Source organism: Streptomyces sp. NPDC001920 (genome assembly GCF_053594495.1).
The window spans coordinates 517,775-575,445 of the sequence record NZ_JBSFEP010000001.1 but is presented as its reverse complement, the minus strand read 5'-3'; the positions used below and the strand labels follow the sequence as shown (position 1 = coordinate 575,445).

The 57,671-nt window shown below is 70.1% G+C and carries 40 protein-coding genes and 2 pseudogenes (1 of these 42 cut by a window edge); 22 read left to right on the top strand and 20 right to left on the bottom strand.

Features of this window, described 5'->3' with window-relative positions; translation table 11 throughout:
* Positions 1-1,034: the 3' portion of a M1 family metallopeptidase gene (locus tag ACWCPI_RS02320; protein WP_451036302.1), read on the top strand. It extends 532 nt beyond the left edge of the window; 1,034 of the gene's 1,566 nt are visible here — the last part of the coding sequence; its start codon lies beyond the left edge, outside the window; it ends in the stop codon at positions 1,032-1,034.
* A gap of 295 nt (positions 1,035-1,329) precedes the next feature.
* Entirely contained in the window at positions 1,330-2,823 is a 1,494-nt protein-coding gene (gene hflX, locus ACWCPI_RS02315; protein ID WP_451036301.1) for a GTPase HflX, read from the top strand.
* 108 nt (positions 2,824-2,931) lie between these two features.
* Here hflX and ACWCPI_RS02310 read toward each other — a convergent pair whose 3' ends face one another.
* The gene (locus tag ACWCPI_RS02310) at positions 2,932-4,140 is read right to left on the bottom strand and encodes a trypsin-like serine peptidase (RefSeq protein WP_451036300.1); all 1,209 of its coding nucleotides are present in this window, start codon (positions 4,138-4,140) and stop codon (positions 2,932-2,934) included.
* 220 nt (positions 4,141-4,360) lie between these two features.
* A complete protein-coding gene (locus tag ACWCPI_RS02305; protein WP_451036299.1) occupies positions 4,361-5,581 on the bottom strand; it encodes a trypsin-like serine peptidase in 1,221 nt (406 codons plus the stop codon).
* A gap of 353 nt (positions 5,582-5,934) precedes the next feature.
* Between ACWCPI_RS02305 and ACWCPI_RS02300 the strand changes: the two genes are divergently transcribed.
* The 4 genes from ACWCPI_RS02300 to ACWCPI_RS02285 all read left to right on the top strand — a co-directional run bounded on the left by ACWCPI_RS02300 (position 5,935) and on the right by ACWCPI_RS02285 (position 13,950).
* On the top strand, positions 5,935-7,668 hold the full coding sequence (locus tag ACWCPI_RS02300; RefSeq protein WP_451036298.1) for a diaminobutyrate--2-oxoglutarate transaminase family protein: 1,734 nt from the start codon (positions 5,935-5,937) through the stop codon (positions 7,666-7,668).
* 602 nt (positions 7,669-8,270) lie between these two features.
* Complete coding sequence (locus ACWCPI_RS02295; RefSeq protein ID WP_451036297.1) at positions 8,271-10,334, top strand: IucA/IucC family protein; 2,064 nt, start codon at positions 8,271-8,273, stop codon at positions 10,332-10,334.
* 96 nt (positions 10,335-10,430) lie between these two features.
* The gene (locus ACWCPI_RS02290; RefSeq protein ID WP_451036296.1) at positions 10,431-11,300 is read left to right on the top strand and encodes a GNAT family N-acetyltransferase; all 870 of its coding nucleotides are present in this window, start codon (positions 10,431-10,433) and stop codon (positions 11,298-11,300) included.
* Between the two features lie 673 nt (positions 11,301-11,973).
* Positions 11,974-13,950, top strand: a complete 1,977-nt coding sequence (locus ACWCPI_RS02285) for an ATP-dependent DNA helicase (protein ID WP_451036295.1) — start codon at positions 11,974-11,976, stop codon at positions 13,948-13,950.
* Positions 13,951-14,164: 214 nt separating this feature from the next.
* On the opposite strand, the gene lexA is transcribed toward ACWCPI_RS02285, so the two are convergent.
* On the bottom strand, positions 14,165-14,944 hold the full coding sequence (gene lexA, locus ACWCPI_RS02280) for a transcriptional repressor LexA (RefSeq protein ID WP_451036294.1): 780 nt from the start codon (positions 14,942-14,944) through the stop codon (positions 14,165-14,167).
* 587 nt (positions 14,945-15,531) lie between these two features.
* On the opposite strand from lexA, the gene nrdR reads away from it, so the two are divergent.
* Both nrdR and ACWCPI_RS02270 read left to right on the top strand, forming a co-directional pair.
* Positions 15,532-16,101 (top strand): transcriptional regulator NrdR, encoded by a 570-nt coding sequence (nrdR, locus tag ACWCPI_RS02275; RefSeq protein WP_451036293.1) that lies wholly within the window; start codon positions 15,532-15,534, stop codon positions 16,099-16,101.
* A 163-nt stretch (positions 16,102-16,264) separates the two neighbouring features.
* The gene (locus ACWCPI_RS02270) at positions 16,265-19,159 is read left to right on the top strand and encodes a vitamin B12-dependent ribonucleotide reductase (RefSeq protein ID WP_451036292.1); all 2,895 of its coding nucleotides are present in this window, start codon (positions 16,265-16,267) and stop codon (positions 19,157-19,159) included.
* A gap of 100 nt (positions 19,160-19,259) precedes the next feature.
* Here the strand turns inward: ACWCPI_RS02270 and ACWCPI_RS02265 are convergent, their stop codons facing one another.
* The gene (locus tag ACWCPI_RS02265) at positions 19,260-20,444 is read right to left on the bottom strand and encodes a hypothetical protein (protein WP_451036291.1); all 1,185 of its coding nucleotides are present in this window, start codon (positions 20,442-20,444) and stop codon (positions 19,260-19,262) included.
* A gap of 551 nt (positions 20,445-20,995) precedes the next feature.
* Complete coding sequence (locus ACWCPI_RS02260) at positions 20,996-21,529, bottom strand: TerD family protein (protein ID WP_451036290.1); 534 nt, start codon at positions 21,527-21,529, stop codon at positions 20,996-20,998.
* A gap of 154 nt (positions 21,530-21,683) precedes the next feature.
* Here ACWCPI_RS02260 and ACWCPI_RS02255 point away from each other — a divergent pair, with 154 nt between their 5' ends.
* The 3 genes from ACWCPI_RS02255 to ACWCPI_RS02245 all read left to right on the top strand — a co-directional run bounded on the left by ACWCPI_RS02255 (position 21,684) and on the right by ACWCPI_RS02245 (position 23,984).
* Positions 21,684-22,289 carry a YdbC family protein gene (locus ACWCPI_RS02255; RefSeq protein ID WP_451036289.1) on the top strand — a complete coding sequence of 202 codons (606 nt, stop codon included), beginning with the start codon at positions 21,684-21,686 and terminating at the stop codon, positions 22,287-22,289.
* A 117-nt stretch (positions 22,290-22,406) separates the two neighbouring features.
* Positions 22,407-23,066, top strand: coding sequence for a histidine phosphatase family protein (locus ACWCPI_RS02250; protein ID WP_451036288.1), 660 nt, complete (start codon positions 22,407-22,409; stop codon positions 23,064-23,066).
* 12 nt (positions 23,067-23,078) lie between these two features.
* Positions 23,079-23,984, top strand: coding sequence for an ADP-ribosylglycohydrolase family protein (locus tag ACWCPI_RS02245; RefSeq protein ID WP_451036287.1), 906 nt, complete (start codon positions 23,079-23,081; stop codon positions 23,982-23,984).
* A gap of 372 nt (positions 23,985-24,356) precedes the next feature.
* Here the strand turns inward: ACWCPI_RS02245 and ACWCPI_RS02240 are convergent, their stop codons facing one another.
* The gene (locus ACWCPI_RS02240; protein WP_451036286.1) at positions 24,357-25,904 is read right to left on the bottom strand and encodes an MFS transporter; all 1,548 of its coding nucleotides are present in this window, start codon (positions 25,902-25,904) and stop codon (positions 24,357-24,359) included.
* Between the two features lie 193 nt (positions 25,905-26,097).
* On the opposite strand from ACWCPI_RS02240, the gene ACWCPI_RS02235 reads away from it, so the two are divergent.
* From ACWCPI_RS02235 to ACWCPI_RS02225, 3 genes are all read left to right on the top strand, one after another.
* Positions 26,098-26,721, top strand: a complete 624-nt coding sequence (locus ACWCPI_RS02235; RefSeq protein WP_451036285.1) for a TetR/AcrR family transcriptional regulator — start codon at positions 26,098-26,100, stop codon at positions 26,719-26,721.
* A gap of 82 nt (positions 26,722-26,803) precedes the next feature.
* Positions 26,804-27,505 carry a ribonuclease HII gene (locus tag ACWCPI_RS02230; protein WP_451036284.1) on the top strand — a complete coding sequence of 234 codons (702 nt, stop codon included), beginning with the start codon at positions 26,804-26,806 and terminating at the stop codon, positions 27,503-27,505.
* A 68-nt stretch (positions 27,506-27,573) separates the two neighbouring features.
* A complete protein-coding gene (locus ACWCPI_RS02225; protein WP_451036283.1) occupies positions 27,574-28,215 on the top strand; it encodes a hypothetical protein in 642 nt (213 codons plus the stop codon).
* 344 nt (positions 28,216-28,559) lie between these two features.
* Here the strand turns inward: ACWCPI_RS02225 and ACWCPI_RS02220 are convergent, their stop codons facing one another.
* Positions 28,560-29,195, bottom strand: a complete 636-nt coding sequence (locus tag ACWCPI_RS02220; protein ID WP_451036282.1) for a hypothetical protein — start codon at positions 29,193-29,195, stop codon at positions 28,560-28,562.
* A 414-nt stretch (positions 29,196-29,609) separates the two neighbouring features.
* Between ACWCPI_RS02220 and ACWCPI_RS02215 the strand changes: the two genes are divergently transcribed.
* The 7 genes from ACWCPI_RS02215 (at position 29,610) to ACWCPI_RS02185 (ending at position 42,989) form a co-directional block, all read left to right on the top strand.
* Positions 29,610-31,769 carry a RecQ family ATP-dependent DNA helicase gene (locus ACWCPI_RS02215; RefSeq protein WP_451036281.1) on the top strand — a complete coding sequence of 720 codons (2,160 nt, stop codon included), beginning with the start codon at positions 29,610-29,612 and terminating at the stop codon, positions 31,767-31,769.
* Between the two features lie 272 nt (positions 31,770-32,041).
* A complete protein-coding gene (locus tag ACWCPI_RS02210; RefSeq protein ID WP_451036280.1) occupies positions 32,042-33,901 on the top strand; it encodes a DUF4192 family protein in 1,860 nt (619 codons plus the stop codon).
* A gap of 1,160 nt (positions 33,902-35,061) precedes the next feature.
* On the top strand, positions 35,062-36,981 hold the full coding sequence (locus tag ACWCPI_RS02205; RefSeq protein ID WP_451036357.1) for a glycogen debranching N-terminal domain-containing protein: 1,920 nt from the start codon (positions 35,062-35,064) through the stop codon (positions 36,979-36,981).
* Positions 36,982-37,110: 129 nt separating this feature from the next.
* A complete protein-coding gene (locus ACWCPI_RS02200; protein WP_019755082.1) occupies positions 37,111-37,869 on the top strand; it encodes an NUDIX hydrolase in 759 nt (252 codons plus the stop codon).
* A gap of 174 nt (positions 37,870-38,043) precedes the next feature.
* Positions 38,044-39,978 (top strand): ABC transporter ATP-binding protein, encoded by a 1,935-nt coding sequence (locus tag ACWCPI_RS02195; protein WP_451036279.1) that lies wholly within the window; start codon positions 38,044-38,046, stop codon positions 39,976-39,978.
* 162 nt (positions 39,979-40,140) lie between these two features.
* Positions 40,141-41,028 (top strand): FadR/GntR family transcriptional regulator, encoded by an 888-nt coding sequence (locus ACWCPI_RS02190; RefSeq protein ID WP_451036278.1) that lies wholly within the window; start codon positions 40,141-40,143, stop codon positions 41,026-41,028.
* A gap of 428 nt (positions 41,029-41,456) precedes the next feature.
* Positions 41,457-42,989, top strand: a complete 1,533-nt coding sequence (locus ACWCPI_RS02185) for an RNA polymerase sigma factor (RefSeq protein WP_451036277.1) — start codon at positions 41,457-41,459, stop codon at positions 42,987-42,989.
* A 520-nt stretch (positions 42,990-43,509) separates the two neighbouring features.
* Here ACWCPI_RS02185 and ACWCPI_RS02180 read toward each other — a convergent pair.
* From ACWCPI_RS02180 to ACWCPI_RS02155, 6 genes and pseudogenes are all read right to left on the bottom strand, one after another.
* A pseudogene (locus ACWCPI_RS02180) lies at positions 43,510-43,653 on the bottom strand (type II toxin-antitoxin system PemK/MazF family toxin); the annotation flags it as partial.
* Between the two features lie 454 nt (positions 43,654-44,107).
* Entirely contained in the window at positions 44,108-44,716 is a 609-nt protein-coding gene (locus ACWCPI_RS02175) for a hypothetical protein (RefSeq protein WP_451036276.1), read from the bottom strand.
* The gene (locus ACWCPI_RS02170) at positions 44,713-46,605 is read right to left on the bottom strand and encodes an alpha/beta fold hydrolase (protein WP_451036275.1); all 1,893 of its coding nucleotides are present in this window, start codon (positions 46,603-46,605) and stop codon (positions 44,713-44,715) included. Before ACWCPI_RS02170 ends, ACWCPI_RS02175 begins: the two co-directional genes overlap by 4 nt.
* 79 nt (positions 46,606-46,684) lie before the next feature.
* Complete coding sequence (locus ACWCPI_RS02165) at positions 46,685-46,861, bottom strand: hypothetical protein (protein ID WP_451036274.1); 177 nt, start codon at positions 46,859-46,861, stop codon at positions 46,685-46,687.
* Between the two features lie 224 nt (positions 46,862-47,085).
* Complete coding sequence (locus tag ACWCPI_RS02160; RefSeq protein WP_451036273.1) at positions 47,086-47,766, bottom strand: hypothetical protein; 681 nt, start codon at positions 47,764-47,766, stop codon at positions 47,086-47,088.
* A 214-nt stretch (positions 47,767-47,980) separates the two neighbouring features.
* A pseudogene (locus tag ACWCPI_RS02155) lies at positions 47,981-48,280 on the bottom strand (Glu/Leu/Phe/Val dehydrogenase dimerization domain-containing protein); the annotation flags it as partial.
* Positions 48,281-48,765: 485 nt separating this feature from the next.
* Between ACWCPI_RS02155 and ACWCPI_RS02150 the strand changes: the two are divergent.
* Positions 48,766-49,542 (top strand): LuxR C-terminal-related transcriptional regulator, encoded by a 777-nt coding sequence (locus ACWCPI_RS02150; protein WP_451036272.1) that lies wholly within the window; start codon positions 48,766-48,768, stop codon positions 49,540-49,542.
* A gap of 7 nt (positions 49,543-49,549) precedes the next feature.
* Here ACWCPI_RS02150 and ACWCPI_RS02145 read toward each other — a convergent pair whose 3' ends face one another.
* The 7 genes from ACWCPI_RS02145 to ACWCPI_RS02115 form a co-directional block, all read right to left on the bottom strand.
* Positions 49,550-51,019: a phytoene desaturase family protein gene (locus ACWCPI_RS02145; RefSeq protein ID WP_451036271.1), complete on the bottom strand. Its 1,470-nt coding sequence runs from the start codon at positions 51,017-51,019 to the stop codon at positions 49,550-49,552.
* Positions 51,016-52,803 (bottom strand): ABC transporter ATP-binding protein, encoded by a 1,788-nt coding sequence (locus ACWCPI_RS02140; protein WP_451036270.1) that lies wholly within the window; start codon positions 52,801-52,803, stop codon positions 51,016-51,018. The genes ACWCPI_RS02145 and ACWCPI_RS02140 overlap by 4 nt, the downstream gene beginning before the upstream one ends.
* The gene (locus ACWCPI_RS02135; protein WP_451036269.1) at positions 52,800-53,564 is read right to left on the bottom strand and encodes a class I SAM-dependent methyltransferase; all 765 of its coding nucleotides are present in this window, start codon (positions 53,562-53,564) and stop codon (positions 52,800-52,802) included. Before ACWCPI_RS02135 ends, ACWCPI_RS02140 begins: the two co-directional genes overlap by 4 nt.
* A 14-nt stretch (positions 53,565-53,578) precedes the next feature.
* Positions 53,579-54,172: a hypothetical protein gene (locus ACWCPI_RS02130; protein ID WP_451036268.1), complete on the bottom strand. Its 594-nt coding sequence runs from the start codon at positions 54,170-54,172 to the stop codon at positions 53,579-53,581.
* Positions 54,169-56,043 (bottom strand): alpha/beta fold hydrolase, encoded by a 1,875-nt coding sequence (locus ACWCPI_RS02125; protein WP_451036267.1) that lies wholly within the window; start codon positions 56,041-56,043, stop codon positions 54,169-54,171. The genes ACWCPI_RS02130 and ACWCPI_RS02125 overlap by 4 nt, the downstream gene beginning before the upstream one ends.
* A gap of 264 nt (positions 56,044-56,307) precedes the next feature.
* Complete coding sequence (locus tag ACWCPI_RS02120; RefSeq protein ID WP_451036266.1) at positions 56,308-56,478, bottom strand: hypothetical protein; 171 nt, start codon at positions 56,476-56,478, stop codon at positions 56,308-56,310.
* 115 nt (positions 56,479-56,593) lie between these two features.
* Complete coding sequence (locus tag ACWCPI_RS02115; protein ID WP_451036265.1) at positions 56,594-57,547, bottom strand: acyl-ACP desaturase; 954 nt, start codon at positions 57,545-57,547, stop codon at positions 56,594-56,596.
* Positions 57,548-57,671: the final 124 nt, after the last annotated feature.

Genomic DNA, 57,671 nt, shown 5'->3' with positions numbered 1-57,671 from the left:
ATGCCGCCCACGTCGTGTTCCCCTGCAACGACCACCCCTCCGACAAGGCGATGTTCACCATCCGGGTGACCGCGCCCAACGGCTACACGGCCGTCGCCAACGGCCTGCAGGCCGGCGTCGACCGGGCGGGCGGCTCGACGACCTGGACGTACCGCACCGAACACCCCATGGCCACCGAGCTCGCCCAGGTCTCCATCGGCCGCTCGACGGTGCTTCACCGCACCGGCCCGCACGGACTGCCCGTACGGGACGTCGTGCCGACCAAGTACCGCGAGCAGCTCGAACCGTGGCTGGAGAAGACCCCGGACCAGATCTCCTGGATGGAGAGCAAGCTCGGCCGCTACCCGTTCGAGACGTACGGGCTGCTCATGGCCGACGCCGCCACCGGCTTCGAGCTGGAGACCCAGACCCTCTCCCTCTTCGAAAGGGGTCTCTTCACCGAGTCCGCCTTCCCGAAGTGGTACGTCGAGGCGATCATGGTGCACGAGCTGGCGCACCAGTGGTTCGGCGACAGTGTCAGCCCGCGCAGCTGGTCCGACCTGTGGCTCAGCGAGGGGCACGCCACCTGGTACGAGGCCCTGTACGCGGCGGAGAAGGCGGGCAGGCCACTGGAGGCCCGTATGAAGGCCGCGTACGCCGCCTCCGACCGCTGGCGCGCGGCCGGCGGACCGCCCGCCGCCCCCAAGGCGCCCACCGCCGGCAAGAAGACCGGCATCTTCCGGCCGAACGTCTATGACGGCGCGGCCCTGGTCCTCTACGCCCTCCGCCAGGAAATCGGAGCCCCCGCCTTCGATCGTCTGGAACGCGCCTGGGTCAGCAGGCACCAGGACACCTCCGCCTCGACCGCGGACTTCGTCGCGCTCGCCGAGGAGATCTCCGGACGGGACCTCGACGGATTCCTGCACGCCTGGCTGTACGGCAAGAAGACCCCGCCGATGCCGGGGCAGCCGGAGTGGCGGTCCATGGATCCCGGGAAGACGCCCGGCAAGGCGCCCACCAGGGCGTCCGCCGCACCGCGGGCGACCGTGAAGTAGGACCGCGGGACCGCGAAACAGCACCGCGCGGTCCGCACGGCGTGGAGCGTGCGGACCGCAAGGCAGGAGGGTGCGGACCCCGCAGCGCGGGACGGTCGGACCGAGAAATAAGACGGTGACGAGACGGCTCGTGCCGTGCGACCATCTTCTGGTCGGCGCGGCACGGGACGCGGGAATCTCCCGGGGTACTCGTGCGTTGTGAACAGTGACGGATCGGTCTCGGGCGCAAGGGCTCGTTCCGAAGCGTCACAGCCACCGTCGCCGCACAACGGATTCCCATCGACGTAAGGACCCAATGACCTCCTCTTCTTCCTCTTCCCAGGACACTCAGCGCCTCGCGCACACTTATCCCGAAGGTCTTCGGGCCGATGCCCTGATGGAAGAGGACGTCGCCTGGAGCCACGAGATCGACGGAGAGCGGGACGGCGAGCAGTTCGACCGCTCCGACCGCGCGGCTCTGCGCCGTGTGGCGGGCCTCTCCACCGAGCTCGAGGACGTCACCGAGGTCGAGTACCGCCAGCTCCGTCTGGAGCGGGTCGTGCTCGTGGGCGTCTGGACCTCCGGGAACGCACAGGACGCGGAGAACTCCCTCGCGGAGCTCGCCGCCCTCGCGGAGACCGCGGGCGCGCTCGTGCTCGACGGCGTGATCCAGCGCCGCGACAAGCCCGACGCGGCCACCTACATCGGCTCCGGCAAGGCCGACGAGCTGCGGGACATCGTGCTGGAGACCGGAGCCGACACCGTCATCTGCGACGGTGAACTCAGCCCGGGTCAGCTCATCCACCTCGAGGATGTCGTCAAGGTCAAGGTCATCGACCGTACGGCCCTGATCCTCGACATCTTCGCCCAGCACGCCAAGTCCCGGGAGGGCAAGGCGCAGGTCGCGCTCGCGCAGATGCAGTACATGCTGCCGAGGCTGCGAGGCTGGGGTCAGTCGCTGTCCCGGCAGATGGGCGGCGGCAAGGGCGGCGGCCTCGCCACCCGTGGTCCCGGTGAGACCAAGATCGAGACGGACCGGCGGCGGATCCGCGAGAAGATGGCGAAGATGCGCCGGGAGATCGCGGAGATGAAGACCGGCCGCGACATCCAGCGCCAGGTGCGCCGGCGCAACAAGGTTCCCTCGGTCGCCATCGCGGGCTACACCAACGCCGGCAAGTCCTCGCTGCTCAACCGCCTCACGGGCGCGGGTGTGCTGGTCGAGAACGCCCTGTTCGCGACCCTGGACCCGACCGTGCGCCGGGCCGAGACCCCGAGCGGCCGACTGTACACACTGGCCGACACGGTCGGTTTTGTACGGCATCTGCCGCACCACCTGGTCGAGGCGTTCCGCTCCACCATGGAGGAGGTCGGCGAGTCCGACCTGATCCTGCACGTGGTGGACGGATCGCACCCGAACCCGGAGGAGCAGCTGGCCGCCGTTCGTGAGGTGATCAGGGACGTCGGTGCCACCGAGGTGCCCGAGATCGTCGTGATCAACAAGGCCGACGCGGCCGACCCGCTGACGCTCCAGCGGCTGCAGCGGATCGAGAAGCGCTCCATCGCGGTCTCGGCCCGCACCGGCCGGGGCATCGACGAACTGCTCGCCCTGATCGACAACGAGCTGCCGCGCCCGTCGGTCGAGATCGAGGCGCTCGTGCCGTACACGCTCGGCAAGCTGGTCGCGCGCGCCCACACCGAGGGTGAGGTGATCTCCGAGGAGCACACCCCGGAGGGCACGCTGCTCAAGGTGCGGGTGCACGAGGAGCTCGCGGCGGATCTCGCGCCGTACGTTCCGGCGCCGACCGCCTGAGCCGTCGTGGCACTGCGGTCCGCGTTGCCGTAGAACGCCGAGGCCAACGCCGAAGGCCCGTCCCCTGTCGCAGGGAACGGGCCTTCGGTACGTCCGCGTGCGAGGCTGTCACCGACCGCCGTACATCTTGCTCATGTTCAGGTACAGCGCCTCGGCGCTCGCCCCCAACTGCGGTCCCGCGAGCCAGGTGCTGTCCTCCGGGCCGATCGACGTGTTCGACACCAGCCTGGTCTCGCCGTCCACCACCCGGAACCAGCCGCCCCCCGACGAACCACCGGTCATGGTGCAGCCGATGCGGTACATCGTCGGCAGGGTCGGGCTCAGCGAGAAGCGCCCGGGCCGATCGATGCACTTGAACATCTGCAGCCCGTTGTAGGGCGGCGCCGCCGGGTAACCCCAGGCGCCCATCTGGGCGACCTCGGTGGCCGACGGGGACGAGAAGTCCACGTCGAGTGCGGCGCCGACCGTCTCCTCCAGCGATTGGGCGCCCCGCTCCGGTTTCACGTGCAGCACGGCGTAGTCGTGGGCGGCACCCGCGCCGCCGGTCTGCGAGCCGCCCTGGATCCACTCGTTCGAGGTGGAGACCCAGTCCGCCCACCAGTTGCCGTAGGGGGCGCTCTCGGAGGGGCTCGCGCTCCTCAACTGTGCCGCGGACCTGCCGAGGTCGTTGTAGGCCGGAACGAAGACGATGTTGCGGTACCAGCCGCCGTCGCCGCCGGCGTGCACGCAGTGGCCCGCCGTCCAGACGAGGTTGGACCTGCCGGGATGATTGACGTCCTTGACGACCGTGCCGGAGCACACGGCCGGGCCGTCGGGGGAGTCGAAGAAGACCTTGCCGACCGGGGCCGCGTTCTCGTGGTACGGCGTCTTCTCGGCGGAGGCCTGGACCGGTGCCGGCTCCGGGTCGCTGACGCCCTGGACGGACGCGGCTTCCTGCGTCGTGACCGTCTTGTCGGCCTCCGTCGCGGACTGCATCCGCTCCGGCTTCCAAAGACCCTCGATCACCGGGTTGACGAAATCCCTGGCTTCGCTGAGCCACTTGTCCTTGTCCCAGTCCTGCCAGCCGCCGCCGGTCCACTTGTCGACATCGATGCCGTGTTCCTTGAGCTTGTCCGCGATGTCGGCCGGGATCTGGATCTTGCCGTCGCCGATGTCGGCAGCCTGGGATGCGGCCGCTTCCGCCTGGCCGCTCGCCGCGTCCTGTGCCGTGTCGTCGCAGGCGGTCGCGGTCAGGGCGAGGGCGGCGACGATTCCTGTGATGGCAAGGACCGAGCGCCGGCTGCGGTGCGGTGCTGCGGGCGTAGGTATGGAACGCATGGTGCGGTGACCCCCCGTTGATACGTGCTCTGCAGTGGTGCCGGCTGCCTCGATGCCGCCCGGGCCGCCCGATGGGCACGTATGCGGCATCCACGACCCAGGGCGCGTGCGCGCTGCGCTGCGAACCTCTCGGACGCGACGCCCCACTGTGCCCGTGCGGTCGAGGGCGAACAGCGGCGAGGCGGTAAAGGTTCCTGCGCACCGCCCCGCCGTCGGTGCGTCACCGACCGGCGAACTTCTCGCTCACCGAGTCGAAGATGACCTTGGCTTCCTTGCCCAGCCTCGGCCCCGCGAGCCAGCCCGACTTCACCGGCCCGATGGAAGTGTTGGACACGAGCGCCGGCTTGCCGTCCGAGCCGGTCGCAACCCACCCGCCTCCGGACGAACCGCCGGTCATGGTGCAGCCGATGCGGTACATCGTCGGGTCCGAGGACCTGAGCGACAGCCGACCCGGCTTGTCCTGGCACTGGTAGAGCTTCTGGCCGTCGAACGGCGCGGCTGCCGGATAGCCGATCGCCTTGAGGCTGTCCACCTCGGGGACGGCCGGGGCGTTGAAGTCGACCGGGAGAGCGGAACCGACCGTCTCCTCAAGAGACTTACCGTTGCTCCCCTCTTCCGGCTTCACATGGAGCACGGCGAAGTCGTACGGCGCCCCGTCCCCGCCCGTCGCGCCGCCCTGCTCGATCCACTGCTCCGAGGTCTGCGCCCAGTCGGCCCACCACACGCCGTACGGAGCGACCTCTTCCCTGGCCACGCCCTCCAACTCGGCGCTCCCCATGCCCGCGTTGTTGTACGACGGCACGAACGCGATGTTGCGGTACCAGCCGCCGCTCTTGCCCGCGTGCACACAGTGTCCCGCGGTCCACACCATGTTGGACTTGCCGGGGTTGGCCGGGTCCTGCACGACCGTCGCCGAGCAGACCATCGTGCCCTTGGGCGAGTCGAAGAACACCTTGCCCGCCTCAGGGGCGTTGGCGTGGTACTCGGGCGACACGGCCTGTGCCTGCACCGGCTGCGGAGCCGGGTCGGTCACGCCCTGGTCGCCGGAGATGTCGCTGTCGTCGACGCTCCGGTCCGGGTCCTCGGCCTCCCGCATGCGGTCCGGATCCCACAGCCCCTCGATGATCGGGTTGATGTAGTCCTGGGCCTCGCGCAGCCAGTCCTCCTTGTCCCACTGCTTCCAGGCGCCGTCCCGCCACTTGTCGAGGTCGATCCCGTGCTCCCTGAGCTTGTCCTTGATGTCGTCCGGGATCGTGATCTCGCCTTCGCCTCCGGCCGCCGCCGAGGCGGTGGCGTCGCCGCCCGCCTCGGCATCGCCCGACTCGCAGGCCGTGACGGTGAGGGCCAGCGCGGCCGCGAGTGCGACCACGGGCAGCGGGGACCTTGTGCGGCGCGCGCTCCTCCCGCGGCGAGCGGTGGACGACGGCCGTATCGATCGCATGATCTGACTCCCCCTGGAGTGACAGTGTGGTGCCGCTGCCTTGAACTCCCGCTGGTCACATACCGGTTCCGCGTGAGGTCAGGGCGCGTTGGGACGGCATCACACACTATGCGGTCGCTGTGGGGGAGACCCGACGGAACGGCAACGGTTTCGCTACAGCAAGGATCTTGAAGCAACCCGTAACCCGGTGCACCGTCCGCGGTTGGTAGCCGTGGGGTGCCTGCTGCCCGTGAGCGGCCCCCAGTGCCCAGTTCCCCGGAGTTTCGAGTGGACGCTCGCGGGGCTTCGTATGTCGGGGCGGGCGAGGATGCGTCACACCTGCTCGCCCCTGGACAGCGGGAGGACAGGGAGCCATGGCAGTGACTGAATCTGTGCGCGGGGGGACGACCGAGTCGGCGAGGGCCCGTGCCGTGCATGAAGGGATCCTGCGGCGGCAGTCGGCACGCGAGTCCGCGGCGCGCACCTACGCCCGTGCCCTTCCGATCGTTCCGGTACGGGCGCGCGGGATGACCATCGAGGGCGCGGACGGCCGCCGCTACCTCGACTGCCTCTCGGGTGCCGGCACGTTGGCGCTGGGACACAACCACCCCGTCGTCCTGGACGCCATTCGCAAGGTCCTCGACTCGGGCGCACCGCTGCACGTCCTCGATTTGGCGACACCCGTCAAGGACGCCTTCATCACCGAGCTGTTCCACACCCTGCCTCCCGGTCTCGCGCGCCACGCCCGCGTGCAGTTCTGCGGGCCGGCCGGCACCGATGCCGTGGAGGCCGCCTTCAAGCTCGTCCGCGCCGCGACCGGACGCACCGGGATCCTCGCCTTCAGCGGTGCCTATCACGGCATGACAGCCGGAGCCCTCGCAGCCTCCGGGGGTGCCTTTGACGTACGGGTCGCGCGCCTGCCCTACCCGCAGGACTACCGCTGTCCCTTCGGCGTCGGAGGTGAACGCGGTGCCGAACTCGCCGCCCGCTGGACCGAGTCCGTCCTCGACGACCCCAAGTCGGGCGTGCCGCGCCCCGCCGGGATGATCCTCGAACCCGTCCAAGGCGAGGGCGGGGTGATCCCCGCGCCGGACGGCTGGATGCGGCGTATGCGGGAGATCACGGCCGACCGTTCCATCCCACTCATCGCCGACGAGGTCCAGACCGGCGTCGGGCGCACCGGTTCCTTCTGGGCCGTGGAGCACAGTGGCGTCACCCCTGATGTCATGGTCCTCTCCAAGGCCATCGGGGGCAGCCTGCCGCTGGCCGTCATCGTCTACCGCGACGACCTCGACGCCTGGCAACCCGGAGCCCACGCCGGAACGTTCCGCGGCAACCAACTCGCCATGGCCGCAGGCACGGCCACACTCGCCTACGTCCGCGAGAACCGGCTCGCCGAGCGGGCGGCCGAACTGGGTTCGCAGATGCTGCGCCGACTCTCCGTACTGGCCACCGACTTCGCGTGCATCGGCGATGTACGCGGCAGGGGGCTGATGATCGGGGTCGAGGTGGTGAAGCCTGAGGACGGTCCCGCACGTGCGGATGGGCTGCCTGCGGCCTTTGCTGCGATCGAGGGCACCGGCGAGGGCATGACCGAAGGCCAGGGGGCGCGTGGCGCTCGTGAAGGGCGCGGGGGTGTCCCCGAGCAGGACGGCCGGGGTGCCGTCGGAGCCGGGTGGGCCGAGGGCGAGAGGGGCGTGTCGGCAGGGCTCGACCCCGACGGGAACGCGTACGGCCTGTCGACGGACGTTCCTGCCGCCCCCCGACACGCAGGCACGGCGGACGAGTGGGGCCGGGAACAGCGCCCTCGTCCGGCAGCACCCGAACTTGCGGCTGCCATCCAACAGGAGTGCCTGCGACGTGGCCTGATCGTCGAACTCGGAGGCCGCCACTCCAGCGTCATCAGGCTGCTGCCACCCCTGACCATCAGCGACGAACAGGCTGCCGCGGTACTGGACCGGCTCGCCGACGCGGTGGACGCGGTGTCCCGCGGCCACGCCGGTCCGGACAGGACGCTCCAGCCAAGCCGACACCGACCGCGGCACGGTGGCCGAGGGGATGGAGCGGAACAGCCGGATGGGGCGGGTCGGGCGGATAGGGCGGGGTAACGGCGGCTGCCGGCGGCGCCAGCGTGCGCGTACCGGCCGATGCTCTCGCATCGGTGGTGATGGCCTCAGCCTCACGAAGGCCGCATCCGCGGGCGAGGCCAAGTGACGCTCGGGCAACGGATGCGGCGTCAAGTGACGCCCGGCCAATGGATGCGAGGAGGTCAGGTGAGCGAGGGCTGAGGGGCGGGAGGCCACGGGACGGAGGGCTGCGTGATTGGAGGCCACAGGACGGAGGGCTGCGGCAGACCAAGGACGGAGGGCTGAGTGACGTAGGCCCGAGGCACAGCTCCATCCCGATGACACCGCACTCCCCTCTCCACACCGTCTCGACCCGACACACCTTTCCAACTGCCCTTCCCATGAAGCGCGCAAAGGCCCCATGCCCGCCCACCCCCAGAAACCGCCGCCCTACGAGCCTGAACCACCTCAGAGGACCAGCCTTGATCACCAGCCCTGTATCCGACGGACAAGCCGACCTCCGCTCACGAGGTTCCTCCGAGGCACACGCCCCTCAGCAGGAGCCGCCCGTATCGACAATCGCGTCGGCTGCACCTGGTCAGGGAGCCGGTCACGGAAACGGTCAGGGAGGGTCCTTCGGCCGAGTGGGTACGCCTGTACCCGCACAGTCAGCCGCAGGCGTGCAGGCTCGCACCCACCCGCCGACAGACACTCCGGCGCCAGGGGGAGGCGCGCAGCAGCAAAGTGTCCCTGAGCAGGGGACTGTCGGGAGGCAGTCGCCGGTCCGAACGCCGACGCAGGCCTGTGCCCCGGACAGCGAGCCCGCCGCCCTGCACGGTGACCCCGCCGACCTCCTGGAGCATCCGGACCCGCACACCGCAGCCCAGGCCGCCGCCGTGGAGAACCTGCTGCGCTGCTGGGTCCGTGAGACCAACGCGCCGGCCCCTGAGGACGGGCTCCTCCGCATCCCCACTCCTGCCACCGGCACGGCCCTGCTGGTCCCGGTCCACTACTGGTCCCCCACAGGGTGGCATCGGTTCGGCCTCCCGCGACCGGCCAACGCCGCCGACCACACCCCGCCGATCGACGCAGTCACGCTCACAGCACTGCTGGCCCGGGAGAGCCTTGTCGAGTGCGCCGAGGGGGACGCGGGCGTCCACGCGGGATCAGGTGCGGACACAAAGGCGGGCACGAGCGCGGCGCCAAGGCCTGACGCGGAAGCGAAGGCCACGTCCGCCACTACCGACCTCGTCGTACGCGTCGCCGACTCCCTGCGACGAACCGTCATTTTCCTCACCGAGCGCCGGAACGACCCCGACGAAGGCGCCGACCTCTTCCTCACGGCCGAGCAGGCGCTCATGCTCGGGCACCCGTTCCACCCCACCCCGAAGAGCCGCGAGGGACTGTCCGAGGCCGAAGCACAGCTGTACTCACCTGAGGTGCGCGGCTCCTTCCCTCTGCACTGGCTCGCTGTCGCTCCTTCCCTCCTCGCCACCGACTCGGCATGGACCGAGCACGGGCGCGTCGTCCCCGCGGTCCAGCTCACGGCCCGACTGGCCGCCCATGAACTGCCGTTGCCCGACGGGTACGCCGCACTGCCACTACATCCCTGGCAGGCACGCGAGGTCCGGCAACGTCCCGAAATCGCGGCCCTGCTCGAAGCCGGACTGCTCCGCGATCTTGGCTCCCACGGTGCCCCGTGGCATCCCACCTCCTCCGTGCGTACCGTTCATCGATCCGACGCCGCCGCCATGCTCAAACTGTCGCTGGGCCTGCGCATCACCAACTCTCGACGGGAGAACCTGCGCAAGGAGTTGCACCGTGGCGTCGAGGTCCATCGACTCCTGCGCAGCGGCCTCTCGGTCGAATGGCAGGCCGCCCACCCGGGATTCGACATCGTTCGTGACCCGGCCTGGCTCGCCGTTGACGCGCCGGAGGGTGCCCCCGTGGCCGGCCTTGACGTGATGATCCGACACAACCCGTTCCGGTCGAGCGACGACGTGTCATGCGTCGCCGGCTTCGTCTCGCCCCGTCCTCAGGCGCAGACCGGAGGTGCTCCGGACCGGCCCAGATCGGACAGGCACCCCCTGCGGTCCCGTCTTGCCGACGTGGTCAACGGGCTTGCCGCCAGGACGGGGCGCCCGCGAGGAGCGGTCACCGCGGAGTGGTTCCTGCGCTACCTCGAACACGTGGTCCGGCCGGTGCTCTGGCTGGACGCCGAGGCGGGCGTTGCGTTGGAGGCACACCAGCAGAACACCCTGCTTCTCCTGGACGGCGACGGCTGGCCCTCGGGCGGCCGGTACCGAGACAACCAGGGCTACTACTTCCGTGAATCCCGGCGCGCGGAACTCGAAGCCCGGATGCCCGGAATCGGCGAGGCCAGCGACACCTTCGTCTCGGACGAGGTCACCGACGAGCGCTTCGCGTACTACCTCGCGATCAACAACGTGCTCGGTCTCATCGGCGCGTTCGGCTCCCAGCGACTCGCCGACGAACGGCTGCTGCTCGCCGCATTCCGCCGATTCCTGGGAGAGGTGGCCTCCGGTCCCGCCCGTCTGCACACGTCATTGCCTGCCCTCCTGCTCGACTCACCGGTCCTGCGTTGCAAGGCCAACCTGCTGACACGCTTGCACGGCCTTGACGAACTCGTCGGCCCGGTCGACACCCAGTCCGTCTACGTCACCATTGCCAACCCCCTGCATTCCTGACCCTCACTGCCTGGCTTCACCAACCGCTCTCCACCGCCCCACGAAGTCGCCGAGGAACATGCCCCGCGCGCCCCACCGCCCGAGAGGACTGCCGCCGTGCCGCCGACCGACTCGAGTGCTGACACCGGTACCACCCCCGTCACCGATCTCGGCGGCGTCACGACAGCGGGTGCTCTCGGGCCCCCTGTCGACAAGGCGGCCGGCACGGACGCGGACACCGAGGACACGCTGGATCTGGGGTTGCCCGAAGAACTTCTCGCGCTCCTTGCGGAGACCCCCGAAGCCGACGGGGGGCCGAACCCAGATTGCTCAAACGCGGCCGCACCCTCCTCCGCCCATCGGCACTCCGCCCTCCGGCACTCCGCCCTCCGGCCCTCTGCCCTTCGGTACACCGACGATCTGCTCGACACCGTGGCCGGCTGGGGGCCGATCAGCACACCTGCCGGGATGCTTCACCTGGTCCCCGTCGGCCTCGTCAGCGACCTCCCGCTTGTCAGCCGGTGGATGAACGACCCTGCGGTCGCGGCGTTCTGGGGGCTTGCCGGCCCGCCGAACGTGACCGAGGACCATGTGCGGGCCCAGCTCGCCGGCGACGGCCGCAGCGTTCCGTGCCTCGGCATGCTGGAGGGCACGCCGATGAGCTACTGGGAGATCTACCGAGCCGACCTGGACTCCCTGGCCCGGCACTACCCGGCACGTCCTCATGACACCGGTCTCCATGTCCTCATCGGTGCCGTAGGCGATCGTGGACGAGGGCTCGGGGGCACCCTTCTGCGAGCCGTCGCCGATCTCGTACTCGACAGGCGGCCCGCCTGTGCTCGCGTCGTCGCTGAACCGGACATGCGCAACACCCCTTCCGTCGCCGCGTTCCTCAGCGCCGGTTTCCGGTTTTCCGCCGAGATCGAGCTGCCCGCCAAGCGAGCCGCCCTCATGGTCAGAGACCGGACCTTGCGCCATCTGCTGTGACGCCAAGTCGCAGCGTCATCACTTTTGGTACACCGCTCGCGCCGATCCGGTTCCCGTCCTCGACGAACCGAATTCGAGTCGAGCCGATCTCGCCAGTGACCAGGGTGTTCCGCCGACCGAGTCGAGCGGCCGACCGGAACCAGCCGAAACCGGCCGCGCGCCCTCCACAGACCCGCTCCCCCTTGCCCATGTGCCGACCCACCTCCGTAAGTGCCGGCCCTACGAGCGGGCCCTGACCGAACCCGCACCGCCTCCAAGGCCAGCAGGGTCTGCGCCGCACTGCCCCGCACGGACCCGGACAGGACCGGCCCGGCACGCCCGGCGCGGCACGAACCAGGCCCGGCGCGGCACGAACCGGGACCAGCCCGGCCGAACCGGGACCAGCCCGGCCGAACCGGGACCGGCCCGGCAGGAACCTGATCGACCCCGTACGAACCCGAGCTGACCCCGTTCCGTACGTCCCGAACCGACCCCGTACCAAACCGAACCGGCCCCGCCACCAACCCGAACTTGCTCGACACGAACCCGAACCAGCCGCGCACCCACTCGAACCGATCCCACACACATCCGAACCACTCCGATCTCCACTCAAGGAACCCCCGGTCTTGATCCCACCCCCCGTCCCCACCGCGATCACCCGTCTGTCAGTGCCGAGCCGTAGGGTGGTCGCGCTATGACAAAGCCCTCACTCCACGAACTCCTGCATGCTGCCGTCACTGCCGTCGGCGGCACGGAGCGCCCTGGCCAGGTGACCATGGCCGAATCCGTCGCGGAGGCGATCGACGGCGGCTCCCATCTGCTGGTCCAGGCGGGCACCGGCACCGGAAAGTCGCTCGGCTACCTGGTGCCGGCGCTCGCGCACGGGGAGCGCGTCGTCGTGGCGACGGCCACCTTGGCCCTGCAGCGTCAGCTCGTGGAGCGGGACCTGCCTCGCACCGTCGAGGCACTGCATCCCCTGCTACGCCGCCGCCCCGAGTTCGCGATGCTCAAGGGCAGGTCGAACTACCTGTGTCTGCACCGTCTGCATGAAGGCGTGCCACAGGACGAGGAGGAGGGACTGTTCGATCAGTTCGAGGCGGCCGCGCCCACCAGCAAGCTGGGGCAGGATCTGCTGCGGGTGCGTGACTGGGCGGACGAGACCGAGACAGGTGATCGTGACGACCTGACGCCCGGAGTGTCCGACCGCGCTTGGGCTCAGGTCTCGGTTTCGTCCCGGGAGTGCCTCGGCGCCTCGAAGTGCGCGTACGGCGCCGAGTGCTTCGCCGAGATGGCTCGGGAGCGCGCCAAGCTCTCGGAGGTGGTCGTCACCAACCACGCGCTGCTCGCGATCGACGCCATCGAGGGCGCGCCCGTCCTCCCTCAGCACGAGGTGTTGATCGTCGACGAGGCACACGAGCTCGTCTCAAGGGTCACCGGAGTCGCCACCGGCGAACTCACTCCCGGCCAGGTCAACCGGGCGGTGCGACGCGCCGCGAAGCTCGTCAACGAGAAGGCCGCGGACCAGCTGCAGACCGCTGCCGAGGGCTTCGAACGGCTGATGGAGCTGGCTCTGCCGGGCCGTCTGGAGGAGATCCCCGAGGACCTCGCCTACGCGCTCATGGCACTGCGGGACGCCTGCCGCACCGTCATCTCCGCGATCGGCGCCACCCGCGACAAGTCCGTGCAGGACGAGGACGCGGTCCGCAAGCAGGCGCTGGCTTCGGTCGAGACGGTCCACGACGTGGCGGAGCGGATCACCAACGGTTCCGAGTGGGACGTCGTCTGGTACGAGCGTCACGACCGGTTCGGCGCGTCGCTGCGTGTGGCTCCCATGTCCGTGTCCGGGCTCCTCAGGGAGAAGCTTTTCGCGGACCGTTCCGTCGTGCTGACCTCCGCGACCTTGAAGCTGGGCGGAGACTTCAACGGCGTCGGCGCGTCCCTGGGCCTCGCCCCCGAGGGCACGGAGGGAGACGATCTTCCTCAGTGGAAGGGCGTGGACGTCGGCTCGCCCTTCGAGTACCGCAAGCAGGGCATCCTCTACGTAGCCAAACACCTTTCCCGCCCCGCGCGGGACGGCGATCGCGCCGACATGCTCGACGAGCTGACCGAACTGATCCAGGCAGCCGGTGGCCGCACGCTCGGCCTGTTCTCGTCGATGCGGGCCGCCCAGCTGGCGGCCGAGGAGCTCCGTTCCCGCATCCCGGAGTACCCGATCCTGCTTCAGGGCGAGGAGACTCTCGGCGAGCTGATCAAGAACTTCGCTGCCGATCCCGAGACGTGTCTCTTCGGCACGCTGTCTCTTTGGCAGGGCGTCGACGTCCCCGGTCCCAGCTGCCAGCTGGTCGTCATGGACAAAATCCCGTTCCCGCGGCCGGACGACCCGCTGATGAGCGCTCGGCAGAAGGCCGTGGAGGACGCGGGCGGCAACGGCTTCATGGCGGTCGCCGCCACTCATGCCGCGCTTCTCATGGCCCAGGGCGCCGGCCGGCTCGTACGGGCGTCGGGGGACCGCGGGGTGGTCGCCGTGCTGGACCAGCGGCTGGCAACGGCCCGGTACGGGAGCTACCTGAAAGCGTCGCTGCCCGACTTCTGGTACACGACGGACCGTAACCAGGTGCGTAAGTCGCTGGCGGCCATCGACGCTGCGGCGAAGCAAGCGGAGGCGGAGTAGGCGACGTGAGCGGGGCCGGCCCGGCGGACGGCAGCCGGGCCGGCCCCCGCTCACGCTCCGCTGACATGGGTCCTCGCCCCATGGCGTGTCGCAGGTCACGGAACGGACCAGGACCCACGGAACGGACCAGGACAGCACAGGGCCCCGGAACCGGCGCAGGGGTCCCGGGGCCCGGTTCAGGGAGCGACGCCTTCGGCCTCGCTCGCCGCGGCCGTCAGACGCGGCGCAGCACTGCCACCACCTTGCCCAGGATGGTCGCGTCGTCGCCCGGGATGGGCTCGTACGAAGCGTTGTGCGGGAGGAGCCAGACGTGGCCGTCCTCGCGCTTGAAGCGCTTGACCGTGGCCTCACCGTCGAGCATCGCGGCGACGATGTCGCCGTTCTCAGCGACCGGCTGGCGGCGGACCGTGACCCAGTCGCCGTCGCAGATCGCGGCCTCGATCATGGAATCTCCGACGACCTTCAGGACGAACAGCTCGCCGTCGCCGACCAGCTGCCGGGGGAGGGGGAAGACATCCTCGACGGACTCCTCCGCGAGGATCGGGCCACCGGCGGCGATGCGGCCGACCAGCGGGACGTACGACGCGGCGGGCTTGCCGGCGGTGTCCGTGGGCTGCACGGAGGCGGCCTGGTCTGAGCCGCGGACCTCGTAGGCGCGCGGGCGGTGCGGGTCGCGGCGAAGGAAGCCCTTGCGCTCCAGTGCCATCAGCTGGTGTGCGACCGAGGACGTGCTGGACAGGCCGACGGCCTGACCGATCTCCCGCATCGACGGCGGGTAGCCACGCCGCTGCACGGAATCCCTGATGACTTCGATCACTCGGCGCTGCCGGTCGGTGAGTCCCGAGCTGTCCGCCCGGATGCCGGGAGGTCGGCCTGGGAGGGAGCGCTTGTGTCCCTCGGGATTCACGGCTTCGTTCATCGCATGCACCGGCTCGAGTCGGCCCTGGGAGCGGTCCTGGGCGGTGATGGTGGCACTGCCTGCGGTGGTGGTCACGTCGGCCCCTCTCGATGGTCTCCCTGCTGCACAACGGTAGTTGCTTTCGAAAGGTTGCGCCAAACACACGTTCGAGTGAAATTTCGCGAATCGGCTGACGCGATCATGTGTCCGGGTGTATGGCTGACGCGCGGTCCGGCAGGCAAAAGGGTTGATTGTTGTACTCTTCACCGTCGGTGTCCGGCCTCGTGGGCCGTCGCCTCAGTCTGCCATCCGTCGGTGGATCGACTGCGGTCCGACCCTCCATCTGTGCGGGAGTCCCACGTCGCCTTCGTGCGGCGCTCACGGTATCTCCCTATGTGGCGCAGGGGCACCGCCGTGTATGTGACGCAGGGCCACCGCCGTGCATTCATGAGGTCCGCGTGCCCGGCGGGTTCTGCGGAGCGCTGCGTCCGAACGCGACACGCGCGTACCGCCTATGTGTATGAGCCAATCCCCACATGTAGTGGTTGGATTGCGGCAGCGGCCCAGAAGTTGTGGTCCCCCGGGTCTTCGGGCGTTCGGAGATCGCCTATGCTTGGGGCTGCTTCGCGGGGCCCATGAGGCCGGCGAGGCTATTGAGTCTGCTGTGAGGAGGGTTGGGAGTTATGCACTGCCCCTTCTGCAGGCACCCCGACAGCCGTGTCGTCGACAGCCGAACGACCGACGACGGCACGTCGATCCGCAGGCGCCGCCAGTGTCCCGACTGCTCCCGTCGTTTCACGACCGTGGAGACTTGCTCACTCATGGTGATCAAGCGGTCCGGAGTCACCGAGCCGTTCAGTCGTACCAAGGTCATCAACGGCGTGCGCAAGGCGTGCCAGGGGCGACCTGTCACCGAGGACGCCCTGGCCCAGCTCGGCCAACGGGTCGAGGAGGCGGTGCGGGCCACCGGAAGCGCCGAGCTGACCACCCACGACGTGGGACTGGCCATACTCGGCCCGCTGCAGGAGCTAGATCTCGTCGCCTTTCTGCGGTTCGCCTCCGTCTATCGGGCGTTCGACTCGCTTGAGGACTTCGAGGCTGCGATCGCGGAACTCAGGGAGGCGACCGGACGCCCCGCCGCGGACGACGACGACCGCGGAGACGACGCAGGAGCTTTGGCGGGGGGCCGGGAAGACGACCGCGGGTCCGGAGGGGCTGCACAGGTCCCCGTGCCCGCGAACGCCGCCGACTGAGGCGAGCCGGATCCGTTCTCGGAGTGCGGATCCGGACGGGAGGCGGCGGCACAAGACCTGTTGCGGGTGGCGATCAGAGGGTGCCCGCAACACCAGACAGAACACCGTGCCACGGGGAACATCGGGGCACTTCAGGGCGTTTTAGCCCGAACAGGGAGGCGGCATGACAGAGACGGCGAGCGGTCCGGCACGGAGTTCCCGCGCCAAGGGCACCAAGGCGACCAAGGGGCTGCGCATCGAGCGCATCCACACCACCCCCGGCGTGCACCCGTACGACGAGGTGGCCTGGGAGAGCCGTGACGTCGTCATGACCAACTGGCGCGACGGCTCGGTCAACTTCGAGCAGCGCGGCGTCGAGTTCCCCGACTTCTGGTCGGTGAACGCGGTCAACATCGTCACCAGCAAGTACTTCCGCGGTGCGGTTGGCACCCCGCAGCGCGAGGTGAGCCTGAAGCAGCTCATCGACCGCATCGTGAAGACGTATCGGAAGGCCGGCGAGGACTACAAGTACTTCGCCTCGCCCGCCGACGCCGAGATCTTCGAGCACGAACTGGCCTACGCCCTCCTGCACCAGATCTTCAGCTTCAACAGCCCTGTCTGGTTCAACGTCGGCACGCCCCAGCCGCAGCAGGTCTCCGCCTGCTTCATCCTGTCCGTCGACGACTCCATGGAGTCGATCCTCGACTGGTACAAGGAAGAGGGCATGATCTTCAAGGGCGGCTCCGGCGCCGGCCTGAACCTCTCCCGCATCCGCTCCTCCAAGGAACTGCTGTCCTCCGGCGGCAACGCCTCGGGCCCCGTCTCCTTCATGCGCGGTGCCGACGCCTCGGCAGGAACGATCAAGTCCGGCGGCGCCACCCGCCGCGCGGCCAAGATGGTCATCCTCGACGTCGACCACCCGGACATCGAGGACTTCATCGAGACCAAGGTGAAGGAAGAGGAGAAGATCCGCGCCCTGCGTGACGCGGGCTTCGACATGGACCTGGGCGGCGAGGACATCACCTCGGTCCAGTACCAGAACGCGAACAACTCGGTCCGCGTGAACGACGAGTTCATGAAGGCCGTCGAGCAGGGCGGCACGTTCGGCCTGCGCGCGCGGATGACCGGCGAGGTCATCGAAGAGGTCGACGCCAAGTCCCTGTTCCGCAAGATGGCCGAGGCCGCCTGGGCCTGCGCCGACCCGGGCATCCAGTACGACGACACCATCAACCACTGGCACACCTGCCCGGAGTCCGGCCGTATCAACGGTTCGAACCCCTGCAGCGAGTACATGCACCTGGACAACACGTCCTGCAACCTCGCCTCGCTGAACCTGATGAAGTTCCTGAAGGACGACGGCAAGGGCAACCAGTCCTTCGACGTCGAGCGCTTCGCGAAGGTCGTCGAGCTCGTCATCACCGCGATGGACATCTCCATCTGCTTCGCGGACTTCCCGACGCAGAAGATCGGTGAGAACACGCGCGCGTTCCGCCAGCTCGGCATCGGCTACGCCAACCTCGGCGCCCTGCTGATGGCGACCGGACACGCGTACGACTCCGACGGCGGCCGCGCCCTCGCCGGCGCCATCACCTCCCTGATGACCGGCACGTCGTACCGGCGCTCCGCGGAGCTCGCCGCGGTCGTCGGCCCGTACGACGGCTACGCCCGCAACGCACAGCCGCACCTGCGCGTCATGAAGCAGCACGCCGACGCCAACGCCGAGGCCGTCCGCATGGACGACCTGGACACGCCGGTCTGGGCCGCCGCGACGGAGGCCTGGCAGGACGTGCTGCGTCTCGGTGAGAAGAACGGTTTCCGTAACTCCCAGGCGTCCGTCATCGCCCCGACGGGCACCATCGGTCTCGCGATGTCCTGCGACACCACCGGCCTTGAGCCCGACCTCGCGCTGGTCAAGTTCAAGAAGCTGGTCGGCGGCGGCTCGATGCAGATCGTCAACGGCACTGTCCCGCAGGCCCTGCGCCGCCTGGGCTACCAGGAGGAGCAGATCGAGGCGATCGTCGCCCACATCGCCGAGCACGGCAATGTGATCGACGCCCCGGGCCTCAAGCACGAGCACTACGAGGTGTTCGACTGCGCCATGGGCGAGCGCGCCATCTCCCCCATGGGCCACGTCCGCATGATGGCCGCGATCCAGCCGTGGATCTCCGGTGCCCTGTCCAAGACGGTCAACATGCCGGAGTCGGCGACCGTCGAGGAGGTCGAGGAGATCTACTTCGAGGCATGGAAGCTGGGCGTCAAGGCGCTCGCCATCTACCGCGACAACTGCAAGGTCGGCCAGCCGCTCTCCGCGAAGACCAAGGAGAAGGAGAAGGCCGAGATCACGGAGAAGGCCGAGGCCACCATCCGTGAGACGGTCGAGAAGGTCGTCGAGTACCGCCCGGTCCGCAAGCGCCTCCCGAAGGGCCGCCCCGGCATCACGACGTCCTTCACGGTCGGTGGCGCCGAGGGCTACATGACCGCCAACTCCTACCCGGACGACGGTCTCGGCGAGGTCTTCCTGAAGATGTCCAAGCAGGGCTCGACGCTCGCGGGCATGATGGACGCCTTCTCGATCGCCGTCTCGGTGGGTCTGCAGTACGGCGTGCCGCTGGAGACGTACGTCTCGAAGTTCACGAACATGCGCTTCGAGCCGGCCGGTATGACGGACGACCCTGACGTGCGGATGGCACAGTCGATCGTCGACTACATCTTCCGCCGCCTGGCGCTCGACTTCCTGCCCTTCGAGACGCGCTCCGCCCTCGGCATCCACTCCGCCGAGGAGCGCCAGCGTCACCTGGAGACGGGTTCGTACGAGCCCGCCGACGACGAGGTGGACGTCGAGGGCCTCGCACAGTCGGCGCCGCGCGCCCAGGAGCTGAAGGCCGTCGCCACCCCGAAGGCCGAGGCGTCGGTGGCCAAGCCCGCTCCGCAGCAGGCCCACACCAGCGCCGAGCTGGTGGAGATGCAGCTGGGCATCCAGGCCGATGCTCCGCTGTGCTTCTCCTGCGGTACGAAGATGCAGCGGGCCGGCTCCTGCTACATCTGCGAGGGTTGCGGCTCGACCAGCGGCTGCAGCTGATCCCGGGCGCCTTGAACGCCACTGACTGACGTGATGCGGGGAAACCTCTCGGAGGTTTCCCCGCATCACGCGGTTTCGGCTCGTCGCGCACTTTGCGGTTTCACAGGCGCCGCGCCGCCTGCACCATTTCCTCACTCAGTTCGGGAACGGGCTCTCTTGCCGCGGCGTCAAGGAGGATCTGGCGCGCGGCGGAAGGAACGGACTCGGCAGGCCATGCCCTGAGCGCTCGGAGCGCCATACGGCGGTTCCTGGTCGTCTGATTGTCGAGGGCTGTTTCGATCAGTTCCCAGCCATGGCCGGGATGCTCATCCAACCGACTCACGATGAAGTCGAGGATACGGTCGACCTCGAACTCCTTTCCGAGACCCAGTTCGACTGTCGGACCGGTGCGCAGATCCTGAAGGGGCAGCAGGCGTGCCGCGGCGTCGACGACAGCCACGATGTGCTCGCTCGGACAGCCGTCGATGAGCAGGAACCAGCTGGTGCTGTCGCAAGGGTCGACCTCCACCCTTCGCATCAGTGCTGGGCGGGCGTCGATGTCCATCAGCCCAGCCGCCCAAGCCGCCGGACGGAACGTCGCCGGGTCCTCGTCGGTGAGGCCGGCGAGCACGACTTCCCGTGAGGCCGGATCGGCGACCAGATTCCTGTATCGGTCTCGAATGCGCCGCCACTGCGGATCATCCCGCTGTGTCCCGCTCATACAGAGGTCGTTCAGAAAACGGCTGATCGACAGGAGAGTCCAAAGCCGCCGCACAGTGAGGGCGCCTGCCGTCGAGTGGAACAGGAATCCGTCCAGAGCAGGTACCGCGCCGGAATACGACGCCAGCGCCGGGCCCGGTCCATCGACATCGGTGAGCGCTTCGAGGAGTCTTGCCGCGCCGCCGAGAGTTTCCTCATCCAGCGTTTCGCAGGCCAGGGCACCGGCTAGATCACCGACTTCGGCGGCCGTCAGCGCGAAGTAGCTGTCCAACACGTCGCCCGTGCACGACTCACGAATCAACCACCTGCTGATCCTGGGGTCCGACGCACCTTCGAGCCGTCCGACGGCGTCGACGCGGGCCCACCCTCCCGCCCGCCGGGCCACTTCGAAGACAGCCTGATGAGGGTCGGTGTGGGACCGTACCAGGGCATGACAGGCCTCACTCGAGAACTCCGAGAAGGTCCCCAGCGTCTGCAGGACATCACTGTCTTCGTCGGTTCCGGTCATGCCCAGCAGCAGGATGCCGAACTGAACGGCGTTGGGGTGCTCGCCGTGCGTCGCGAACCACCGGCCCAACTGGCGCATACGGTCGGAAGGGAGAGAGCGCCTTCGAAGTTCTGCTTCGAGGGCGCGCTCATGGTCCCGCCACACAATGCGCCGAAGTTGTCCGTCCAGGACGGACGCTGTCGAGCGGTCGGCACGAGAACTGATCAGACGTGTCGTGGTGGCGGCTATCCGCCCGGCCGCGTCCTTCGAACGGTTGGCGCGGCGGCTGGTCGGCGGCCTCGTCCGAGGGAGCCGTCGGCACTCGGGCTGCCCTGACTGCTGTTGCTCGACTGTGAGGGCACGGCTGTAGAGGGAGGGCTGACCACTGAGAGTGCCGCCCAGGTCCCAGGTCTGGGGGAGGCTCACCGGACGGGGGCCCGGGTGTCCTTTCGCTTCGTCATGCGCTGATCTTCGCGCAAGGGCTCGGCGCGAGCAAGAGTCGTACCGCCGGTGAACACGTCACTCATGAGGCCGCCGGTGAACACGTCACTCATGAGACCGCCGGTGGACACGTCACCCATGAGGTGGGGCACCGACTACATGTCGGCGCCCCCGCCTGCCGTACGGCCCTGCGCGCGTGCGGGCGATACTCAGTGCGGCTGTGGCCTTCCCATGGCGGACGTGAACGTCGCCGGGTCGTCCTCGAAGCCGTGAACTCCGGAGTGGAAGACCCACGTACTCGACCCTTCGCGCACGAACTCCGCGACCGTCGCCGCCGTCGATCCCAGAACGCCGCCGAAGTCGTCCTCGGCCAGCACCGTGTAGCCCTCGCGGATACGCAGGGCGGGCTGGACCACGCTGACGAAGGTGCGCTCAGCGGGGCGCTGCTGGATGACGACTCCGACGACCACGCGCGCGTACCGGCCGTCGAGCCTGTCGAGTTCCACGGTCAGCACCTCGTCCCAGCCGAAGCCCTTGCCGTCCTTGCTGTCCCGGTTAAGAGTGATGGTCCCGTCCGGAGAGCGGCTGTCGAAGTGCACCACATAGGCCGGATCACCGTACGGGTCGTCGGTCAGGTAGGTCGCGGCGATCAGGTCCAGATCGGTGGGCGGCTGTCCGGCGGGACTCGGGTCCCACTTGACCGAGATCTCGACTTTCCGGATCCCCTTGTTGATGGCGTTCACCAGGCGTCCCCTTCCCCGTTCCGTAAATGCCGTCGGCCGAACTGCCCAGCAGATGAAGCCGGTTGCCCATCCTGCCATGCATGCGGGGGCGTGCGCCGGTGAGCTCTGCGCCCGACAGTGACCGGCGCCACGCTGGTGGCCTTACCATGGCGCGGTGCTGGTCAAGTGGATTCGCTGCACCGTGGTGGACCGCCGCGGCTTCGAGCGGGGGCAGCGAAAATGGGCGGGGCTTCTGGGGGAGCCGGGGTTTCGGGGGCAGGGTGGTGGGTGGAGTCGGGGGCGCCAAGGGGTGGTGCACATCTTCTCGTTCTGGGAGAGCCGTTCCTTCTACGACTCCTTCATGGCCCGCTCCCACGACAGGCTGGCGGCGGCCCAGTCGGGCACCTACAAGGACCTCCAGGCGAAACTCTTCGACTACCGCTTCGACGTGAAGACCGGATTCGAACCGCGCTTCACCGACGCCGACCTCGTCAGGGTGGCTCACTGCCGTGTGCACGAGGACCGTGCCGAGCACTTCACGCTGATGCAGGAGAAGGTGTGGAACCCGGCGATGGCGGGTTCCCCCGGCATGATCCGCGGCCTGTTCGGTGAGGCGCCAGGCCATGAATTTCTGGTGCTGTCGATGTGGCGGTCCGCCGCGGAGCACGGCAAGTACCGCACCGAGCGCGTGGAGCGACTGGCCCTGCGGGCTCAGACGGAGGCGGACATCGCGGCCCTCACGGGCGACATCGTGGAGCTCGAACCCACCTGGACGGTTTGAATTTCAAACCGTCGATGATGCGGCTGGTGTGGCCAGTGGTGCAGGAAATGTGTGACCTGCGCCGTATAAGGGCCACTCAAGTGCTCGAAGAGCCGTCACCCGATCTAGGGTTTTGGCATGGCACGACCACGGCGCATCGTCCTTGTCCGGCACGGGGAGTCAACGGGCAATGTTGATGACACCGTCTACGAGCGTGTGCCCGACCACGCGCTGGCCCTGACCGAGCGGGGCCGGCGGCAGGCCGAGGAGACGGGCAAGCGGCTGCGGGAGGTGTTCGGCCGTGAGCGCGTGAGTGTGTATGTCTCTCCCTACCGTCGCACGCACGAGACGCTGCGCGCCTTCCACCTCGACCCCGAGCTCATACGGGTGCGTGAGGAGCCCCGCCTGCGTGAGCAGGACTGGGGAAACTGGCAGGACTGCGACGACGTACGCCTTCAGAAGTCCTACCGGGACGCCTACGGCCACTTCTTCTACCGCTTCGCCCAGGGCGAGTCCGGCGCCGACGTGTACGACCGGGTCGGCGGCTTCCTGGAGAGCCTGTTCCGCAGCTTCGAGGCGCCCGACCACCCGCCGAACGTACTGCTGGTGACCCACGGCCTGGCCATGCGGCTGTTCTGTATGCGCTGGTTCCACTGGACGGTCGCGGAATTCGAGTCACTGTCGAACCCCGGGAACGCGGAGATGCGAATGCTCGTTCTCGGGGACAACGGCAAGTACACGCTTGACCGGCCGTTCGACCGCTGGCGAGATCCGGAGCCGTACGGGGTCACCGGATAGAGTGGCAGGGCGATGACCGCTGATTTCTCTCTCGAAGGGCGCTTGGACCGCGCCCTCGCCAGCCTGCGTGGACTCGCGGTGGGGGACGCGCTGGGTTCGCAGTTCTTCGTGCCGGCGAACTACCCGCTGTTGAAGCGCCGAGAGCTGCCGTCCGGGCCTTGGCAGTGGACAGACGACACGGAGATGGCCTGCTCCGTGGTGGCCGTCCTCGGGGCCCACCACCGCATCGACCAGGACGCTCTGGCCCGCTCCTTCGCCGAGCACCACGACTTCGACCGGGGCTACGGTCCGGCGGTCAACCGGTTGCTGCGGCTGGTCCGCGAGGGGGGCGACTGGCGCGAACTCTCCGCCGCACTCTTCAAGGGGCAGGGCTCCTGGGGCAACGGCGCAGCGATGCGTATCGCGCCCCTCGGCGCCTGGTACGCGGACGACCCCGAGCAGGCGACCCACCAGGCCGAGATCTCGGCCTATCCCACGCACCAGCACCGTGAGGCCGTGGTCGGGGCCATGGCCGTCGCCGCGGCCGCCGCGCTCGCGGCAGCGCCCGGGGGGCCGCCGAGCCCTGAGGTGCTTCTCGACGAGGTCATCGCCCTCGTCCCCAAGAGTGCGGTGGGGGCTGGCCTGCGACGGGCTCGGGACATGCTGGACTACGGTGACGCGGCCACCGTCGCGGCCGTGCTCGGCTGCGGGCGGCGTACGACGGCTCACGACACCGTGCCCTTCGCGTTGTGGTCGGCGGCGCGGGGTCTGGGTGACTACGAGCGTGCTTTCTGGACGACCGCGCAGGTCGGCGGCGACGTCGACACCACGTGCGCCATCGTGGGCGGGGTGATCGGTGCCGGGAAGGCCGGGGCGGTGCCGGTCGAGTGGTCGGACAGGACCGAGGCTCTCCCGGAGTGGGTGCCGACGTCCGTGTAGGCCCGACTTTCCGGTAGGCCCGGCTTTCCGGCGGCAACTGAATCCGTCGATGACTTTCTGCACCTGTCGGGAACTCTGCGTAACCGACCGTCCGTTGTCATGGCAGTCCAGGCGCGGCCGACGAGGCCGGACGCTCAGGTGACACATGAGGGGTGCGGGGGGTGTGCAGTCATGGGGTTCATGTCGGTGCTGGGTGCGCTGCTCGTCCTGGTGGCGTCAGCCTGGAGAGGATCGCGACGAGCCTGTCCCCGCGTCGTCCGGATCTCCCCGAGGCCGGTGGTGTCGTGGGCGGTGCGGATGGCCGGCTCGTCGTACTCACCGGGTGTCCCCCGGACGCGATCCGGCCATCCGCTGCCCTTCGAGGGCTTGGCCTCAGCCGGCCATGGGACCCGCCGTCCCGGCCAGGGCCTCCAGGTCGCTCTTGCGGACCCGGATCACCAACCATGCGGTGGCCAGGGCGAGCACGGCCATCGCGGCGGCCGCCACGAAGCCCATCGAGATGCCCTGGGTGAGCACCTCATGCCCCCACGGGCCGGGCAACTGCTGGGTCTTGGCGAATTCCGCCTTCTGTTCGGCCGATGCCTCAGCCATGAAGGCCGGCACCTGCTTCTCCGCCTCGTCCTTGCTGGCCGAGCCGAACACCGTCGTCAGGATGGACAGGCCGAGCGAGCCGCCCACCTGCTGGGTCGCGTTGAGCAGTCCGGACGCGGCGCCGGCCTCGTGCTGGGCCACTCCGGAGACCGCTGTGATCGTCAACGTCACGAAATTCAGGCCCATACCGAAGCCGAACAGCAGCATCGGCCCGAGAACTCCGCCCGCGTACGAGCTGTCGGCACTGATGAGGCTCTGCCAGGCCAGACCGATCATGGTGAGCGCGGAGCCCACGAGCATGAAGGGCTTGGGGCCCAGAGCGGGCAGGAACCGCTGCGACAAGCCCGCGCCGAGCGCGATCACGACCGTCACCGGCAGGAAGGCCAGACCGGCCTCGATCGGGCTGTACTCCAGCACGTTCTGCACGAACAGCACGATGTAGAAGAACATGCCGAACATGGCCGCGGCCAGGCTGAGCATGATCACATACGTGCCCGAGCGGTTGCGGTCGGCGAACATCCTGAGCGGGGTGATGGGTTCCTTGGCCCGCGACTCGATGAACGCGAAGGCCAGCAACAGGACCACCGCAGCGACGAAGGACCCGATGGTCAGGTTGTCCCGCCACCCCGCGTCCGCCGCGCGGATGAAGCCGTAGACAAGGGACGCCATGCCCGCGGTGGAGGTCAGTGCACCCGCTATGTCGAAGCGGCCGGAGTGTCGTTCGGACTCGGTGATGAAAAGCGGGGTGAGCACGGCGATCACGATGCCGATGGGCACGTTGACGAAGAGCACCCACCGCCAGTCGAGCCACTCGGTCAGCATGCCGCCCGCGAGCAGGCCGATGGCGCCTCCTCCCGCGGAGACGGCGGCGAAGACGCCGAACGCCCGGTTGCGTTCCGGGCCTTCGGGAAACGTCGTGGTGATGAGCGCCAGCGAGGTCGGCGACGCGATCGCGCCGCCGACGCCCTGCAGGACGCGCGCGGCCAGCAGCTGCCACGGTTCCTGGGCGAGTCCGCCGAGCAGGGACGCGAGGGTGAAGAGCAGGATGCCGGTCATGAAGACTCGGCGTCGGCCCAGGATGTCACCGGCACGGCCGCCGAGAAGCAGCAGGCCGCCGAAGGTGAGCGTGTAGGAGCTCACGACCCAGGTGAGGTCGGTGGTGCTGAACTTGAGTGCGTCTTGAATGTGCGGGAGCGCGATGTTCACAATCGTCGCGTCGAGTACCACCATGAGTTGGCAGGCCGCGATGACGGTGAGCGCGATGCCGGGATGTCCCTCCCGGCGAGCCGCACCTGGTTTGTGGTCCTTGGTCAACTGAGAGGTTGTCACTATGGGTCCCCCACAAGAACGTTAGTGAACGCTCGCGTTCACTGTCGCGTCAACCGTAGTGAATCGCCGGTAGTGAACGCAAGCGTTCACTCACGCTCTTGCCTTGCGGTGAGCCCTGTCCCCGTCGGTCGCCGCACGGTGTTCCCCGGTCCCTGTAATCCGCCTGCTTCACTTGCCCGTTGGAGACGCACAGATGGTTACCTCGCGCTGGACGGCCACCCCCGCTCGGACGGCCTCCCCTCGCCGGCGCGGCGCCGTGCTGGAACGCGCGATCCTCGACGCCGCGCTTGAGCAGCTCAGTACCGTCGGCTGGAGCGGCCTCACCATGGAGGGCGTCGCCACGGGTGCCCAGACCGGTAAGGCTGCCGTCTATCGCCGTTGGCCCTCCAAGGAGGACCTCGTCGCCGACGCGCTGCGTGCGGGGCTGCCGCGCTTCGAGGCGGCTCCCGATCATGGGAGCGTGCGCGAGGATCTGCTCGACCTGTGTCGGCAAGTGCGCGAGGCGATGTTCTCGCGCTCGGGTTTCGCGCTGCGGTCGGTGATTCACGAGTGCGACAGCCTGCAGGCTGAGCGCTTTCACGGTGTGATCTTCGAGGGGGTCGTCGAGCCGACGATCAAGCTGCTCCAGGAGGTCATCACCCGTGGAATCGAGCGGGGAGAGGTGCGGACCGACGCGGCGAACGGCTACGTCTTCGACGCCGTTCCAGCGATGATGATGTATCGGTCAAAGATGTGCGCGAGCGAATGGAGCGATCAGGAGCTGGAGGAGATGATCGACCAGTTGATGGTTCCGTTGCTGCGCCCGGCCGGCATGTGAATCAGGCCTCTGCCGGGCCGGCCGCCGCTTCGGTGAACCGGGGTGTCGAAGCGGGTTCCCGGCGGCGTACGCTAAGGGCGCCATGCCGTACGAACCGCCTACCCACACCGTCGAGCGCTCCCTTCGAGCCACGACCGGAGCGAAGATCATTGCCGGTGTCGACGAGGTGGGGCGCGGCGCCTGGGCCGGCCCTGTCACCGTCTGTGCGGCGATCACCGGACTGCGCCGGCCTCCCACGGGTCTCACCGACTCCAAACTGCTCACCGTCAAGCGCCGCACCGCGCTCGCCGAGGAACTGCGGACATGGGTGACGTCGTACGCCCTGGGGCACGCCTCCCCGGAGGAGATCGACGAACTGGGGATGACGGCCTCGTTGCGGCTTGCCGCGGTGCGAGCCTTGGAAGGTCTGCCGGTCCGCCCCGAGGCGGTGATCCTCGACGGGAAGCACGACTACCTCGGGGCCCCTTGGCGGGTCCGGACCGTGATCAAGGGCGACCAGTCGTGCGTGGCGGTCGCGGCGGCCTCGGTGATCGCAAAGGTTCAGCGCGACAAAATGATGGCCGAACTGGGTATCGACCATGCAGACTTCGGTTTCGCGGACAACGCCGGGTATCCGTCGCCCGTGCACAAGGCCGCGCTGGCGGAGCGGGGGCCCACCCCGCTCCACCGGTTGTCGTGGGCGTATCTTGATGCGCTGCCCCAGTGGCGGCACCTCAAGAAGGTCCGCACTTGGATGGAAGGAAGCGTTCCGGAGATCGAAGGGCAGCTCGGCTTCGATTTCTGACGATTCCACTCGCACTTATGTGCCACCCGCTGGCGCGAGCCGCACCAGCGTTTGATAAACATCAGCTCATGCCTCTCATTCCCGAGGAGCCTCAGATTCACGAGAGTGCCCAGGGTCCCCGCGCCACTCCGGCCAGCGGCCGTACCGCGCCGACCCCCCGTCCCGTACCCGGCCCCCGCCCCGCGGCTCCGTCGCGCCCCGGCCGACCCGGGCCCCCGCGGCCCACGCCGCCGGTGCAACGTACGCCGCGTGACGCGGCCGTGGCCAAGCCCGGTCCTGCCGGCCCGGCTACGCCTGCCGCCTCTGCCCAAGCCGTGGCGACTCCGCAGATCCAGCTGATCCCGGCCTCACCCGAGGGCGCGCTCGACGCTGCCGAGGAGGCCGTCGACCTGCTCCTGGATTCGGGACGAGCCCCCGGCGACGTATTGGTGATCACCACCGGTGAACAGCACCCGTGGGCCGCCCACGAGCTGTCCTTCGGCGAAGCCGCCTACTGGGCGCAGCACGACGCCGGCGACGACGTCTTCTACGCCGACGCCTCCGCCGCGGCTCGCGCCACTGGGCGCCCGGTCGTCGTCGTGGCGGTCAACGGCGGATCCGACACCACCGCGGCCACCGTGCTGCCTCTGGCCCTCAGCCAGGCACGTGCCCTGCTGATCGTCTGCGGTGACCCGCAGCGGATCAACTCGGTGCTCGGCGCAGGCGTTTGAGCCCTACCGCTTGTCCGGGGGCACGCTCCCCGGGACGGTGGAAGGGGGCACGCCACTGTGGTGGCATCTGCACGGAGAAGCCTTCGGCGTGCGCGGGTACGTGGGGGAGCACGACGTACCCGGCCCGCTTCACCGAGTGAACTGATCGAGCCCGGCGCGTCGCCTCGCCTCGCGTCGTGCTGCTCCGGCGGGCGCGCCGCGGGCCGGTTCGGCGGCGCGATGTCCCCTGGCGGCGGCGAGGCGGCGCTGTCGGCCGCGCTCAGCGTCGTACGCGGAAGCCGGACCAGCGTGGCGCATGGCGCTCCCGCGCGAGGCCGCCGGGCCGGTGACTCCCGGCGGCGTCCTCAGCGGGCGGCCGCGCGTCGCATGACCTCCGAGGCCGCGCCGCCGGTGCGGGGTATCGGAAGTGGTGCCTCGGAGGTGGCGAAGGGCTCCGGCGACGAGTCGGCGTTGGGGCGGCGGCCGCCGCGGTTCTCGCCGAGGACCTGCCAGCCGTCGCGCGTCAGCGTGATGTACGCACCACAGCGCAGGCCGTGCAAGGTGCACGCGTCACGCAGCCCCCACATCCACGCGCCGTCCTCTTCCGTCCAACGACCGTCGCCCTCACGGCAGTAGAGCAGCACCGCGGTGCGAACCGGGGTGCGGCGCCGCAGGTCGTGCGGGATGACGCGACGCAGTTGCGCGAGCAGCGCGTTGCGGAACGTCCAGCCATCGGCCGGAGCCGGGCGGCGAGTGAACGAGGCGCTGGCCCGCAGCCGCTCGTCAGGGTCGAGTACGGCCACGATCGCGGTCGCCGGTCTGGGGCGGTGCCGTGAGTGCAGACCGCTGACGACCTCGCGTGGGTTGCGCAGCAGGGGGATTCCCGCAGCGGCCCACTCGGCGGGTTCGAGCATGCGGGCCAGGGGGTTGGCGGACGCGGCGGGCAAGTCGGCTGAGGTCGACATGGATGCCGCGGAGGACGGAGCGAATCCGAAGGTCACGGTCCTCCCTTCGGCTACGCGCCCACACTGCGGGGCGGGGTCGGAATCGGGGGAGCGCGCACCGCAACAGAGCCCTACCGGATCACGGGTGGGCCGTGCGGGGAGCGGACTCCAATTCTTCCTGTCGAACCTGGTTGCGGCAACGAGCAATTGGGCCCGCCGCCCGATATCTGATGCTGTGCGGGTTATATCCCTACCCAGTGCGTCACGGTGCGATGCACGGGGCGGCCTCGGCCGGTGCCCCGCGGCCCTACTCGTACGGGTGCCCGTGCCGGACGTACCCAATCGACGGCCGCGCCAGCTGTCCCCTGACCTGGGCGGACGCCTGGATCATGAGGCCTGCTGGGGCAGCATTCCGCCCAGGACGAGGGTCGTGAGTGGGCGATTGTCAGTGCCGTCGGGTTGCATGGGGGTATGGACGTTACGGAGCTGCGTGCCGAAGCCGATGCCATCCTCGCCGAGCTCGTCGGTGCCCCCGGCGGTGCTGCGCGGTTGCGGGAGGACCAGTGGCAGGCGGTCGCGGCCCTGGTGGAGGAGCGCCGACGTGCGCTGGTCGTGCAGCGCACCGGCTGGGGAAAGTCGGCGGTGTACTTCGTCGCCACCGCGCTGCTGCGCCGACGTGGCTCCGGGCCCACGGTGATCGTCTCGCCGCTGCTCGCGCTGATGCGCAACCAGGTCGAGTCGGCGGCGCGGGCCGGTATCCGGGCGCGCACCATCAACTCGGCCAATCCGGAGGAGTGGAAGGTCATCTACGACGAGGTCGAGCGCGGCGAGACCGACGTCCTCCTCGTCAGCCCGGAACGCCTCAACGCCGTCGACTTCCGTGAGCAGGTACTGCCCAAGCTGGCGGCCACGACCGGCCTGCTGGTGGTCGACGAGGCGCACTGCATCTCCGACTGGGGCCATGACTTCCGCCCGGACTACCGGCGGCTGCGGTCGATGCTCGCCGAGCTGCCCACCGGTGTGCCGGTCCTGGCCACCACCGCGACCGCCAACGCGCGGGTCACCGCGGATGTGGCCGAGCAGCTCGGGACCGGTGGCGGCGAGGCTCTGGTGCTGCGCGGACCGCTGGACAGGGAGAGCCTGCGGCTGGGCGTGGTCCAGTTGCCGGATGCCGCGCATCGTCTGGCCTGGCTCGCGGAGCACCTGGACGAGCTGCAGGGCTCGGGCATCATCTACGCCCTCACGGTGGCCGCGGCCGAGGAGGCGACCGCCTTTCTGCGGCAGCGTGGGTTCAGGGTGGCCTCCTACACGGGGCGCACCGAGAACGCCGACCGGCTGCAGGCCGAAACCGATCTGCAGGAGAACCGGGTCAAAGCCCTGGTCGCGACCTCGGCGCTGGGCATGGGGTTCGACAAACCGGACCTGGGCTTCGTGGTGCACCTGGGCTCACCGTCCTCGCCTATCGCCTACTACCAGCAGGTGGGGCGTGCGGGGCGCGGCGTCGAGCACGCCGATGTGCTGCTCCTGCCGGGCAAGGAGGACGAGGCCATCTGGCGATACTTCGCCGAGACGGCCTTCCCTCCCGAGACGCAGGTACGCGAAACCCTGTCGGCCCTCGCCGACGCGGGACGGCCACTGTCGGTGCCGGCCCTCGAAGCCCTGGTCGACCTCCGACGCACCCGGTTGGAGAGCATGCTCAAGGTGCTCGACGTGGACGGGGCCGTGAAACGGGTGAAGGGCGGCTGGATCTCCACCGGCGCGCAGTGGGCCTACGACTCCGAGCGGTACAGCTGGGTCGCCCGGCAGCGGACGGCGGAGCAGCAGGCCATGCGCGACTACGTGAGTACGTCCCAGTGCCGGATGGAGTTCCTGCGTCGTCAGCTGGACGACGAAGGGGCGGCCCCGTGTGGCCGGTGCGACAACTGCGCGGGGGCGTGGGTCGACTCCCATGTCTCGGCGGAGACGCTGAGCGGGGCGGAGAAGGAGCTGGATCGCCCAGGGGTGGAGATCGAGCCGCGCCGGATGTGGCCCACGGGAATGCCCGCGCTGGGCATCGAACTCAAGGGCCGTATCCCGGCCGACGAGCAGTGTTCCACCGGCCGGGCCCTGGGCAGGCTCTCCGACATCGGCTGGGGCAACCGCCTGCGCCCGCTGCTGGCCGACAACGCGCCCGACGGGCCTGTCCCCGACGATGTCCTGCGGGCCGCGGTCGCGGTCCTCGCCGACTGGGCCCGCTCGCCGGGTGGTTGGGCGGCGAACGTCCCGGACGCCTCCGCCCGGCCGGTGGGGGTCGTCGCCGTACCCTCCATGACCCGCCCGCAGTTGGTCGGCTCGCTGGCGGAGGGCATCGCGTCCATCGGCCGCCTGCCTTTCCTGGGCACCCTGACGTACGGCGGAACGAGCGGCGCCCACGCGGCACGTCGCAGCAACTCCGCCCAACGCCTCCGCGGGCTCTTCGACGCCTTCACCGTTTCCGAGGAGCTGGCCGAGGCTCTGGCCCGATCCCGTGGCCCCGTCCTGCTCGTGGACGACTACACCGAAACCGGCTGGACACTCGCGGTCGCAGCGCGACTGCTTCGACAGGCAGGCAGCGAACGGGTGCTCCCGCTGGTACTGGCAGCCGCGGGCTGACCTACGGGGAGTCCTGAAGGCGTCCAGCGGCGTACGGTGCCCCGACTGATGTTTCGGTCGGCGATCAGGTGAGCGACGCCCTTGGTCTTCGAGGGCAGAGGGGCGGCCTGAGGGCGGTCTCGAAGTGTGGCGCGGGTGGCGGGGCTGAACTGGCGGCCGTTCGCGGGAAGTTGCTCGCTGCCGTCGCCCGTGGATCACAGGGTTGTCGTGTCCCTGGTCGGACTTATCCACAGGGCAAAGCGGAGCCTCGCGATCCGCGAGATCGTCGGTGCATGACGAAGCACAGCGAAACGACTGGATCTTCTGAGAACGATGACATCGTGGCTCCTGAACGGCAGTCCGCCACGGGGGCGGCCGATCGGGACCGCGCGCATGAGGAGGTGGGTCAACGCTCTGAGGACGTGTCCGCTGAAGCGCTCGACGGACATGAGCCCAGTGAGTCCCACGAGGGGCATGAGCGCAATGAGGGCTATGAGGCGCAAGGTTGTGACAAGCCCCCCGGGTGCTCCCTACCGGCCGAGCAGCCCGACGTGACCGCACTCGGCGGACACCCGGCGGAGCATCAAGTCACCCTGCGCACCCCGGACGAACTGGCCGACGCGCTGCCGTATCTCCTCGGATACCGCCCCGAGGACAGCATCGTGCTCGTCGCCCTGCACGAGCGGGACGGCTGCGGCCGGTTCGGCGGTCGCGCCCGGCTCGGCATCCCCGCGAACGCGGACGACTGGGAGTCTGCTGCCCGGCAGTTGGTCCACGGACTGATGCGGGGAAGTGAGCGCAGAGGAGCCCGGCCTGAGCAGATGGTCGCCTTCCTGTGTCAGGAACCACCGCAGGGCCGAAGCGGCCGACAGGTCATGGAGCGGCTGCGCCCATTGGCCCAGCAGTTGCGCATCGCGTGCGGCAGCCTTGATGTTCCGGTGATCGAGGCGCTGTGCATCTCGGACGGCCGTTTCTGGTCCTACTGCTGCGACAAGGTCGAGTGCTGCCCGCCCGAGGGGCGGCCGATGGGCCTTCCCGGTACGTCCGTGCTGGCCGCCGCGGCCACATACGCCGGACTTCAGGTGCGGGGTACCTTGCGCGAGTTGCAGGCCAGGCTGATGCCCTGGGAGACCGCTGCCGCCCTGGAACAGGAAGTCTCCCTGGACGCTGCGGGCATGGCGCTGGTCCCCAGGATCCTCGACGACTCCGCACGGAGGGGTGTGGCGGAGGAGACGCTGAGTCTGGCCGAGCGGCTCATGAGCCGGTTCGCCGCGGCCACGCCCGTCTCGGGGAACCTCGCCGCTGATCTGCGCGACGACGAACTGCTCACGCACGACGAAGCCGCGAGGCTCATTCTGGGCCTGCAGGACCGTACGACCCGCGACCGGGCGGCCGAGTGGATGGAGGGCGACGAGGCCGGGCCGGCCCTGCGACTCTGGCGGGCCCTTGCGCGCCGTTGTGTCGGACCGTACAGCGAGCACGCAGCGCCGCCACTGACGCTCGCGGGCTGGGTCGCCTGGTCCACCGGTGACGAACTGGAGGCCAGAGAAGCCCTTGCCATGGCGCTCGGCGCCGACTCCGACTACCTCTTCGCCCGTCTCCTGCACCAGGCCTGCAACGAGGGGCTCGATCCGGAGTCGATCCGCCGCTGCCTGCGCAGGGAACGCGTGAGCCGCGAGGGAAACGGGCCGGGTGAGCGGACGGACGCCGGGCGTACGACCGCGGAGTCGACGACCGTGGCGGCAGCGCGTGCGGGGCGAACTGAGGCCGAGCGAAAGAGTGCTCAGCCGGCGGGAGTGAGGCGGCTCGATGAGTTGGAGGACGCCGAGAAGCCCGTACAGGGCGGGGCAGTGAAGGCCGCGCCCGCCCCGTGCGATGAGAGTGATCGTCCACGATCCGCGCAGCTCTCAGCCTCGCCCGGCGACCCCCCTCGCCCCACCAGGGCAGCCGGGCGGGCGCGGCCCGGGGGTGCCACTCGCACGCGTGCCTCGGCCGGTACGCGTCTCGGAGCGCCACGGCCGGGTGCCGGCACCGCTCCACGCGCTTCCAAGCACCCGGCTCGGCGCAGTCCGAAGAAGGGGCCCGAGCGCCGGAGCGAGGCGCGATCGGAGGTCATCCGTCCCAAAGCTCTCAGCGACGAGGGGGAGACGTGAGCCGGTACGAGCGGACAGTTGACGAACTTCCGAGCCGTGACGGCTGCCGCAGGCGGTGGCTTGGTCGGTACCGCACCTGGTGGGTCGGCCGACCCAGCCTGCGGCAGCCTGGCCGACACCGCACGTGGCGGCCCGATCGACACCACACCTGGCGACTTGGCTCAAACCGCACGTGGTGGCTGTGGGACGACGCGTCGGCGCGGGCCGGGAAGCGGCGGCCGTTGTTCCGGCTTGTTCAGGGAGCCCTACTCGTGGGGCGGCTCCGGCACGGCGTCCGCTCTCCCGGGCACCACGGACAACTGCGTGCGCAGGGGTCACTCCGTCCCGCCCGTGACCTGGAGGAGTTCCTCCCCGTTCACCTGAGTGGCGGAACGCCCGGACCGGCCGTGCCGCCTCACAGCCCCTGTCACTCCGGATCCCCAAGCCGGCGCCGCGGACGCCCGAGGCGCGACGAGCGCAGAGGAAGCCGCCCTATGCCACAGCCGACTCCCGCCTCCCCTGCCGCCGACGATCGCGAGACGACCGGCGGGCCGATGGCGTCCCGCAGGTTGGATACGAGACACCCTTCGGCCGGGTCCTGCCCAGTGACGCTCACGCCCAGGTCGCCGAGCGAACCGTCGCAGGGTTCGGCGTCGAACGGCCGGGGCTGGCCCCCTCAGGCTTCGGCGGAGCACGGGCCGCGACCTGATGAGGAAACCGAGGAGCCACGGTGGCTCGTGGAGGGATCGACAAAACCCACACCCTCTACGGCCTGGCGTCCGGCGTCCGGTCAGGACGGTCGCCCATACCGGTGGGAGGGGCGCACCACGCTCCCACTGCAGCCGACAAGGCCCACAAGCCCAGCGAGGCCGCCAACATCAACTACCGGGGCCTCACCAGCCTCTCAGGCCTCTCAAGCTCGTCCTGCCTTTCCAAGCGCTGCGGCCCCTCCAGCCCCTCCTGCCATCTCAGCGAACCCGCCCAACCCCGCCACCCTCCCGACGTCGGGCCCCCCAAGCCCTCCGAGTCCCCCGTTACCCCCCTCACCCACGAGCCAGGGCGACACATCACCACCGCAGGCCCACTACGATCGGGGCTCCTCCCCACCGAAAAGCGCGCCCTCGCCTCGCCCACCGTCGAGCTCCCGGCGACCCGCTTCCTTGCCCTCGACCCACGACGCGATGATCTGCGTCGCCCTACCGGGTCTCGCCATCTCCACGCACCACGGGCAGTTGACCGGACAGGGACTGGACGGGTTCTACCGCGCGGGCCGTCGCGTTCTCTCGCGCTGCCGGGTCAGGGTGGCCGGGCGAGAACCACTCCCGGTGCAGGCACGGATGATGTCGGCCGACCGCGCCAGGTTCGTGGGCACCTTGAGCGTTTCTCCACAGGCCGGCCCCGACCCGGACGTCGTCGTCGAGCGAACCCGACACGCCGACGGCAGCGAGCGGATCGTGCTGCACAGTACGGGCCTCCGTCCGCTGCGCGTGCCGGTAGAGGTCTCCCTCGGCACGGACCTGGCCGAGCTGGGTGCGATCGTGTGCGGCAACACGGGACCGGAACTGCCCGCCACCGTCCATGACTCCGGTCTGCGCTGGACGTCCGCGGCGGGCGGCACGGCAGTGACGGCCGACCCGCCCCCCACCGACGCGCTGGCCTCCGCCGGGCTGCTGCGCTGGGAGCTCGCCCTGGCCCCGGGCGGCAGCGCGACCATCGAGCTGCGCGTTCGCCAGGACGGGGCGGGCCCCGTGCGGGCTGTGGGCCGAGCGGCGACCAGCCCGCTGGCGTCCCCGCGGGCCACCGGTGACGACCCCAGGGCGGAGGCACTCCTGCGGACGAGTATCGAGGACCTCCAGGCCCTTTTGCTGCGCGACCCCGCGCACCCGGCCGACACGTATCCGGCCGCCGGGGTGCCCTGGCGCTGCGGTATGGCTCCGGCTGAGGCCCTAGCCGCGGCCCGGATGGCCCTGCCCCTGGGTACCCGGCTGGCGGTGGGCACGCTGCGCACCCTCGCGCGCAGTCAACTCCGAACGCAGGGACATAAGTTCGGGATGATTCCCGGCCCGGTACGGGACGCCGGCACGCATCTGCCGCCGAGCTGCACGGGTACGGAGGCCACGCTGCTCTTTCCCACGCTGCTCGCGGAGGCCCGACGCTGGGGCATGTCCGACGCCGACACCGAGGAGCTCCTCCCCGTGGCCGAGCGATGCCTGAGCTGGCTGCGGGCGACCACGGGCGACGGCACGTATCTGCGCGACCCGCACCCCGGCGGTCCCGTCCGCTGCGAGACCCAGGCCCACGCCCATCGTGCGGCCCTGCTCGGTGCCGACCTCCTCGACGCCTGCGGAAGACCGGGCGGCGCCGAGCTGCGGGCCTGGGCAGGCGCGCTGCGGTCGGCGTTCCGCGAGGACTTCTGGATCGACGACGTGGGCGGCGGCCGACCCGCGGCTGCCCGAACCCCCGACGGACGCCTCGTCCCGCATCTGGGCGCTGCCGCCGCCCATCTCCTCGACACCGGTCTGCTGGGCGGGGGAGAGCTTGCGCCCGGCCTGCTCGACAGGGTGCGGACGGAACAGCTCGCCCGGCTGCTCGGCGGTCCGGCCCTGGACTCGGGCTGGGGCCTGCGCGGACTGGGTGCCAAGGAGCCGGGCCACAACCCGTTCGGTCATCGCACCGGTGCGGTGCGGGTCCACGAAACGGCCCTCGCCGTGGCGGGCCTGGCCGCCGCCGACTACGAGAAGGAGGCGAGCGCGCTGCTGCGAGGGGTGCTGGCGGCGGCGGAGTCGTTCGACCACCGGCTGCCCGAGATGTACGCGGGGAAGCAGCGCACCGACGGGAGTGCCCCGCTCCCGCATCCCGCGGCCTGTCGTCCGGCGGCCACGGCGGCTGCGGCCGGGGTGCTGCTGCTGATGACGCTCGCGGGCATCCGCCCCGACGTCCCCGGGGGGACGGTGACGTTGCGGCCGATGCGCAGCGCGCCCGTGGGGGAGATCGTCCTGACGGGCTTGCGGGTGGCCGGTGCGCCCTTCGCCGTACGCGTCAGCAGACTGGGTCTCGCCATGGTCGAGGAGGCGGTCGACGGGCTTCAACTTCGGGTCTGACCTCGGACGACACCACACAGCGCAACACCGGACGAGAGGGCGGGGCCCATACCGGACGGAAATGGATCAGCCGCCGCCGAGGCCAGTGAAGGGAGTGTTTATCGTCAAGCAGACGACTATGATCGCGGCATGCCCTACGACCCGTCAGCCTTTCCGCCCTTTGCCGTCACCGTGGACTTGGTCGTGCTGACCGTGCGCCGCCATGCTCTGTGCGCGTTGGCGGTACGCAGGGGCGAGCCGCCGTTCCAGGGGCGCTGGGCACTGCCCGGCGGGTTCGTGAGGGCTGACGAGGATCTGGCGCAGGCGGCGGCGCGAGAGTTGGCCGAGGAGACCGGGCTGCGCGCCCACGACCCTTCCGTCCCCGTGCAGGACAACGGCGCCCACCTGGAGCAGCTGGCGACCTACGGTGACCCCAAGCGGGACCCGCGGATGCGTGTGGTCAGCGTCGCCCACCTCGCGCTCGCCCCCGACCTGCCCGCTCCCCGGGCGGGAGGCGACGCCAGCAATGCCCGCTGGGCGCCCGTGGACGAGTTGTTGCAGCAGGGCGGTTACGGCCGCGACGGCGAACCGGTCGCGCCGCTCGCCTTCGACCACGCCCAGATCCTGGCCGACGGGGTGGAGCGAGCCCGCTCCAAGATCGAGTACTCGTCGCTGGCCACTGCGTTCTGCCCCACCGAGTTCACCGTCGGGGAGCTGCGCCGGGTCTACGAAGCGGTGTGGGGCGTGGCCCTTGACCCCCGCAACTTCCACCGTAAGGTGACCGGCACGCCGGGCTTCCTCGTCCCCACCGGCGGTACGACCACGCGCCAGGGCGGCCGCCCCGCCCAGCTCTTCCGGGCCGGCGGAGCGACGCTGCTCAACCCCCCGATGCTGCGCCCCGAGGTCTGACGCCGCAGCCCAGAACCACGCCGGGCCGGATGGAAGAGTGCCGATCCGGGCCCGCTAAGGGCGTGGCCGGGGGCGAACCGGGCCGGACAGGGATCCGGCCGGACAGACCTGCCGTCCGGGCAGCGGGCCTTGCGCTGCCCGGAAAAACGGACATAACGCGCTATCTTGCTGAGGGTGATCCAGGCCATCGGGTTGACCAGCGACCCTCGCAAGGAGCTTCCTCCCGCCGTCGACGACGTCTCCTTCGAGGCGCGCGCGGGGCATGTCACCGCGCTGCTCGGGGCGTCGGGTGCGGGTAAGTCGACGGCGCTCAGACTCATGCTCGAACTTCAACGCGGCCGTGGGATCACCTACTTCAGGGGTCGCCCCTTGCACCGCATCGCCCATCCGTCGCGTGAGGTCGGCGTACTGCTGAGGGACGTCCCAGGCCACCCGGCCCGCACGGTCCGCGGCCATCTGCGCATGCTGTGCGCCGCCGCGGGCGTTCCGGCACGCCGCGCCGACGAAGTCCTGGAGGTGGTCGGCCTCGTCAGTCTGCGTGACGAACGCCTCGGGACCCTCTCGCGCGGCATGGACCGCCGGCTGGGCCTGGCCTGCGCGCTGCTGGCAGACCCGCACACCCTCGTCCTCGACGCCCCCGCGGACGGGCTCTCGACACGTGAGAGCCATTGGTTGTACGGCATGCTGCGGGCGCACGCGACCCAGGGCGGCACGGTCCTGCTGACCACGACCGACCCCAAGGAGGCCGCACGCACCGCCGACCGGGTCGTCACGCTGGAACGGGGCAGACTCGTCGCCGACCAGGAGGCCGCCGACTTCGCCCGGACCCGGCTGCGCCCCCGTGTCGCCGTCCGCACCCCGCATGCCTCCCGCCTCGCCGCTCTGCTCAGCAAGGAGGCACGCGCCGCGCGGCGCAGTGTCGAGGTGGTGCGCGAGGGCGGCAACCGGCTCTCCGTGTACGGCAGTACCTGCGCCGCCGTCGGGGAGATCGCGTTTCGACACGGAGTGCTCGTGCATCAACTGGCGGACGAGATCGGGGACATGGGGCCGAGCCGCCCGGCGGACGCCCCGACGGTGGCCGGGGCCGACGATCTCACGGCCACAGCGACGGACACGGCCACGGCCACGGTCAAGGCCGAGCCGATCCCCGTGAAGGCCGAGCCGATCACCGCCAAGGCCGAGTCGATCCCGGACGAGGCGGCGACCGGCGCGGAGACAGACACGGCTGGACCCTGCGCAACAGGCACCGCGACAAAGACCCAGACCTCCGGCTCAGGCTCGTCGGCCTCCTCCGCCGACCGCCTTCCCGATCTCCCGCCTCCCATCTCCGTCCGCCCCGCCCCCAGCCCCCTGCGCCCTCTGCGCTACGAAATCCGTCGCGCCGCCGGTGTCGGTACGGGCTTTCTCACCTGTGCCGCCGTGCTCGTGGTGTCCGCCGTCACCGCCGTACTGCTGGCCCGGGTCGGACACACTCCGCGGCCGCGCCTGTACGTGGCGTGGCCGCAGGAGCTGCCGCTGCCGCCCGCGGCGCTCGGGGCGGGGCTGCTCGGTGCGATCGCGTTCGGCGACGAATTCCGCCACCCCGCCCTGGCCGCGGATCGCGGCACCGTCCCCCGCCGCCTGGGGCTGCTCGCCGCCAAGCTGCTCGTCACCTCCGTCACCGCGATGGTGCTGGCCGTCCTCACCGTGGGCTGCGACATCGAGATGCTCTACCTCGTCTACGGACGGGAGCTCGCGGAGGTTCCCGCGGACTGGCTCTCGCTGAGCGCCAGTTGGATCGGGCTCATGGTCGGCTGCGCGTGGGCCGGCGTGCTGGCGGCGGGCCTCTTCCGCTCGACCACGGCCGGGCTCGCCGCGGTGGTCTCCGTGCCCGTCCTCCTCGTACCCCTGGTGCAGAAGATCATGGAAGGGCCGTCCGTGCGGACGGCGGCGGGGTTTCCGCTGCGGGTGCGCGAGGTGCTGCTCTCGCAGTGGCCCTTCGGGGGCGAGCGCTACCTGGCCGCCGTCGCACGCGTGATCGCCCAACCCGTCGGTGGCGCGCTGACGTTGTCGCTGGCCGCCCTGCTCAGCGCCTATCTGCTCACGACCCTGCGAAGCAGGACCCGATGACCACCGTCCCCGCCCCTGCTGATTCCGTCCTGCGCACAACTCCCCGGGAAAGCCCATTTCTTTCCGATAAGGCGTCAATTGCGACGGGGTGAGCGATCACCCTTTCGTGTGCTTTTCACCAAAGACCTCAAGGGAGTTGGAGACGGCGCCGACAAAGGATCCGTGAGTACCCTTGCGCACACCATGATGACCGCCGCCCGCGCCACCGACTCCGGTCTTGCCGGCCCGGGCGATCTCGACCGCTACCCCTACGCCGAGGCCTCCGTCGCCGACCGCGTCGGAGCATCCGCCTGGGAGAGCGCGGACCCGGAGCTGGGCCGTGTCGGCCGGCGTGCCGCGGGCAGCCGCGGACGCGGGCTGCACGGCCAACTCGTTCAGCAGCTCGGCCAGATGATCGTTTCCGGCGACCTCGGTGCCGACCGTCCGCTCGTGCCCGAGGAGATCGGGCAGCGATTCGAGGTCTCCCGCACCGTCGTCCGCGAGTCGCTCCGGGTCCTGGAGGCCAAGGGCCTGGTCAGCGCCCGGCCGAACGTCGGCACGCGCGTGCGCCCCGTCAGCGACTGGAACCTCCTCGACCCTGACATCATCGAGTGGCGGGCCTTCGGGCCGCAGCGAGACGACCAGCGCCGGGAGCTGAGCGAGCTGCGCTGGACGATCGAGCCGCTGGCCGCCCGCCTCGCCGCCGGGCACGGGCGCGACGACGTCCAGCAGCGGCTCGGCGACATGGTCGAGATCATGGGTCACGCGATGGGGCAGGGTGACGTCCTCACCTTCTCCCGCGCCGACACCGAATTCCATTCGCTGCTCATTCAGGTGGCGGGCAACCGCATGCTGGAGCATCTGTCGGGAATCGTCTCGGCCGCCCTCCAGGTCTCCGGCGGCCCTGTCACGGGCTGCGACCGGCCGAACGAGACCTCGCTGGCGCTGCACGGCAGGATCGTCGACGCCCTCGCCACCGGCGACGGAGTGGCTGCCGAGACCGCCATGCGTCAGCTGCTCACGGTCCACCCCGAGGTCGAGCGCGTGGTGCCCGCACCCCGTGAGCACTGACCTCACCCCCGGGGTGCGCGACTGAAGGACGCCTCCCCCCTCCTGGGGTGTCGATCGGTCCGCGTACCCTCTCCCGTCGGACCCGCAGGATCCAGCACGGATCCTGCGGGTCCGACGGTGCGACGAGGCGGCGGATGGCCGTACAGTGCATGGGGTCAAACTGTGAATGACCGGTTATGTCTGCGTCTGACCGTTTTTGGTCGGTTACGGGATGTGACTCGGGCCACGCAGATTGGGCGTAACGCTCGGGGAAACAACGCGATGACCTAAGAGGTGACAGCCGAGGAAGGAATACGGACGCCGCTCAAGGCGCTGTGCATCTTCCCGGCCCCCGCCCGCGCCGTCGGCCCATCCCCAGGTCGGTGGTCGGCTCCTGTCCGCCGTGGACGGGGCCGGAAGCCGTTTTCCAACGTTCCGAGAGGTTGTTCGTGTCGGCCAGCACATCCCGTACGCTCCCGCCGGAGATTGCCGAGTCCGTCTCTGTCATGGCTCTGATCGAGCGGGGAAAGGCTGAGGGGCAGATCGCCGGCGACGATGTGCGTCGGGCCTTCGAAGCCGACCAGATTCCGGCCACTCAGTGGAAGAACGTACTGCGCAGCCTCAACCAGATCCTCGAGGAAGAGGGTGTGACGCTGATGGTCAGTGCCGCGGAACCCAAGCGCACACGAAAGAGCGTCGCAGCGAAGAGTCCGGCCAAGCGCACCGCCACCAAGACGGTCGCGGCCAAGACGGTGACCACCAAGAAGGCCACCGCCGCCGCCACCCCTGCGGCGCCCGCCGCCGAAACCGTCGCCGAGGACGAGGCCCCGGCCAAGAAGGCCGCCGCCAAGAAGACGACCACCAAGAAGGCGGCCGCGAAGAAGACGACGGCCGCGAAGAAGACGGCGGCCAAGAAGACCACCGCCAAGAAGGACGACGTCGAGCTGATCGAGGACGAGGTCCTCGAGGACGCCAAGCCCGGCGAGGAGCCCGAGGGCACCGAGAGTGCCGGCTTCGTGCTCTCCGACGAGGACGAGGACGACGCGCCTGCCCAGCAGGTCGCGGCCGCCGGTGCCACCGCCGACCCGGTCAAGGACTACCTCAAGCAGATCGGCAAGGTCCCCCTGCTCAACGCCGAGCAGGAGGTCGAGCTCGCCAAGCGCATCGAGGCCGGCCTGTTCGCCGAGGACAAGCTGTCCAACGCCGACAAGCTCGCCCCGAAGCTCAAGCGCGAGCTGGAGATCATCGCCGAGGACGGCCGCCGCGCCAAGAACCACCTCCTGGAGGCCAACCTCCGTCTGGTGGTCTCCCTGGCCAAGCGCTACACCGGCCGCGGCATGCTCTTCCTGGACCTCATCCAGGAGGGCAACCTCGGTCTGATCCGCGCGGTCGAGAAGTTCGACTACACCAAGGGCTACAAGTTCTCCACGTACGCCACCTGGTGGATCCGCCAGGCGATCACCCGCGCGATGGCCGACCAGGCCCGCACCATCCGTATCCCGGTGCACATGGTCGAGGTCATCAACAAGCTCGCGCGCGTGCAGCGCCAGATGCTCCAGGACCTGGGTCGCGAGCCCACCCCGGAGGAGCTGGCCAAGGAGCTCGACATGACCCCGGAGAAGGTCATCGAGGTCCAGAAGTACGGCCGCGAGCCCATCTCGCTGCACACCCCGCTGGGTGAGGACGGCGACAGCGAGTTCGGTGACCTCATCGAGGACTCCGAGGCCGTCGTCCCGGCCGACGCGGTCAGCTTCACGCTCCTCCAGGAGCAGCTGCACTCGGTCCTCGACACCCTGTCCGAGCGCGAGGCGGGCGTCGTGTCGATGCGCTTCGGTCTCACCGACGGTCAGCCGAAGACCCTCGACGAGATCGGCAAGGTGTACGGCGTCACGCGTGAGCGCATCCGCCAGATCGAGTCCAAGACGATGTCGAAGCTGCGCCACCCGTCGCGGTCGCAGGTGCTGCGCGACTACCTGGACTGATTCAGATCCGCTCCGGCGCCCCTGACCTGCTGCTTTGCGGGTCGGGGGCGCTTTGGTGTGCCAGCACAGCGCTGCTGCTCCGGATGTCGGCCGCTGGGTCGATGTCCGTGCGCTGGAGGCAGATCCCCCGAGCCGGCATGAGCGGCACAGGTGGGTTCATCAGGCGGGCGAATGCGCGATGGGAACGTGTCACCTCCCGGCGTGCTGCGGTCGGCCTCGGGGTCGACGCGCCCCTCATGGGCTGGGGCGGGAGCCGGCAGCACAGCCCGACCGCCGTCAACCGACGCAAGGTGATAGTGATCGATCAACGCGCCGTTTCCAGAACATATCGCCGATCTGCTAGTCAACTGGACTGTCATCGTCGAAAGCGTTTAGCACTCCAGCCGTAGATCGTGATCTCGACGGTGAGGGGCGCCAAGGCCGCAGTCGGACAGCGTCGATCATCTGGCCGAGTCCGCCCACGCCGTCGCTTCCTTCTCCCTCTAGCCGAGTGCACCGAGACGGAGGGCGTCCCTCATCCGTCGTCTCCCGACAGCAGTACGACCAACCTCCGCTCGTCGAACTGGACCCACCAGACTTCGCCACGTTGCACATGTCCTTCAGAGACAGGACGGCAGACAGACGCTGCGCGGGCCTGACGCGCTGTGGAGACGGGTGCGGCCACCGTTGATTGTCGGTGTGTGAAGACTGAAGATCACGCGGTGGCCGCAGGTCACAGCGTGGATCCTACCCACTGGCAGGAGGGTGCACGACGACGAGGCGGTGCTCGTGGTCGACGAGACCGGCGACGTGAAGAAGGGCACCGACACTGTCGGTCTGTCCAGCGCCACCCTGGCGCACGTCGTGGCTGGTACGTCTGGCGACGTCGCCACCAGGCCCGATCCCAGACCAGCCACTACCGACGACAAGCCGTCGCATTGCGCAGGCAGCCCAGGACACGGGCTGAGTGCTGGCCCTACTGCTGCCCGGAAGGGCGCAGTGACAAGCGGCTCAGTTCCGGAGGTAGGGCCGGTGCCAGTGCCGCTCACTGAGCAGCCTGGTCCACTCGGCGGCGCGCCGCTCCCGCCGGTCGTCAGGAAGCTCGTCCAGGTTGGGGCGGAGTCCCTCGATGATCTCGGCTACCTCCTGCGGCTCACGCCGGGCGCCGACGGGGCGCTTGCCGGGTCGGGGCTCGTCTCCAGGTACGGGGAGACGAAGATGATCTCCGGTTCGTGTCCGGTGTCGAAGCCGGTGGCCTGGGTGAGCGCGAACTGGAATCCCTTGACCTCGGGTGTCCCGTCGGCGCGGATCCACCTGCGCAGGTAGGCCACGAGCACCTGGTAGGCGGGCGCCTTGCTCAGCTGTGTGAAGCCCTGGTCCAGTACGGGCAGCAGTTCGCTGCAGAGGTCGAACACCGCCTTCTCGGGGCGGCGGCCGGGGAACCAGACGATCTGGTGCAGCTTCCGTCCCTCGATGACGTCCACCGACTTCCACGACGACGTCCGGCCCTGCAGGTCCAGCGTCCGGTAGAGGAGGTGGAAGTCGTGCACCGCGGGGGTCGGTGCGAAGAAGCGCCAGTTCGGGAGCAGCGAGAACCTGTCCCGGAGGATGACGCGGCTGAAGGCGGAGTTGGGGTGCTGTACGGCGAGGGTTCCGACCAGCGCCGCGGCGCCGACCGTCCGCGCGACACCACCAGGGGTGGCGAACGCGGTCCGGGCCAGGGACCTGAGCGTACGAAGCTGTTTCATCGCCGGGACTCCTTCTGCGCGTCCGTGCCGGCGTGGTGGGGCGACGGGGCCGTGCCGTCGAGGAAATCGACCACGTGGCGGCCGGCCTCGGTGGCGAACCTGCCGTGCGTCAGCATCGAGTCGTGGGTCGCCCCCTCCAGGACGACGGTCCGGGCGTGGCGGCCCTCACCGCTGTGCGCCCCGGCCAGCTCGTGGTGCATCAGCAACTGCTGCGGATCCCGGTCCACCGTCTGCTGGGCGGAGATCACCAGGGCGTGCACCGGCGTGGGTCCGACGGGACCGGTGAAGCCCCGGAAGTCCTCCTCCACAGCACGCCACTCGCGTCGGCCCGCCTCCCACAGACGGCTGTCGGCGTACTGGTCGAAGACCCGTCGCCGGTACCTCGGCGGCAGGTCCTGGAGCCACTGCGGGCGCGACAGGAGCACACCGAGTCCGCAGCGCAGCGACCAGATCATCAGGGACAGTGAGGCACCGAAGCTGCGGGCCGTCGCGCTCTGCTGGGCCGAGCGGTTCAGCTGGTCCGGGTGGGAGGGGTCCAGGTAGACGATGCCGTGCAGTTGATCGCCGAGCTGGACGGCGGCACGCCGGGCGAGTTCTCCGCCGAGCGAATGACCGACGAGGACGACCTTGCGGTGCGGGGGCACCGCGCTTCGCACGAGGTCGACGAGATCATCGACCGACTCGCTCAGCCGGAAGGGGGTCGTGGCGCCGCGTCTGCTTCCGGCGTACCCGGCGCGGGCGTAGGTGACGGCCTCGCAGCCGGCCTCCGCGACGATCTTCTCCACGAGCCATGCGAAGTGCTCCGGCGTCGAGGCCATGCCCGCGGCGAAGACCAGGACGGGGCGCTCCTGGTTTGCTTCGCCCCCCACGGACTCGTACTGCAGCCGGTTGCCGTGACGCGTCGTCACATGGCGGGAGGAGCCGGACCCGGCGACCACGCGCAGGCGCCGATGCACACCGACGGCGACGGCCCCCGCGGTCGCTCCCGCCAACAGCAGGGCGTTGGCGAGCATCGCGCGGTCGTCGCGGCCGGCGACGGCCGGGTGGTCCTTCGGAGCCGAGGTGTAGGCGACCGCAGGGTGCATCGACAGGAACGAGGTGACGAAGCGGCCCAGGCCCATGACGAAGCCGTTGGTGACGTGGAACGCGGCCGCGCCGCCGATCACCGGCCGGGCGAGCCTGCCGCCCGCCAGGTAGGCCAGCGGGAACAGGCACTCCAGCGCGAGCACGCCGTGGGTGAGGGCCTTCGAGGCGCGCGGGTACCTACGGGTGAGCCGGTAGGACGGCTCGTGTCCGTACGTCCTGGTCCGCAGGATCCCGGGCAGGGCCGAGCCGTCCCGCCAGGACTCGCCCACGAGCTTGAGCCACCCCGCGACCACGTACGACAGGTTCGACTGGGCCGCGAGATACCAGAGCAGGGCGTCCTGGGTCTGCGGGGATCGGGAGGTCCGGGCCAGGCCGGTGCACAGCTGGGTGAGGATCGCCACCTGGTCGGAGCCGTCCGTGCCGTGCCGGTGCCGGGGGTACAGCGCGACCGAACTCAGGCCGAGGAAGAGGTTGCCCGCGCCGCGCCAGCGGCTGTTGCCGGGGTGCAGCAGGAGACCCGCGCTGACCGCGGTGCGCGCCAGGTGCAGGGCGGTCGTCGTGCGAGGCGAGGCGATCAGGTCCAGCAGCCGACGGGTGATCGGCGAGGACTCGGCGTGCACCTGCCGTATGACTTTCCAGTCGTTGAGCCCGCCCTCGGACATTTCTTCGCGCTGCGCCAGGTATTCGACCGACGACGTGAGGGTGGTGGCCGCGGCGAGCCGTTCGGAGATGCTGATGGCGCGGTCACGCGACACCGGGATCGGCCCGAGAAGCAGTGAGCCGAGTCTTTTTACGAGTTTCACGGAATTCTCCCCGGCCCGTCGGACCGGAAGCCTTTTCCGCTTCCGGCCCGACGGATTGTTCATGAGCGGACGCCGCCTGCTAGCCGATGTGGTTCCTGGTGACGGTGTACGCGGCGACGGTGGCCAGGACGGTCCGCGCGACGATGGCCGGGGTGGCCAGGACCGGCAGCATCTCGGTGCGGACGGCACCGTCGGCGTCGACGATGTCGCCCTGGAGGTCGGGGTGGTTGTTCATGTACTCGGCTATGTCCTGCATGGGCTCGTGGATCCTTTCTCGCACTGTGTCGTGTCCTTTGGGTGCGGTGCCGGGATCTTCATCCGTGGGGCCGCGCCCGGGAATTGTCGTCCGGCTCTCCGGAGAAAGCCGAAGGCGCAGACGAGGACGCGGCAACGCTATCCGTTTCATGATTGCGGCGTCAGTGCTGCGGAGAAAGATCGTAAAGAGGTGTGAGTGGGTCTGGTTCTAAAGTTGACCCGGAATTACCCGTCGAGCGGATCGGCCGGTTCCAGAGCCCGCAGGGCGGTGTCACGCTCCTCGGCGAGGGCCGTGGCGGCCTGGCGTGCGGTGAGGCCGGTGGTACGCACGACCGCGAACACCTCGTGCGCGAGCCGGTGCATCGTCGACTCGATCTTGGCCAGGGCCTGACCGGGGTCGGCGGACACGTCACCGAACAGCGTCCACCACCACCAGCTGTTCGCCGCCGAGTTGGCCAGGAAGTCCGGCACGACCGTCACTCCGCGCGCGGTGAGGGCGGCCTCCGCCTCGGGCACCACGGACACGTTGGCGGCCTCCACGAGGTAGCGGCAGGTGAGGCTGCCGTGGTTGGAGGCATGCACGGCGTACGACGTCGCGGCGGTGACCAGGATGTCGCTGGGAACCTCGGTCCAGTGAGCGAGCGGCAGGGTGGAGGAGCCGGCGGGCAGCGCCGTACGGGGAACGACACCGTCCGGGGTGCGGACGGCCAGCAGCCGCTCGACGTCCAGCCCCCGGTCGTCGTGTACGATGCCGAGCCGGTCGACCACCGCGTTGACCTTGACCCCGGCACGCGCGAGGTGGCGTGCGGCGGCGCCTCCCATGGATCCGAAGCCGTGGACGGTCGCCGTCTGGCGGCCCGGGTCCGCGCCGTACTCGGCGAGCGTGGCGAGGGTCGCCTGGGCCACGCCGTACCCACCGAGACGTGTCGCCGAGCCCGAGGCCGTCCACCTGAGCGGCGAAGGCGTCCTCGACCCTGCGCAGAGCGATCTCCGGGCCGTCCGGTACGAGGGGCAGGACGGCCTGCACACAGGAGCGCAGACCGACCGCCGTCACGGCCTTGTCGATCTGCGACTGCCGGGTCCCCAGGTCCTCTCCGGTGGCCCAGTGACTCTCCACCAACGGGCGTACCGCCCGCAGGTACCGGTGCAGCACTCCCTCGGCGGCCGGATCGGCGGGGTCGAAGTCGATCCCGCCCTTCGCGCCGCCGAACGGACGGTAGCGGTCGTCCGGGTGGTAGACGAGAGCCTCCTTGAGGCTCATGGTGGCCGCGAGATCGCTCACCTCGGCAAGGGTGCACCCCGGGCGCATCCGCAGCCCGCCACTGGCACGGCCGCGTCGAAGGCGGTCGATGACGAGCCAGCCCCGCGCACCCGTGACCGCGTCCGACCACTGGACGGTCAGATGGTGGGCACGTGTCATGCCAACTCCCTTGCGCATCGTGTGCCGGCGCAGCCGCAGCCGGTCCGAGGTTCTCCAGCCGTCGCACGGACATCGGCAGACGACGGGCGTGGCGCAGGCACGGGCGGCCGCGGCCGACGGGGCGATCACAGGCCGACGGAGGAGTGCGGACCGAAACGCACGCGTCCGGGTGAGCGCCCTCTCTCACCGGCGCGCGCCCCTTGACCTCCTGGCTTCCACCGGCTCCGGTCGAAGTGCCGGAGCGCGGTCCGGACGTACGTGCTCCCACGGTCTTCGCCGACCTCAGCCTCTCGGCACGGGACGGCCGCCGGCATCCCTCCGACCAGTGAACTTTCCTAATTCTTTGGATTACCCGGGGGCTCATCCTCAGGGTGGATCACGCGGGCACCGGGGCGTGTTGGGATGAACATCGCACAGTGCGGAACGGCCGCGGCGAGTGACCATCGCCTCCAGGCTCGAACCTACATCTGACAGGTCAACGGGGTATGACAATCCAAGTGCTGGTCGCGTGCACCGGAGGTCTCGCGCGAGCCGGAATCGTGCGGATACTCGACAGCGCGGCGGACCTCTCGGTGATCGGCCAGGCCGCTCATGCCGCACAGGCGGCCCGACTGAGCCGACAGCTCGCACCGCAGGTCGTCGTCATGGAGGGCACGAGCGCGGAGCTCGAACAGCCCGCCGTGGTCCGGTCGATCACCGAACCCGCCTCGACGGACGTACTCCTGCTGACGCCCGCCGACGCCGACAGTGCCACCCTGTGGCGTGCCCTCTCCGCCGGCGTCGTGGGCCTTCTCCCGATGGACGCGGCGGCCGACCAACTCCTGCACGCCGTCCGGCTGATCGCCCAGGGCGGCGGCTTCCTCGACTCGACCGTGGTCCGGCCACTGGTCCGGGCCGCGGCTCGGCACACCCCCACCCAGGCGGACTCCCTCGGCGAGGAGTTCACCGGGGTGCTGACGCCTCGGGAACAACAGGTCCTCGTGTGCGTCGGGCAAGGGATGTCGAACCTGGACATCGCCAAGAAACTGCTGGTCTCCGAGAACACCGTCAAGACCCACGTGAGCCGCATGCTCACCAAACTCGGCCTGCGCAGCCGCGTCGAGGCCGCGCTCACCATCCGCAGCACCTGGTCGGCTCAGGTGCCCGCCTTCCGCGCCCGGCCCGACCTGGAGCTCCAGGCATCCGCCCCGGCCCGCCGCTCGCCGGAACCCCTCCGGCGCGGTCGCCGCGCCGCTCACCGCCCCTGCCCCGGATCCCACTGAGGTCCGCTCACCGGCCCGCGGGCGGCACAGGAGCCAGCGAGGGCCGTCGGCGCACACCGTGGATACGGCGCAGGGCGGACAGGGCTGCCAGGTGGCCGCTCATCCCGTGCACCCCGGGCCCCGGTGGTGTGGAGGCGGAGCAGAGGTACACACCGTGCAGAGGCGTGCGGTAGGGGTCGAGCCGGGCCGTGGGACGCAGCAGGCTCTGCCGTACGGTCATGGCTCCCGCGCCGATGTCCCCGCCGACGTAGTTCGGGTTGTAGGCCTCGAACTGCCGGCCGGTGACCGCTCGACGCGCGATCACGGTGTCGCCGAACCCCGGGGCGAAACGCTCGATCCGCCGTGTGACCAGCGCGGTCGGGTCCCGGTCGTCGCCGTGGGGCACGTGCGCGTACGCCCACACCGGGTACTTCCCGGGCCGGGCACGGCCAGGGTCGGTGGCCGCGGGTTCCACGACGAGGACGAACGGACGATCGGTGGGGGTGCCGCGCGCGGTGAGCGTCTCCTGGCGGTACATCTCGGCGCGAGTGCCCCCGAGATGGACGGTGCCGGCCCGGCCGACCTCCGGGTCCCGCCACGGAACGGGCCGCGAGACCAGGAAGTCCACCTTGGCCGCCGCCGGTCCGTACCGGAACGACCGGAGCCTTCGGACATGGCCGGGCGGCAGCCGGTCGCCGGCGATGCGCAGGAACTCCTTCGGGCTCGTGTCCACCAGCACCAAGGGCACGGCGCCCAGGTCCCGCAGGTCGTCGACGCGTGTGCCGGTGTGCAGGACGCCGCCGTGCGCCCGGACGTCGGCCGCGAGGGCGCGGGCTATCGACGCGCTGCCACCGCGGGGGAGGGGCCAGCCCGAGCTGTGGGCCAGATGACCGAGCAGCATCGCGACGCCCGCCGAGGAGGGACTGGGCAGGGGGCCGACGGCGTGCGCGGCCACCCCGGTGAGCAGGGCCGCCGCCCGCTCGGTGGTGAACCCGTCCGGGACGAACCGGGTCGCGTGCGCGAGGACCCGGGTGAGCAGTCTGGCCGCGGCGACCGGATCGCCCGGCAGCGCGCGGCCCCCCGCCAGGACCAGGTCGACGACGGCGGTTCCGCGCTCCACCAGCGGTGCCATCAGCCGGTGCCAGCGCTTGCCGTCGGGGCCGAGACCCGCGCAGGTGCGTGCCAGGTCGCGGTGGGCGATCCCGGGCGGACCGTCCGGCAGGGGATGGGCGTAGGAGATGTCCGGCTGGAGCAGTTCGACGTCACGAGCGGCGAGGTCGAACTCGCGGAAGAACCGCGAGGCGAGGGCCATCGGGTGGACGGCGGAGCAGATGTCGTGCACGACGTCCGAGTCGAAGAGCGGGCGCGTGCGCAGACCGCCGCCGATCTCGTCGGCCGCCTCGTACATCTCCACCCGCAGCCCGGCACGGGCCAGCGTCACCGCGGCGGCCAGCCCGTTGGGACCCGTGCCCACGATCGCGGCGTCCACGGCGCTCACCGGACCGCCTCCGCGACGGCAGCCCCGGCGCCGGCGGCCGGGCCGTCACCGCCGACGGCGAGCCGTGTCCCGGCCAGACGGCGGTACAGCGGGTCGTCGGCCATGAGTGCGCCGTGCACGCCGACCGCCCGGACCCGGCCACCCTCCAGCAGAACGATCTGGTCGGCGTCGGTCACACTCGACAGGCGGTGGGAGATCGTGACGACCGCGCAGTGCCGGGCGAGTTCGGCGACGGCCCGGCGCAGCGACTCCTCCGTCTCCCCGTCGAGGTGGGCGGAGGCCTCGTCCAGCAGGACGACCGAGGGCTGCTGCAGCAGCGTCCGGGCGATGGCGAGCCGCTGACGCTGCCCCCCGGACAGTCCGGTGCCGCGGTCGCCGAGTTCGGTGTCGAGCCCCTCGGGCAGCCGCGCGACGAGCTCGGTGAGCCCGGCCCGGTCCAGGGCCAGGGCGATCGCGTCGTCGTCGGCGTCGGGTGCGGCGTAGCGCAGGTTCTCGCGGATGGTGCCGCTGAGCAGAGCATGCTCCTGCTCCACGTATCCGACCGTGCCGCGCAGGGTGTCCAGGGGCAGGGTGGACACGTCCGCGCCGCCGACGCGCACCGTGCCGGCGTCGGGCTGGTGGAAGCGCTCGATCAACTGGAAGACGGTGGTCTTCCCCGCGCCCGACGGGCCCACCAGCGCGGTCAGTCCGCGTGCGGGCACCGAGAACGACACCTCGTGCAGAACGGGTTCGGCGCCGTAGCCGAAGGTGACGCCATGGAACTCGACCGCGGGAACCTCCGAGTCGGCGGGCGGCGCGGGTGTGCTGCCCCGGCCCGTCGGATCCGGGTGGCTCCCGTGCCGCGGATCCTCCTCCTGCTCGATCTCCGCCAGTTCCGTGAGCCGGTCGACGGCCGCCCGCCCCTGCTGGAACTGCCCGATGGCCATGAACAGGGTGACCAGCGGGGAGATCAGGTAGAAGAGGTACATCATGAACGCGGTGAGGTCGGCCGTGGACAGGTGGCCGGCGGCGACCCGTGTCATGCCCCAGCCGATCACGGCGGTCAGGGCCACCTGGGTACCGACGTTCATGGCAGGGGTGAGCAGCGCGGAGTACGCGCTGACCCGTACGCCGGACCGGTGTGCGTCACGGGCCAGGCCGGCGATGCGCTCGGTCTCCCGTTCCTCGGCGCGTGACGCCTTCACTGTGGTCAGGGCGCCGAGCGCCCGCTGCAGTGCGGAGCCGAACCGTGAGGTGTCCTCCCGGTTGTCGGTCGCGGCGACCCGGACCCGGCGGGCCAGCAGCAGTGAGACGGCGGCCGCCGCACCGAGGCACAGCAGGGTCAGCAGCAGCAGGGGAAGGTCGATCCACCCCATCAGCACGATGCCGCCCACGACCATGAAGGCGTTGGTGGTGATCTGGGACAGCGACTGGGTGATCGCGATCCTGGCGAGGGCGGTGTCCGCCACCATGCGGGTGAAGACGTCGCCGGGGTCGAAGCGCCGGTAGTCGGACAGGGTCGCCCGCAGCAGCCGTGCCGTCAGCGTGCGGCGTATCACGAGGACCGTGTTCTCGCCCGCCCGGCCCACCAGGTACGCCTCCAGCGCGGCCAGGGCGGCGTCGGCGCAGAACAGGGCGGCGACCAGGGCGATCACCGGGGCGAGGGGCCTGCCTCCGCCCGCGGCGTCGATCAGGTCGCTGATGACCAGCGGCTGCGCCAGCGAGGCGGCGGTCCCGAGCAGGCCGACGGCGACCCCGAGAGCCAGCAGGCGCCCGTGCCGTCGGGCGAGGGCCCACCCGCTCATGCCGGGCGCTCGTAGACGTTGACGAACAGGGCGCCGCCCCCGTCCCAGGGTGTCCCCAGCCAGTCCGACCACCGATCGGCCGGGCGGAGCCCGGCGGCCGTCGCGTACGCGTCGACCTCGTCCGGAGTCGTCAGCCGGCTCGCCTCGGTGCCCACCCGGGTGGTGCCGTCCTTCTCGTGCCAGATGTGGGAGACGTGCCACAGGCCGGCGTCGGGGAGCAGAGTCGAGTAGGTCTGCAGACCGGTGCCCGGCTCCGGGTACGGAACGAAGTAGCTGATGTTGCGCTGCCCTTCGTGCAGTTCGGCGACGGCGGCCGGGTTGTGCGTCTCGATCACCAGCCGGCCGCCCGGGGCCAGCCGGGCGGCGGCGTGCCCGACCGCGGCCCGCTGTTCCTCCGCGGTCAGCAGCATCGAGAGGGTCGCGCAGACGCAGTACACCAGCCCGTACGTGTCGTCACCGGTCGGCCTGCGGATGTCGCCGACGACACCCGTCACCGCGGCGCCGGCTTGGTCGGCCTCCCGGGCCAGGACGGCGAGCATCTCGGGGGAGGAGTCCACGCCGGTCACCGGCCCGGCGAGTCCTGCCAGCGGGATGGCGATCCGGCCCGTGCCGACGCCGAGTTCGAGACAGGCCGCGCCGGGCTCCGGGTGCAGCTCGGCCAGGCGCTGTGCCGTCAGCCGGGCCGACTCGTCGCGCGGGAAGATCCGGTCGTACCAGCCGCTGAACTGCCGGCCGTAGCCGATGTCGTCGATGGTGCTCAAGGCGTGCTTCCCTCTCAGGCGTGCGCGGCGGGGGCCTTGGGGCGCACGCGCGGGGGTGTGGGGCTGGGATCCATGGGGGTGAACGGTGAGACGAAGATCGTCTCCGGCTCCGTCTCGGCGAATCCGGCGGCGCGGGCCAGGCCGAACTGGAAGCCCTGGACGCTGCCCGGGGCGTTCTCGGCGCGGATCCGCTCCCGCAGGTGGGCGACGAGCACGGCGTAGCCGGTGGTCTCGGTCATCGCGTCGATGCCCGCGTTCATGGGCCCGAGCAGTTCGGAGCAGATGTCGAAGACGGCCTTCTCCGGCCGCCGCCCGGGGAACCAGAAGATCTGGTGCATCCTGCGGCCCTCGATCACGTCGACCGTGCGCCACTCGGACGTCGTACCGGAGGTGTCCTGGGTGCGGTAGAAGAAGTGGTAGTCGTACGTCGCCGGATTGGGCGCGAAGAAGCGCCAGTTGGGCAGGAGGGAGAACCTGTCCCTGGCCTCCAGGCGGTTGAAGGCCGAGTTGGGGTGCTGGATCGCCACGGTTCCGAGCAGCAGCGCGGTCCCGGCGATACGAGCGGCCGCACCCGGGCCGCGGAAAGCGTCCACGAGGATCCTCTTCACGCGGTCTGCTCCTTCCTCTCCCCGCTCCTCGCGGGTTCGGCCGTGCGCGTCACGAAGTCCAGGAGGAGACGGCCGACCTCCACGCCGTACCGGCCGTCGGTCAGCAGGGAGTCGTGGTCGGCCCCTTCCAGCACGACGGTTTCGACCGTGCGCCCGGCACCGCGGTGCGCGTCGGCGATCTCGTGATGCATGAGCAGATGCTCGGGATCCTTGTCGACGGTCCGCTGCGCCGAGACCACCAGGGCGTGGCCGGTCACGGCTGCCAGTTCGCCCGTGTGGGCCCGGAACTCGCTTTCCACGGCCTTCCATTCGCGGTGTCCGGCCACCCACATCCGGGCGTCCGCGTACTGGTCGAAGACCCGCTTGCGGAACATGGCGGGGAGGGCCTCCAGCCACTCGGGCCTGGACAGCAGCACACCCGCGCCGCACCGCAGGGACCACACCATGAGGGAGAGGGAGGCACCCAGCGGCTTCGCCGACACGCTCTGCTGCTGCGAGCGGTTGAGCTCACCCGGGTGAGAGGAGTCCAGGTAGACCACCGCCCGGACCCGCTCGCCGAGCCGGGCGGCGGCGCGCCGCGCCAGTTCGCCGCCCAGGGAGTGGCCGACCAGCACCACCTCACGGTCGGCCGGGACGGCGGCGCCGACCAGGTCGACCAGATCGTCCACCGCTTCGGCGAGTCGGTAGGGGGCCTTGCCCCGGTACCGGCTGCCCGCGTACCCGGCGCGGGCGTAGGTCAGGAACCCGAACCTGCCGTCGTGACGGATGGTTTCGGTGATCCAGCCGAAGTGCTCGGAGGTCGAGAGCATGCCGGTGGCGAACACCAGGACCGGCTGGTCCGGCTTCCCGGGGTTCATCTCGTACTGGAGTTCGTTGCCGTGCCGGGTGGTCGCGCGAAGGGAACGCGGCCAGCCCTCGACCGCCCGCAGCCGCCGGTGCACGGCGACGGCTCCGGCCGCGGACACGGCCGAGGCGAACACCACGGCCGCGGTCTTCAGGACCCGGTCGTCGCGGCCGGCGATCGACAGATGGTCCTTCGGCGCCGACGTGTAGGCGATCGCCGGGTGCATCGCGACGAACGCGCTGACGAAGCGGCCGAGCCCCATGACGAAGCCGTTCGCCAGGTGGAAGCCGGCCGCCGCGCCGATCACCGGTTTCGCGAGTCGGCCTCCGGCGAGGTAGGCGACCGGGAAGAGGCACTCCAGGGCGAGCACCCCGTGGGTGAGGTACTTCGCCGCTCGGGGGTACTTCTGCGTGAGCGCGTACGTCGGGCCGTGCCCGTACGTACGGGTGCGCATGATGCCGCCCAGGGCGGTGCCGTCCCGCCAGGACGTGCCGAGCAGCTTGGCCCAGCCGGCGACGACGTAGGAGAGGTTCCCCTGCAGGGCGACGTACCACAGCAGGGCGTCCTGTGTGGCCGGGGAGCGGGACAGCCGGGCGGCGCCCACGGCGGTCTGCACCAGCGTCGAGACCTGGTCCGAGCCGTCGGTGCCGTAGCGGTGCCGGGGGTACAGGGCCAGGGCCGTGGCGCCGAGGAAGAGACCGCCCGCGCCGCGGAGCCGGCTGTCGCCCGGCAGCAGCAGGCCGGCGCTCACCGCCACCCTGGCCATGTGCAGGGCGGTGGTGGTCCGTTCGCCGCTGACGAGGTCCAGCAGCTTCCGGGTGACGGGGGACGAGCCGGCGTGGGCCCGGCGGGCGACGGACCAGTCGTTGAATCCTCCCTCGCGGATCTGCCTGCGCTGGGAGAGGTACTCCAGGGAGGAGGTGAGGGCCGTCGCGGCGGCCAGCCGTTCCGAGGTGCCCAGTGCGCGGCCCCGGGACACGGGTATCGGCCCGAGGAACGCCGAGGCGATCTTTCTGGCAATGCTCACAGGGTGGCCTCCGGTACCACGAGCGGTGAAAAGGGGGAGACGAGGGGCCCGCACGGGTTGCCCCGCCGGGCCGGACCACCGGTCCGGCCCGGCGGGGATCACCCGCGGTGGAGGCCGCGGGCGATGTCAGTCGAGCGCCTGGGCCCCCGGGGAGCGGTGCGCACACCGGCCCCGGCCGCCACGGCGACCCGCCCGGTGACCGACGGCTCGGCGAGCAGCGGGTCGACGGGGCGGCCCGTCAAGGTCGTTCGTCGAGTGACGGGATCAGCGCCGTGCCGTGTAGACGAGGGCCGAGGCCACGGCGATACGGGCGGCCATGATGAGGGTGGGAGTGGCGAGCACCGGCTCCTGGCGGCTGAAGACCACGCCCTCCTCGTCGTCGATGGCCACGCTGCGGAGCTCGGCCTGCTGGTTCAGTCGGGTGGCTACGTCCACGGATATCTCCTCGGAGTCGAATGCGGATATGTGTGAGAACGGCGTGCAGTACGTCGCCGTGCGCACGGTGAACGCGTGACATAGGGATCTCGCATTCACGTCTGAAAGTGCCGGCCTAGCGGCCCTGCTTTTCCCGGTCCGCCATTCGGGCCAGCACGGTGGCCCGCTTTTCGTCGAAGCGGATCGCCTGCGCGTCCACCGTCTCCAGATGGCGGCCAAGTTCGTCCTGGAATCGCCGGCCCTCGGCACCGAGTCCATGGCGGTCGAGCACGTTCAGATGGCGCAGGACCGGCTGAAGCACCTCGTCGTGGTGGATCCGGATGTTGTAGATGTCTCCCACGGCCATGCGCGCCGCGGCCCGGGTGAATCCCGGAATGCCGGCTCCCGGCATGGCGAAGGACGACACCACGTTGGTGATCGCTCGCATGGTCTCGTCCGGCGCGAGATCCAGCGCCGCCGCCAGGACGTTGCGGTAGAAGACCATGTGCAGGTTCTCGTCCATGGCGACCCGGGCGAGCATCCGCTCGCAGACCGGATCGCCCGACACCCGGCCGGTGTTGCGGTGCGAGATCCTGGTGGCCAGCTCCTGGAAGGCGACGTAGGCGACGTTCTCCAGCACTCCGACGTCGTTGCCGGGCGGGGCGGTGGACATGTGCGCCATGCGGGCCCGCTCCAGGTCGACCGGGTCGAGGGCGCGTGAGGTGAGCAGGTAGTCGCGGATCACCACCGAGTGCCTGGCCTCCTCGGCCGTCCACCGGTGCACCCAGCTGCCCCAGGCGCCGTCCTCTCCGAAGAGCGTCGCGAACTGGTGGTGGTACGTCGGAAGGTTGTCCTCGGTCAGCAGGTTCACCTTGAGGGCGACGGCGGCCAGTTCGCCGACCGGGGACTGTTCCGCAGACCATGGCTCGCCGCCGGGCAGGCTGTCGAAATCCCGGCCGCGACTCCATGGAACGTACTCGTGCGGAAACCATTCCCGGGTTGCCGAAAGGTGCCGGTTGAGCTCCTTCTCGACGACCTCCTCAAGCTCCCATAAGATTCGGGAATCCCCTGCGGAATCAACGGAATTCATTGGTGACCGGTCTCATTCCTGACATGTGCTGAACGGATTCATCTGGCCCGGTGCACTCGAACACTAGGCCGGTCGGCGCGCAACGGGCAAGCTGTCTCCCGGTCTTCGGCGATGAATCATAGAA

Coding starts and splice junctions, on each gene's coding strand:
- hflX (WP_451036301.1), top strand. CDS start 1,330: ATGACCTCCTCTTCTTCCTCTTCCCAGGACACTCAGCGCCTCGCGCAC.
- ACWCPI_RS02310 (WP_451036300.1), bottom strand. CDS start 4,140: ATGCGTTCCATACCTACGCCCGCAGCACCGCACCGCAGCCGGCGCTCG.
- ACWCPI_RS02305 (WP_451036299.1), bottom strand. CDS start 5,581: ATGCGATCGATACGGCCGTCGTCCACCGCTCGCCGCGGGAGGAGCGCG.
- ACWCPI_RS02300 (WP_451036298.1), top strand. CDS start 5,935: ATGGCAGTGACTGAATCTGTGCGCGGGGGGACGACCGAGTCGGCGAGG.
- ACWCPI_RS02285 (WP_451036295.1), top strand. CDS start 11,974: ATGACAAAGCCCTCACTCCACGAACTCCTGCATGCTGCCGTCACTGCC.
- nrdR (WP_451036293.1), top strand. CDS start 15,532: ATGCACTGCCCCTTCTGCAGGCACCCCGACAGCCGTGTCGTCGACAGC.
- ACWCPI_RS02270 (WP_451036292.1), top strand. CDS start 16,265: ATGACAGAGACGGCGAGCGGTCCGGCACGGAGTTCCCGCGCCAAGGGC.
- ACWCPI_RS02265 (WP_451036291.1), bottom strand. CDS start 20,444: ATGCGCCAGTTGGGCCGGTGGTTCGCGACGCACGGCGAGCACCCCAAC.
- ACWCPI_RS02250 (WP_451036288.1), top strand. CDS start 22,407: ATGGCACGACCACGGCGCATCGTCCTTGTCCGGCACGGGGAGTCAACG.
- ACWCPI_RS02245 (WP_451036287.1), top strand. CDS start 23,079: ATGACCGCTGATTTCTCTCTCGAAGGGCGCTTGGACCGCGCCCTCGCC.
- ACWCPI_RS02235 (WP_451036285.1), top strand. CDS start 26,098: ATGGTTACCTCGCGCTGGACGGCCACCCCCGCTCGGACGGCCTCCCCT.
- ACWCPI_RS02230 (WP_451036284.1), top strand. CDS start 26,804: ATGCCGTACGAACCGCCTACCCACACCGTCGAGCGCTCCCTTCGAGCC.
- ACWCPI_RS02225 (WP_451036283.1), top strand. CDS start 27,574: ATGCCTCTCATTCCCGAGGAGCCTCAGATTCACGAGAGTGCCCAGGGT.
- ACWCPI_RS02215 (WP_451036281.1), top strand. CDS start 29,610: ATGGACGTTACGGAGCTGCGTGCCGAAGCCGATGCCATCCTCGCCGAG.
- ACWCPI_RS02210 (WP_451036280.1), top strand. CDS start 32,042: ATGACGAAGCACAGCGAAACGACTGGATCTTCTGAGAACGATGACATC.
- ACWCPI_RS02205 (WP_451036357.1), top strand. CDS start 35,062: ATGATCTGCGTCGCCCTACCGGGTCTCGCCATCTCCACGCACCACGGG.
- ACWCPI_RS02200 (WP_019755082.1), top strand. CDS start 37,111: ATGCCCTACGACCCGTCAGCCTTTCCGCCCTTTGCCGTCACCGTGGAC.
- ACWCPI_RS02175 (WP_451036276.1), bottom strand. CDS start 44,716: ATGAAACAGCTTCGTACGCTCAGGTCCCTGGCCCGGACCGCGTTCGCC.
- ACWCPI_RS02165 (WP_451036274.1), bottom strand. CDS start 46,861: ATGCAGGACATAGCCGAGTACATGAACAACCACCCCGACCTCCAGGGC.
- ACWCPI_RS02150 (WP_451036272.1), top strand. CDS start 48,766: ATGACAATCCAAGTGCTGGTCGCGTGCACCGGAGGTCTCGCGCGAGCC.
- ACWCPI_RS02140 (WP_451036270.1), bottom strand. CDS start 52,803: ATGAGCGGGTGGGCCCTCGCCCGACGGCACGGGCGCCTGCTGGCTCTC.
- ACWCPI_RS02115 (WP_451036265.1), bottom strand. CDS start 57,547: ATGAATTCCGTTGATTCCGCAGGGGATTCCCGAATCTTATGGGAGCTT.